This is a genomic window from Hydrogenophaga sp. GW456-12-10-14-TSB4, assembly GCF_059424305.1.
In genome coordinates, this window is record NZ_JBWKZH010000034.1 from 1 (window position 1) to 56,407 (window position 56,407).

Here is a 56,407-nt window from a genome sequence, read left to right on the forward strand (position 1 = left end):
GTGCCCGAGGGCGAGGTGGGCGAGCTGGTGGTCACCACCCTGAACCCGGCCTACCCGCTGATCCGCTTCGGCACGGGCGACCTCTCGGCCATCCTGCCCGGCGCCTGCCCCACCGGGCGCACCGCGCCGCGCATCAAGGGCTGGATGGGGCGCGCGGACCAGACCACCAAGGTGCGCGGCATGTTCGTGCACCCGGCCCAGGTGGCCGACATCGCGCGGCGCTTCCCGCAGGTGAAGAAGGCGCGCCTGGTGGTCAGCGGCGAGATGGCCAACGACCAGATGTGCCTGCGCGTGGAGGCCGGCGAGACCGACGGCGGCCTACAGCAGCAGATCGAGGCCGCCGTGCGCGAGGTCACCAAGCTGCGCGCCCAGGTCGAGCTGGTTCCCCCCGGCTCCCTGCCCAACGACGACAGGATGATCGAGGACGCGCGCAGCTGTGCCTGAGCCGCCTTACCGAGGCGTGACCAACTCGGTCTCCACACGCATGTCCAGCACATAGGCGTAGCGCGAGGCGTCGGCCGGCGGGTTCTGGATCGTGTAGCGCTTGACGCGCAGCACATGGCGGGTGCCTGCCTCGTGCGTGAAGCCTTCGATGTGGCCGTAGAAGTGGCCCCACTCACCAGTGCCGGTCTTGAGGCCGGCGCTGTTGTACTTCACTTCGCGCACCTGCATGCATTGCGCGTTGCGCACCACGCCGTGGCTGCACGGCTGGAGCTGGGGCCCCACTTCGAGGAACAGGGTTTCGCCCGCGCCGCCGTACCGGGTGGCGTCGGTGGGTTGGCCCACCAGGTGCCAGCGGCTGCCGTCGTTGAACTGCATCAGCAGGCGTGGCGGGTTGGCGTCCTGGGCCAGGTGGACGCGGGTGGCGCGGCTGATCTGCGCGGCCACGGTCTGCTCCAGTTGCATCAGTTGTCGGTCGGGGCAGGCCATCATCGTGCTCACGGGGCGAGAGATCGTGATGTCGATGCCGTTGAGCTGGTAGCCCGCGCCCACGGCGTTGCAGAGTTTGTCCACGACGACGCGCTGATCGCCGGGCTTCTCGCCCTTGACGAAGCTCAGGCGCACGACGCGCTGGGGCGCCAGCGCGGTGAACGCCGGCAGCGCGCGGCCGCTGGGGTCGTCCGCCTTTTCAAGGGCCCAGTGAAAGGCCTGCAGGGTTTTGTTGAGCGAGGAGTCGGGCATGGCGCTGGCAGAGGGAGGGGTGGTGCAGGCCGTGAGGCTCAGCAAAGTGGCTGCGGTGAGAGCGACCCATGTACAGCGTTTCATGAGGTGTTTTCCTTTCTTTGGCCTGCTGTGCAAGCATGGCGGATGGGGGTGTTTCGTGCAAGCTTCAGGGGTTGAGAGCCCCAGACTTGTTCATGGCCCTCATGGCCCATGAGCGAGCGATGGTTCGGGCCGCGTGACCGGTGTAGGCGGTTGTGCTGCCGGAAGCGGCGTTCAGTGTGAACTGGTTTTTCGAGAAGAGTTCACGTGGCGCGGTTCCGCAGAAGGTTCCCACATTTTGAGGATTGACAGCCCTTGAGGCGTGGTCAACGATGCCCGACGACCTTTTTTCTCAATCCGACAGGAGCACCATGGCCGCCTACTTTCATCTCAAGCCTTCGGGCACCCAATGGATGTTCAACCTCGTGGGAGGCAACCACGAAACCATATTGACCAGTGAGCGCTACACCTCCAAGCAGGGGGCGCAGGGCGGCATCGCATCGGTCAAGGCGAATGCGCCGATCGATGCCCGCTATGCGCGCCTGACCAACTCCGCGGGCAAACCGTACTTCGTGTTGAAGGCCGCCAACGGCGAGCCGCTCGGGACGAGCGAGGCCTACTCTTCGGCGGCCACGCGAGACCAGGGCATCGAAGCGGTGAAGTCAGCGGCGCCGGGGGCCGCGACCAGGGAGTGATGGGCCTGTTCTCTCCAAAGAAGTCGGCCCGCATCGCGCGGGCCTTTTTCTTTGTCCGCTGCACGGCTTGTGCCCTCTCGCGGACAGGATGAGAAAATGGAATGGTGCCGGTTTGAAAAATTCATTTCTCCATCAAGAAACACGGATTTAAGATGCTTGCATCGAAATTTCCGTGATTGAGATGAATGATGAGTTACGACACGAGCAGCAGCTTTCCTCTTCCTGGCGGCCATACATTGGCATCCTGGGCGCAATCCAGAATTGTCCGGAAAAATGACCTTGGCTACGATTGGGGGGTATTGAAATTCCAGGCGGATATCAATCCGAAATACCGCCGTGCGCAAATGCGGTACATTGGAATGGGTGCCGCTGGAGCGGAGGGTGACAGCAAAAGCCTGATGCCTGAGAATTTCACGTTCTCAACCATGTTATTGCCCGGTCGCCATGAATTTCCACCCCATATCCATACCGATGTGGAAGAGGTTTTCTATCTGACCAGAGGCAAGGCGATATTTGCGCTGGAGCACAATGGTCAAAAAACGGAGGCCGTGCTCGAACCCGGGGATTTGATATCCGTGCCGCCTGGGGTTTATCGCTCCATCGTGTCCGAAACCGATGAGGAAAGCCATTTCGTGGTGGTGATCGGTTCGCCGCGGCCCATTCGGCCCACGTATCCGCCGGGCCATGAATTGCACGGCAAGTCCAACAGCAAGGCCTGATGCGGCCTCAGCCGCTGGGTTGGCGGCTCTGTTCGAGCAACCATTGGCGAAAGGCGGCGACTGCGGGGGCCTTGCGAACGGGCTCCCGGATCATGAGCATGTAGGACCCGCGTTTGACCAGGGGCACGTCGTGCACCCGCACCAGCCGGCCGGCGTTCAGGTCCTCCTGGACGAGAAAGTCGGGCAGGATGGCGACGCCCATGTCGGCCAGTGCCGCCTGCAACCCCATGGTGAGCAGGGAGTAGGTCGGCCCTGGTTTGACCTTGGCTTGCTCCACACCCACCGATCTGAAATAGCTCGCCCAGCTCTCGGGACGGGTCAGCTGGTGCAGCAGGGGCAGGCTCAGCAGGGCCTCCACCCCCTGCTTGCCGCACGACGCCAGCAGTGCCGGGGAACAGACGGGGTACCCCCCGCCGGCGATCAATGGGTCGCAACCCCAACCCGGCTCCTCCGCATCCCGGAACAGGATCAGGATGTCGTTCTGCAGCTTTCTGGGATCGGGCTGCCCAATGTGCGTTTCCACATCGATCATGATGTCGGGAAACTGTTTGCTGAAATCGGCCAGGCGCGGAAACAGCCATTTGGAAGCAAATGTGATTTGACTGGATATCTTCAGATGGGCGCTATTGGCCTTCGAGGTGGAAAGGGTCAGCGTGGCGTGCTCGAGTTTGTCGAGCAGTTCGCTGACTTCTTCCGCATAGGCGCGCCCTTCCTGTGTCAATGAAAGTTCACCGTGCGCGCGTGTGAACAGCTTCTTTCCAACGAAATCCTCAAGATCCTTGATTTGCCGGCTGACCGCACTTTGGGTGAGAAACAGTTCTTCCGCTGCTCGCGTCACATGGCCGGTTCGCGCAACCGTGATCAATGCCACCAGGTTCACGGTGGATGGCAAATGCCTGCCAAGCGAATATTTCATGAATTCTTGGAATGGTGGTCAGAAAAAAAAGTCAAGCCCACGAAGAGGGGCTTTCAGTATACTGGCCTGCAACCGTTCTGTCACGGAATCCTCGATCTGTAATCAGCTTTTCATTTGTTCTGGTGAATCTTTGAAATGAATTCAATGGTATTTTTGGCGGTGGGTGATGCATTCATCACGAGGGCGCTGCCGCGCAATCCGGAATTTGATCGATTGAAGCAATTCATTGAATCGGCCGATGTGCGGATTTGCAATCTGGAGACCACCTTCGCATCCGATCGGGCGGCACCCGCCACGGTCAGTGGCGGCACCTGGGCCAAGACGGCGTCCTCGCTGGTGGGTGATTTGCAGGCCTACGGGTTCAACGGCTTTTCAGCGGCCACCAACCATGCGGGTGATTTCGGCGAAATCGGCATGCTGGACACCCTGGCGGTGCTGCAGGCGGCGGGGGCGGCGTGCGCAGGCCTGGGAACCTGTCTTGAAGAGGCCGGTCGGGCGGTGGCGATTCCGGCGGGCGCGCGGACCTGCCACCTGCTGTCGTTGACGTCGACGTTCCATGAAAGCGCCATGGCAGGGAACAGCCGCCTGGACATGAAGGGGCGCCCGGGCATCAACCCGTTGCGGCACCAATTGACCTATGTGGTCGATGCCGGCGACATCGAGGCGATGCGCGCGATCGATAAAAAAACGGGAATCAATGACCGCGAGCGGATGCGTTTGAAGGAAGGCTTCTCGCTGCCGCAGAACGACATCGATCTCTTCTTCGGTGGCCACCGCTTCAAGGCGGGTGTTCCGCACGGCACGCTGAGCGAGGTGGACCCGCGCGACCTGGATCGCAGCGTGCGCGAGATCCGGCGTTGCGCCGCGTCGGGGGACCCGGTCATCGTCAGCATCCACACCCATGACATGAAGGATGGCCGCAAGGAGCTGCCGGCCGATTTCATCGTGGCGGCGGCCCGCACCTTCATCGAGGCGGGGGCCAGCGCCATCGTCTGCCATGGTCCGCATGTGATGCGTGGCATCGAGATCTACCGGAAGCGGCCCATTTTTTATGGCCTGGGCAACTTCGTTTTCCAGAACGAAACCGTGGCCGCCTTGCCGGCGGATTTTTACGAGAAGTACCAACTCGATCCGAAGGCGACCCCGCAGGAGGCGTTCGACAAGCGCTCCCATGGCGACACGAAGGGCCTGGTGGCCAACCCGGCCGTGTGGCGTGCGGTCATTCCCCGCTGGGCCCTGACTGACGGCGAACTCACCGCCATCACCTTGCACCCGATCGCACTGGGTTTCGGCCTGCCCCGGTCGCAGCGGGGCTCTCCCGCGCTCAGCGACGACATCGAGGCCTTGAAGGAACTCCAGACCTTGTGCGCACCGTTTGGCACACGCGTCCTCATCCACAGCGACGGTACCGGCTCGATCGCCCTCGATACCTGAACCCACGCTGCACTGGGGCGGCGACCCTTCTCCCTCTTTCATTTCAAGGAGTTTGTTCTCATGGAACGCAGACATTTCCTCAAAACCGGCCTGGTCGCCAGCGCCGCAGGTCTGGGCCTCACGCCCGTCCTCGCCCAATCGAACGACGGCAGCTTGATCTACATGACGCCCAACACGCTCACCCTGGCCTACGCGCCCGAGCTGTATGCGGACGTATCGGGCAAGTTCGAGAAGAACGGCGTCAAGGTTCGCCTGGAAGTGGGGCGGAGCGCCGCCCAGCCGTTGCAACTGGTGACGGGCAACCAGGTGCACATCGGCCGCACGGCGGGCAGCACCTACATGGCAGCCCGTGCCCAGGGCAACACGGACGTGATCGCCATCGGCACGATCGCGCAGACCTCGCCCTTCTTTCTGGTCTCCAGCGCGAAGGCACCGATCCGCAGCGGCAAGGACATGGAGGGCAAGATCATCGGCCTGCCCTCGTTTGGTGGCACCGCCGAAGGTGGCCTGAACCTGATGCTCGAAAAGGCCGGCGTCGCCCCCACGGGCATCCGCCGCGAGCGCGTGGCCTACAACCCGTCCACCTTCGGCCTGATCGAGGCGGGGCGGCTGCATGGCTTCTTCGCGAACACCAGCGCCGTCGCGCGCATGAAGGGCGAGAAGCTGCTCATTCACGTGCTGCCGGTGGACGACGGTCTGCCGGGCAATGTGTACGTGGCGCGCGAGGAGAACCTCAAGACCCACCGCAAGGGCTATGTCGCTTTCACGAAGAGCATCATCGAAGCCACGCGCGAGCTGGCTGCCATGGGCGACAAGGACCTGGCCGGCGCCATTGCGCTGATCGGCAAGAAACACGCGGTGCCCGGCATCGACAACGTGGAGGTGTCCATCGACGACATCAAGACCACCAGCGCGCTGTGGACCACCCATGGGATCGGCAACGTGGTGCGCAACGATCCCAGGCAATGGGAAGAGGCCAAGGGTCTGCTGGAGAAGAGTGGCGCGATCGTCGCGTCCACGCGTTCGATGTTCACCAACAGCATCTGGGAAGAGGCATCGAAGTGACCGCGTCCCCGTCATCGGCGCAGGAAGCGCTCGTCTCCTTCCAGCAAGTCGGCAAGACGTTCAAGACCGCCACCAGCGAGGTGGTGGCCCTCAAGGACATCCAGCACGCGATCTACCCGGGTGAGTTCGTGGCCATCATCGGTGCCTCCGGTTGCGGGAAGTCCACCTTGCTGCGGCTGCTCTGCGGCCTGGAGCGACCCACCACCGGCAAGGTGGTGTTCAGCAGCCAGAAGGACGTCAGCTACGGCGTGGCCTTCCAGGAACACCGCCTGCTGCCCTGGATGTCCATCGGCGACAACATCGCGCTGTCGGACCACATGATCGGCAAGTTCTCGGCCCAGAGCGTGGCCCGTGCCCAGGCCTTGTCGGACCTGGTGGGCCTCAAGGGTTTTGAAAAGAGCTTGCCGGCCGAACTCTCCGGTGGCATGAAGCAGCGGGCCTCGTTCGCCCGCGCCATGTTCGCGGACCCGGACCTCCTGTTGCTCGACGAGCCCTTTGGCGCGCTGGACGCCATCACCCGGGAAAAAATCATCGCGGACGCCGAGCAGATCTGGCTGCAGAAACGGTTCACGGCCCTGCTCATCACGCATTCCATCGATGAAGCGGTGCAGCTGGCCGACCGTGTCATCGTCATGTCGGCCCGACCCGGCCGCATCGCGGCGCAGATCACGATCGACCTGCCCCGACCCCGCTCGCGCGAACGCGCCAACCCCCGCTATGCCCAACTCTGCAACGAGTTGCGCGACCTGCTGGAGATCTGATGAAAAAGCTCATCATCCAAACCACCTCCGTGTTGACCTTCCTCGTGCTGTGGAAGGGCTATGTCACGCTGGCGGGTGTTTCTCCCCTGGTGCTGCCGGCACCCGAAGCGGTGTTCATGGCGCTGTACAAGCTGATGCAACAGCCAGACACCTACTTCCACATCAAGACCACACTCTACGAGTGCCTGGGCGGCTTCACCCTGGCGGTGTTCTTCGGCACCGTGCTGGGCCAGGTGCTGGGACGCATCCAGATCCTCGACACCATCTTCAAGCCGTTCATCGTCGCGCTGCAGCTCACGCCCAAGGTCGCGCTCATCCCTCTGTTCATCCTGTGGTTCGGCTTCGGGCTGGAGTCCAAGATCGTCATCTCGGCGGTGATGGGTTTCTTCCCCGTGTTCTCCAACAGCTACCTGGGTGCGAAATCGGTGGACAACGGCCTGTCGGAGGTGTTCACCGTCGGCCATGCGCTGATGCGCAAACGCTTCCGGTTGCTGGTGGTGCCCGCGTCCTTGCCCTACATCCTGACCGGCATGGAGATGGCGATCGTGCTGTCCATCATCGGTGCGGTGGTGTCGGAGTTCGTGGCGGGATCGCGCGGGCTGGGCTTTCTGGCCACGGTGAAGCTGCAGGAAATGCAGGTCGACATGCTCTTTGCCGTCGTGATCCTGCTGGCCTCCATCGGTTTCATTCTCTACTTCGGCGTGGGATCGCTGCGCAAGGTGCTCGTGCCGTGGCACGAGTCGGCCAAGTCGCAGGGCGTTGCCTGAACATCCGCCATGTTGTCTCCTCAAATTGACCACTCGACCCGAGGGTTCGAGTTCGACGAAGCCACGCTCGCGGCCATTGCGGTGGAGATGAAGGCGGTTCGCCGCCGCATCCATCAGCATCCCGAACTGGCCTTCCATGAGCACAAGACCGCCGCGCTGGTGGCGGACGCCCTGCGCCAATGGGGCTACACCGTGACCGAAGGCGTCGGCGGCACCGGCGTGGTGGGCACGCTGCGCCAAGGGAATTCGGCGCGAGCCCTGGGCATCCGCGCCGACATGGACGCGCTGCCGATCACCGAGCAGACCGGGCTCGCTTATGCGAGCACGCAGACGGGTGTCATGCACGCTTGCGGCCACGATGGCCACACGGCGATGCTGCTCGGAGCGGCCCGCTACCTGTCGGCACACCGCCCATTCAACGGCACGCTGAACCTCATCTTTCAACCCGCCGAAGAAAAGGGCTTCGACAGCGGCGCCGTCGCCATGCTGCGCGACGGTGTGCTGGAGCGTTTCCCCTGTGACGTCATCTACGCGATCCACAACCTGCCTGGTGCGCCCAGTGGCGGCCTGATGTTCCGCGAAGGCGGCTACCTGGCCGCCGGCGACCGGGTCTTCGTGAAAGTGCGCGGCAAAGGCGGCCACGCCGCGCGGCCGCACCAATGCGTGGACCCGGTGGTCGCCGCTTCAGCCATCGTGATGTCGCTGCAGGCCATTGCCTCGCGCTTCGTGAATCCCGAGGAAGCGGTGGTGGTCACCGTCAGCCGGTTCATCGGCGGCAATGCATTGAACGTCATTCCCGAGTCGGTGGATCTGGGCCTGAGCGTACGGACTTTTTCCGACACCGTCCGAAGGACGGTGCAGGAGAAGGTGACGCGGATCATCCAGTCCACCGCCGAGGCCTACGGCGCCACGGTCGAGATCGACTACATCAACGGCTATCCCGTGGTGAACAACGACGCCGCGGCCACGCAGTTCGCCGCCACGGTGGCCACGGCGGTGTTCGGCGCTGACCGCGTGACGACCAACCACCAGCGGTCGATGGGGAGCGAAGACTTCGCGTACTTTCTCGAAAAGCTGCCGGGCTCGATGATCCGCCTGGGCAACGACTCCGGCACCTGCTCGGCGGCGCTGCACACACCGCACTACGACTTCAACGACGACAACATCGAAGTCGGTATCCGTTTCTGGAGCGCATTGGCTCAGACCTACCTGCTCTGACCCCCATTCGCCCGTCCTACTTTCCCGTTCATCACCATGCAATCCAAAATCACCGTGGGTGAACTCGCCGCCCGCTTCCTGGAGCAGTGCGGCGTGCGCGCCGCCTTCGGCGTGATCTCCATCCACAACATGCCCATCCTCGACGCGTTCCACACGCGCCAGAAGATCCGTTTCGTCTCGGCGCGCGGCGAGGCAGGTGCGTGCAACATGGCCGACGCCTACGCCCGGGTCAGCGGCACGCTGGGCGTGTGCGTCACCAGCACCGGCACCGGCTGCGGCAACGCGGCGGGCGCGATGGTCGAAGCCATCACCGCCGGCACCCCGCTGCTGCACCTCACGGGCCAGATCGAGTCGCCCTTCCTGGACCGCGACCTGGGCTACATCCACGAGCACCCGGCCCAGCTGGCCATGCTCAAGGCCGTCGGCAAGGACGCCTTTCGCATCCGCAACCCCGAGACCGCCCTGGCCACGCTGCGCGAAGCCGTGCGCCTGGCGCAGACCCCGCCTTGCGGCCCGGTGAGCATCGAGATCCCGATCGACGTGCAGAAGATGAAGCTGGACCTGCCGGCCGACCTCTCGCCCCTGGCCGTGCCGCCGGTGCAGCCCAACCTGGCCGCCATGGACCTGCTGGCCGAGCGCCTGCTCAGCGCCAAACGCCCCCTGCTGTGGCTGGGCGGCGGCGCGCGCGGCGCCAGCGCCGCCGCGATGCGGCTGGTGAACATGGGCTGGGCCGTCGTGTCCTCCGTGCAAGGCCGGGGCATCGTGCCCGAAGACCACCCCGCCACGCTGGGCTCCTACAACCTGCAGAAGCCGGCCGAGGAGTTCTACGAAACCGTGGACGCCTTCCTTTCTGTCGGCACGCGCCTGCGCAGCAACGAGACGCTGAACTACAAGCTCAAGCTGCCGGCCACGCGCTACCGCATCGACGCCAACCCCCTCACCGACGGCCGAGGCTACAGCAGCGAGCTGTTCGTGCACGGCGATGCCGAGATCACGCTCAACGCCCTGGCCGACCGGCTTGAAGGCCGCATGCAGATCGACCCGCAACTGGCGACCGATGTGAAGCGCGCGCGCGCCGAAGCTGCCACGCTGGTGGACGGCACGCTGGGCCAGTACGTCAAGCTCAAGAACACGCTGGCCGAGGTGGTCGGCAAGAACCTCTGGTGGGTGCGCGACATCACGCTCTCCAACAGCATGTGGGGCAACCGCGCCCCGGTGCTGGACCACCCCCGCGCCGGTGTGCACGCCCTGGGCGGCGGCATCGGCCAGGGCTTGGCCATGGGCGTGGGCGCGGCCGTGGCCGATGCCGAGCACGCGCTGGGCCGGCGCACCATCTCGCTCTGCGGCGACGGCGGCTTCATGCTCAACGTGGGCGAACTCGCCTGCGCCGCGCAGGAGAAAGCCAACGTGGTCTTCATCGTCATGAACGACCAGCGCTACGGCGTCATCAAGAACATCCAGGACGACATCTACGGCAGCCGCCACGTCTACGTGGAACTGCACACGCCCGATTTCGCGCAGCTCTGCGCCAGCCTGCAGGTGCCGCACCTCAAGCTGGCCGACCCGGCCGCCACCAAGGACACGCTGCAGAAAGCCCTGGCCCATGCCAGCGGCCCGGTCGTGGTGGAAGTGGACATGAACGCCTGGGGCCCATTTGCCGTGAAGTTCGCCGGCCCTCCGGTGCGCTGATCCCATCGGATTCCTGCTCTTCCGATACCACCATGAACGAACCTCTCAAGACCTTCATCGCGGGCCAATGGCGCGACGCCTCGGGCCCGGAATACACCACCGAATACCCGCACGACGGCAGCACCGTCGCCCGCCTGCACGCGGCCACCGCCGCCGACGTGGACGAGGCCGTGCAGACCGCCGAACGCGCCCGCCATCTGCCCTCCTGGGCCAAGCTCAAGCACCACGAGCGCGCCGCCATCCTCTACCGCATCGCCACCGGCATCCGCGAGCGCAGCGAAGAACTCGCCCAGCTCCAGCGCCTGGACAACGGCAAGCCCATCAAGGAATGCCGCGCCCTCGTGGCCAGCGCCGCCGGCACCTTCCAGTTCTTCGGCGCCGCCGCCGAGACCTGGGAAGACACCATCACCCCCTCGCGCGGTGACTTCCTCAGCATGAGCGTGAACGAGCCCCTGGGTGTGGTGGGCGCCATCACGCCCTGGAACTCCCCCATCGCCAGCGAGGCCCAGAAGCTCGCCCCGGCCCTGGCCGCCGGCTGCGCCATGGTCTTCAAGCCCGCCGAGATCACCCCGCGCATGGCCCTGGAGCTGGCCAAGATCGCCGAGCAGGCCGGCGTGCCCGCGGGCATCATCAGCGTGCTGCCAGGCAAGGGCAGCATCGTCGGTGACGCGCTCGTCAAGCACCCGCTGATCAAGCGCATCGCCTTCACCGGCGGCACCACCGTGGGCATGGGCATCCAGCGCCTGGCGGCCGAGAAGCTGATGCCGACTTCGCTGGAGCTGGGCGGCAAGTCCCCCACCATCGTGATGCCCGACGCGGACCTGGACCACGCCGTGGCCGGGGTGCTCTACGGCATCTTCAGCTCCTCGGGCGAGTCCTGCATCGCCGGCTCGCGCGCCTTCGTGCACGAGAGCGTCTACAAGGAGTTCAAGGCCCGCCTGCTCGAAGGGGTGAAGAAGCTGCGCGTGGGCGATCCGTCCAGGGAAGAGACGCAGATGGGCCCGCTGGTGAACCTGGGCCACCGCGCTTCGGTGGAGAAGTACGTGCAGCTGGGCCGCGACGAGGGCGGCACGGTGCTGTGCGGCGGTGAGCGCCCCACGGGCAGTTACTACGACGGGGGCAGCTACTACCTGCCGACCATCTTCGAGGGCCTGCCCAACAGCGCGCGCATGTGCCAGGAGGAGATCTTCGGCCCGGTGCTGGCCTTGCTGCCGTGGAAGGACGAGGACGACCTGATCGCGCAGTGCAACGACAACATGTTCGGCCTGGCTTCGGGCATCTGGACGCGCGACTTCAAGAGCGCCTGGCGCATCGGGCGCGCGCTGCAGACCGGCACCGTGTGGATCAACACCTACAAGGTCTTCTCCATCAGCACCCCCTTCACCGGCGTGAAGATGAGCGGCTACGGCCAGGAGAAGGGCCGCCTGGGCATCCTCGAATACACCAGCCAGAAGAGCTTCTATTGGGGCTTGAACGAATCGCCGAACCCCTGGGCGCAGTGATCGGGCCCATCCCCGACAGTCAAACCGAAAAGGACGTGTGAAATGGATCTTGGAATCGAAGGCAAGGCCGCCCTGGTAGGCGGTGGCAGTTCCGGCCTGGGCTTCGCGTGCGCGAAGGCCCTGGCCAAGGAAGGCGTGAACGTCACCATCGTGGCCCGATCGCAGGACAAACTCGATCGTGCCAAGGCCGATCTCGAGCAATTGGGTGGAGGGCGGATCACAGCGATCGCCGCCGATGTCTCGACGGCCGAAGGGCGTGAACGCATCTTTGCACAGGGCTCGGACTTCGACATCGTCGTGACCAACGCGGGAGGCCCGCCATCGGGCGACTTCCGCGATTGGGATCGCTCGGTGTGGCTGCGTGCGCTGGACACCAACATGCTGGCGCCGATCGAGCTGATCAAAGCCACGGTGGACGGCATGATGGCCCGTGGCTGGGGGCGCATCGTCAACATCACGTCCAGTGCGGTGAAGGAGCCGATCGCCACGATCGGCCTGTCCAACGGGGCCCGCTCGGGTCTTACGGGCTTCGTGGCCGGCCTGGCACGTTCCACCATCGGACAGGGCGTGACGATCAACAACCTGTTGCCCGGGACGTTCGACACGCAGCGCCTGCAGGTCAACTTCCAGGCCATCGGCGCGCGCAAGGGCCTGACGGTGGACGAGGCGCTGGCCGAACGCAAGCGGGTGCACCCGGCCAAGCGCTTCGGCCGACCCGACGAGCTGGGCCATACCTGCGCCTACCTGTGCAGCGTGCACGCGGGTTACATCAATGGGCAGAACATCCTGATCGACGGCGGCTCGTTCCCCGGCGTCTTCTGAATCAAGGCCGGGTGGCGCGCTCCGCCGCCACCCGGCGGACCAGCTGCCACACCATGTCCGCAGCCGGTGTCAGCGTGCGGTTCGAGCGGCGCACCAGGGCCACCTGGCGCTCGATGCGTGGCAGCAGAGGGCGCATCACCAGACCCTGCAGCCCGGCCGGCGGCAGGGCCAGCACGGGCACGACCGAGATGCCCAGGCCCGCGTCCAGCATGCGGAAGATGGTGGTGACATGGCCGACTTCCTGTGCCACGGACGCCTCGACGCCGTGGGCGCGCAGCGCATCGTCGATCAGGCGGCGGCTGCCCGAGGCATGGTCCAGCAGCACCAGGGATTCCCCGGCCAGGTCCGTCCAGCGCGCGTTTCGCCGGCGGGCCAGACGGTGCGTGGGTGGGCAGACCAGACAGAAGGGTTCGGACAGCACGGCCTCGGCATGCAGGTCGCCGCGCGGCCCGGGATCGATCACCACGCCGAAGTCCACTTCGCCGGCCAGGACGCTGGCCAGCGTGTCGTGCTGGATGCGGTCTAGCAGCAGCAAGGCCAGGCCGGGGTGTTCGTGTTGACAGCGGGCGATGCACTCGGGCAGCAGATTGGCCGACAAGGTCGGGCTGCTGGCCACGCGCACGCGGCCGTGGGGCCGCAAGGCCTGGCCGCGCGACTCCTGCAGCAAGGCGTCGAGGTCTTCCAGCACGCGCCCGAGTTGCACGGCGAGGCCCCGGCCTGCATCGGTCAGCACCACTTCGCGGGTGGTGCGGTCGAGCAGCTTCAGCCCGAGGTGTTGTTCCAGTTCGGTCACGCAACGGCTGACCGCGGGCTGGGACAGGCCGATGTGCTCGCCGGCCCGCGTGAAGCTGCCGTGGGAAGCGACCGCCTGGAACACACGCAGCTGACGCAGACTCACATTCATCTGATATTGATATCAATTGATCCGATAAATTCATTTTACGGTTGCTCTGCGCTGCGGTCCAATGCCCGCTTTGTCTTCACACGCGCCCTGCCGCGCGCCTTTGCCATGGCCCGTTCCCGGCTGCTGCCTGACAACTTCACGCTCTATCTCGTCGCCACCGTCATCCTGGCCAGCCTGCTGCCCGCGCGGGGTGTGTTGGCCCAGGCATTGGGCATGGCCACCACCGTGGCCGTGAGCCTGCTGTTCTTCCTGCATGGCGCCAAGCTGTCGCGCCAGGCCATCTGGGCGGGCATCGGGCATTGGCGGTTGCAGCTGGTGGTGGTGGCCACCACCTTCGCGCTCTTCCCCCTGCTGGGGTGGGCGCTGTCACCGGTGCTGCGGCGGCTGGTGACCCCTGAGCTCTACACCGGCATCCTGTACCTGTGCGCCTTGCCGGCCACCGTCCAGTCGGCCATCGCCTTTGTGTCCATGGCGCGCGGCAACATCCCCTCGGCGGTCTGCAGCGCTTCCGCGTCCACCTTGCTGGGCGTGGTCCTGACGCCACTCGTGCTGGGCCTGTTGCTGACGCAGAACGCCGCGATGGGCGACCCACTGGAGGCCATGGGTCGCATCGGTGTGCAACTGCTGCTGCCTTTCATCGTCGGCCACCTGATGCGGCCCTGGATTTCGGGTTTTCTGCAGCGCCGCGCGTTCATCATGAAAACGGTCGACCAGGGTTCCATCCTGCTGGTGGTGTACGCCGCGTTCAGCCATGCGGTCATCGCGGGCCTGTGGGCGCAACTGCCTCTGGCGGCGATGGCCGGCCTGATCGTGGTGTGCGCCGTGATCCTGGCGCTGGTGCTCGCGCTCACGGTGTGGGGCAGCCGCCGGCTGGGCTTCTCCAAGGAGGATGAGATCGCCATCGTTTTCTGCGGATCGACGAAAAGCCTGATCAGCGGCGTGCCCATGGCCAATGTGTTGTTCGCCGCGCCGGTGGCCGGTGCGATCGTGTTGCCGCTGATGGTGTTTCACCAGATGCAGCTGATGGTGTGCGGCGTGATGGCGCAGCGTTATGCGCGCCGGGGCAGCGACCCGGTGATCGCGGCCGGTGGGGCGCTTGAAGGCGCAAAATCCACGGCACCCTGACTTCCGGATGCTCCGATGATTCGACCCCTCCTGCTTCTCACCCTGGCCGCGGCCGCCCTGATGGCGCAGACGGCGCAAGCCCAGGCCTTTCCCACGATGACGGTCAAGATCATCAACCCGTTTCCGCCGGGCACCAACACCGACACCGTCGCCCGGATCCTGGCGCAAAAGCTCCAGCAGAACTGGGGGCAGGCCACCATCGTGGAGAACAAGGCCGGGGCCGGCGGTGCCATCGGTTCGGACCACGTGGCGAAGGCGCGGCCCGATGGCCACACGCTGCTGCTGACCTCGTCGTCCACGCACGTGGTGGCGCCGGTCCTGCGCAAGGCGCTGCCTTATGACGCCAACAAGGACTTTGTCCCCATCATGACGGTGACGCTCTCGCCGAACGTGGTGGTGGTGACGAAGTCACTGCCGGTCACCACGCTTGCGCAATTCATCGACTACACCAAGGCGCATCCCGGCACGACCTTCGCCTCCTCCGGCAATGGCACCGGCTACCACCTGGCGGGCGAGTTGTTCGCCTCGACGGTGGGCGCCCAGATGCTGCATGTGCCTTACAAGGGGGCGGCACCCGCCATGAACGATCTGATGGGGGGACAGGTGCAGGCCATGTTCGACTCGCCGGGCAGTGTGGCGCCGAACCACAACGCCGGCAAGGTGCGTGCCCTGGCGGTCATGGGCGCTCAGCGCTGGCCCACGCTGCCCGAGGTGCCGACCACCGTGGAGCTGGGCTACCCCCAGCTGCAGTTCGCCACCTGGCTGGGGCTGTACGCACCGGCCGGCACGCCGCCCGCGGTGATCGACAGGATCACCCAGATTCTCAAGACGGAACTGAGCAAGCCGGGCATGAGCGAGCAGTTCATGCAGATGGGGTCCCGGTTGAACCTGGTCTATGGCAAGGACTTCGAGAAGCTCATGCTCGACGGCCAGGCGTCGCTGCGGGCGATGGTGAAAAACGGGAACCTTCCCCCGCTGGACTAGGGTGAACAGGTCCTAGGGCTCGCGCGGACAACCGCTCCCCGGCCCACCGTCGAGGTGGGCCATCAGCACCGGCGCCATGGAGCGCAGGATCTGCACCGGCAGACCGGAGGTGAAGCGGTGTTCGGCCGCGTTCGGCCCGATCACATAGGCGGTCACGCTGCCGAAGTGCCGCGGCCCCAGGTAGAACACGAAGGTGGCCGTGCGGTTCAGGGCCAGGCCGCCGCGCTTGTTCACCACCACGCGGTTGTCGCCGGTGCCGGTCTTGCCGCCGGGTGACAGGTCTTCCCCCGAGGTCGACTGGAAGCTGCCGGCGAGCCGGCGGGCGGTGCCGGCCTCCACCACTTCGGACAAGGCCTTCTTCAACGCCCGGGCCACCTCGGGCGCCATCACGCGCTCGCCTTCCATCGGTGTGGGCCGCAGCGCGGTCTCCCACGGCGTGCCCTGCGCGAAACGCAGGTCGGAGATGCGCTGTGTGGGCCGGCGCACCCCGCCGTTGACGATGACGCCCATCAGCTCGGCCAGCGCGGCGGGCCGGTCGCCGGAGCTGCCCAGGGCCGTGGCCAGCGACGGCACCAGATGGCCGAAGGGGTAGCCCAGGCGGGTCCAGCGGCGGTGAATGTCCAGAAAGGCTTCCACCTCCAGCATGGTGTAGATGCGCGCGTCCTGGGCGTCCTTCGCGCGTGTGCGGAACAGCCACTTGTAGACCGCCTGGCGCTCGGTGGCACTGGCGGCGACCGCTTCGTCCAGGGTGGCGCGGGGGTGTTGCAGGCGGTAGGCCACCACCCAGAGTTCCAGCGGGTGCACACGGGCCACATAGCCCCGGTCCGGCAGGTCGAAGGCGTCGGGCGCGAAGCGCTGGTACAACACCGCCACGCGGGCCGCATCGGGCGCCTTGTCCCCCAGGCGCTCGGACAGAAAGGCGCCCAGGGCCTCGGGCGATGCGGCGGGCTCCAGGTAGCGAAACACGGCCGTCAGCCGGTCGGCGCCCGGGCGCAGTCCGTCGAGCAGCGTGGCGCGCAGCTCGGTCGAGGTGAGCTTGTCGGTCTTGCGCCAGAAGCGGCGCAGGAAGGTCTGGCCCTCGCGGTCGGCGAACAGGGCCAGGTAGGTGTCGCGGCGGGGGTCGAGGTGGTCCTCCAGCAGCCGTGCCGTGCCGTCGGGCCCCTGGTACAAGGTGTGGCGCACGATCTCGCGCAGCAGGCGCACGAACGGCAGGTTGATCGAGGCCTGCATGGCCTCGCGCAGGCTGGGTTGCCGCGCGTCGTCCTTCTTGTTGAAGTTGTTGAAGGTGTGCAGGCCGCCGCCAGTGAAGAACGGCTCGTGCGGGTTGGCGGAGAAGCGCCGATCCATCGCCGCTTCCAGCATCGTAGCCAGGCTGTGATCGTCTGTGCCCGACAGGTACTGCACGGCCCAGCGGCCCAGGCTGTCCTGCGGGCTGACGGTGGTGGCCTTCAACGCGGCGGCATCCAGCGGCGCGAGTCTGCCGTGCAGCTCGGCGACCAGTTCCAGGTAGGTCGCGAGCACGCGCAGCTTGGCGGTGGAACCCAGTTCGAGTTTGCTGCCTTCGTTGATGTCCAGCGGCTGCTGGGTGGTGTCGGTCTGCACCCGCACCAGGTTGCCCTGGGGTGTGCTCTCCAGCAGGGTGAAGCTGTAGAGCACCTCGTCCAGCGTGCCTGGTTGCAGCATGCGCTCGCCCATCAGCTGTTGCGAGCTGGCGAAGGCCGGGTCGGTCAGGCGACCGAGGTAGCTGCTCACCGCGTCCTGCAGCTTCCCGTTCAGCGTGGTGCCGGCCTGGGCATCGAGCCGGTCCAGGCTGTAGAGCGAGGCGCCGAGCAGGCCGGCCAGCCGGGTGCGCATGGCGGTGGTGCCCTTGCTGGCGGCGGCGGGCAACTGCGGCGGGTCTTTGTCCATGTCGCGGAACACCAGCGTCTGCGCCAGGGCCGCATCGCGCCAGGCGGCATCGATGATGCCCGCCTCGGTCAGCAGGCGCAGGTGGGCGTCGGTGGCGTGCTCCAGGTCCTCGCGGCCTTGCGCGAGGTACCACGAGGGCCGCCGGTGGGCGATCATCAGCGCCACCGCCTGGCGCAGCACCCGGCCGCGGGCGATGGGATCGTCACCACTGGCCGAGAGCGAGGCCATGGCGCTCTCGAAGTCGGTGCCGAACCACACCCACAGGCCATCGCCCAGGCCATGTACCTCACCGTGGCGGGGCGCCGCCGACAGCGGCACCGTGTTCAGGTAGTCCAGCACGAGTTGCCGGCGCACCGGCAGCGTGTCGGTGCCTTGCTGGTAGGCCCGCACCGAGGCCGAGACCATCTGCCGCAGCTTCTCGCGCGCGTCGTGCGTGATGCCACCCGGCGAATGGCGGTATTTCTCGATCTGCGTGGCCAGTGTGCTGCCGCCGTGCGTGTCGATGTCGGAATCGATGCGGTTGCCCACCTGCGCGAGCACCGCGCGGGTGAAGCGCACCCAGTCCACCGCCGGGTTCATCTGCGGGCGCTCGGGGTCGAGCAGGTCGCGGTTTTCGATGAACAGCAGGGCCTGCACCACCACCGGTGGCACGCCGTCGAAGTTCTCGAAGCGCCGGTAGGGATAGCGGAAGGCGTGCAAGGGCTCGCGGCCGCAATCGAACACGGTCAGGCCCGTGTGGGTCTTTTCCGCATAGGGAGCGAACCAGCCGCGGTCCAGGTGCGACAGCAGGGCCTCGCTCTGGCGCGATTGCTCCGCGACCTCGAAGCCGCGCTCCTGCAGGCGCTCGGCGAAGCCGGGAATGGCGGTATAGCCCATGCGTTCGTCGAACGGGCCGTGGGCCGGGAAGCGGATGGTGTCCGCAGGGCCCGGGGCGACATGGTGCTTCAGGGTGGCGGCGTAGCGGTTCAATTCCTGCGCCTGCCAGTGCGAGGTCTGCACCTCCCGCCGCACCAGCAGCGCGGCGGCCGCGCACAGGATCAGAAGGACCAGCAGGGACGCCTGCCAAAACCGGCGAAAGGCGGTTGAACGCTGGCGACCCGGTGGGTCACCGACGTGTGCCGTGTGCGGTTCCGCCCCCATCCGTTGCTCGCTCATGGCGTGCTCCATTGGCTGAAAAGCACCTGTGCAGATCCTGCCTGCGCGCCAACGCGGGCCCGATCGCGCTGAGCGCTATCTTGCTCCCGCATGGGCGCTTTGTGGTGCACAACGCGCAACGGCAGCGATGCCGTGGTGATGGGGCGTGGGGCAGCGTGATGGCTGTCACGCAGGTGCGTGTGCCCATGAGACAGCTTGAGGGGATGAACTTGCAAGCGGCAGCGGTGGGTAGGGGGTCTTGTCGGTGATCGGGTGTGATCCTATCGCCTGTGTTTTGCGGGCCCGTGGCAGGCCCGCGCCAACCCCCCGGTTTCTCTAATGAGATATCCCCCGACCGCCGGGGGACAAGAAGAAATCATCGCGTTTTTCCCCTCGGGTTGATAAGATTTGTTTTGCATACATAAACATGTTCCGTATTCGGAACAAATAAAACCGACGTCCTCCACAGAACCCGGAAAAGGAAATCGCCATGAAGATGCCTGTCTTGTTTTGCGCCGCCGTGTTGCTGGCCCTGTCGGCGGTCCAGGGGGTGGGGGCGCAGCCCGCGACCGATCTGTGCAGCAAGGTCGATCTTCAGAAACTGCCGGCACAGCCGGTGACCATCCGGTATGGGTTGACGGGTGGGGGCGAAGAACCGCTGGCGCTGCTGTGGGCCGACAAGGACAAGTACCCCCACCAGGGCAGGTTCTATGTGCTGGACCACAAGCTCTTCGCGCCCAATGACCGCATGACCGCCGTGCAGGCCGGGCAGCTCGACGCCGGCTCCATCAGCCTGACCGCGTTGGTCACGGCCGTGCGGGTCGGCATCGATGTGCGCGCGGTGGCCTCCGTGGTGGAGACGAACGCGACCGACAACCAGGGCGCCTTTGTCGTGCTCAAGGACGGCGGTCTGACCGACATCAAGCAGCTCAAGGGCAAACGCATCGGCTTCTATGGCCCGAACACCATCAGCGAGTACTGGATCAAGAGCGCGCTGCGGCGCGCGGGCCTCAAGCCCAACGACGTGTCCTATGTCTCGATGCCGCCACCGGCACAAGAGCAAGCGCTGAGGAACAAGCAGATCGATGTCGCGTGGCTGGCGCGCCAGTTCCTGGCCAAAGCCAACGCCACGGGTGGGCTCGAGGTGCTCATGCGCCCCATGCAGGCCACGGCACAGGCCCATCCCAGCACGCTGGCGTTCTTCACGCAGAAGTTCGTCAAGGAGCAGCCGCAAGCCTACTGCGCCTGGCGAGCGGACTACCAGAAGGCGCTGGCCAGCTGGGCCAAGGACCGCGAGTCCTTCTATCCCAAGTTGATCGCGGCGGGCTACCTCACGCCGGCCGCAGCGAACGCGGGCGCGGACGGCGGCCGGGCCGAGGGCGGAAGGATCGGCCTCAAGGACATCGACGACACCATCGAGGACATGGTGGAAGCCGACTTCCTGCCGCGCGGCCGCAACCCGAAAGCTGCCGACATGGCCTTGAGCGGGTACGCGCTCGTCCGTTGAGCCTTGGGCCGCCCACCTTCCACGCAACCAGAAGCAGAGCACACCGGATGATCCGAATCGAGTCCGTCACCAAGAAGTTCAAGCGCGGCGACCACGTCGTGCACGCATTGGGTCCTGTGGACCTGCAGATCGAAAAAGGTGAGTTCATCACCATCCTGGGGCCCAGCGGCTGTGGCAAGACCACTTTGCTGCACATGCTGGGTGGCTTCGAGTCGGCGTCCTCGGGCCGGGTGTTGCTCGACGGACAACCGATCACCAAGCCCAGCCGCAAACTCGGCATGGTGTTCCAGGAGGCGACCTTGTTTCCCTGGAAGACCGTGCTGCAGAACATCGCGTGGCCGATCGAGCAGACCGGTGTGTCGCGGATGCAGGCGCTGGACAGGGCCACGGAATACCTCGACAAGGTCGGCTTGCACAAGTTCGGCAAGGCGTATCCCAACGAACTGTCCGGCGGCATGCGCCAGCGTGCAGCGCTGGCGCGGACCTTGGCCATGGAGCCGGAGGTCTTGCTGATGGACGAGCCCTTCGGTGCACTCGATGCGCAGACACGCGAGGAAATGCAGGAGGAACTGACCCGCATGTGGCAAACCTCCGGCTTGACGGTGGTGTTCATCACGCACGACATCACCGAGTCCATCTTTCTGGGGGACCGCGTGGTGGTCCTGGGGGGCAAGCCGGGCCAGGTGATGGAGACATGCCGCATCGATTTGCCGCGGCCGAGATCCGCGGCGACCAAGTCCGATCCGCGTGTTCTGGAGTACCGGGCCCACTTGTGGGAACTGATCCGGCGCGGCGCGGCGGTCTGAGCGGAGCAAGCCATGAAACCTCAAACGCCCAAGCCGGTCAACGACCTGCTTCACGTGACGGTGGGCTTTCAACTGCTGGTGCTGCTCCTTTGGGAGATGAGCGCGCGCAGCGGCCGCTTTCCCGACTACCTGGTGGGCCCGGTGGCCATCGTGGCCGAGGCAGGGCAGTATCTCGCCCAGGGCGAGGTGATCCGCCATATGGGGCACAGTCTGTTCCGGGTCTATGCCGGCTTTCTGATGGGCTCCGCACTCGGTGTCGTCCTGGGTCTGCTGTCCGGCGTGTCGCGGCCTGTGCGAGACCTGCTCGACACGCTGCAGGCCTTCGTCCACGCCGTCCCCAAGATATCGCTGTTCCCCGCCGTGGCGGTCTGGCTGGGTTTCTCGGATGCCTCGCGCATCCTGATCATCGCCTTGAGTTGCTTCTTCCCGGCTTACCTCAACGCCATGAGTGGCGCGCTGGGCATCAACCCCAAGTACCTCTGGCTCAGCCGCAACAACGAAATGAGCCGCTTGCGCACCTTCACCGAGGTGATCGTTCCGGCGAGCTTGCCCAGGACCCTGGTGGGCTTGCGCATCAGCCTGATGGTGGCCTTCATTCTGATGGTCGCCACCGAAGTGGTGGGGCACTCCGACGGGCTGGGTTCGTTGGTGATGCTGGCGTACCAGAACGGCGAGTACCCGCAGATGTACGCCTACATCCTCTTCATCGCGATCGCGGGCTACCTCTCCAATCTCGTGTTGCAGCGCGTGGCGCAACGCCTGTGCAGGGGACAGGCCATGGAACTGGGAGGCAAGGCATGAGGCTCGACCGTTCGCACCTGACCAAGGCCGCCGGCGTGGTGTTGTTCCTGGCGGCATGGCAGGCCGGCGCGACGCTGGGCAACACCCGGATGCTGCCCGGCATCCCGGACGTGGCGCGGCAGCTCGCCGAGATGATCCAGTCGGGCGAGCTGTTCGAGCACGCGCTGTCCACCCTCTCCAAGGGGTTCCTGGGGTTGGCGCTGGCCCTGGTCGCCGGCGCCGCCGTGGGCATCCTGTGCGCCCGCCATCGCTACACGGATGCCGCTTTGCATCCGGTCATTTCGATGCTCTACCCGGTGCCCAAGCTGGCCCTGTATCCGGTGGTGGTGCTGATCTTCGGCTTCGGTGGCGCGTCCAAGATCGTGCAGGTCGGCCTCGAGTGCTTCTTCCCCATCTTCGTGCAGATGTACGCGGGCACCCGTGCCGTGCCGCGCAACCTGTTGTGGCTGGCCGAGAACAACGAGGTCGGTCCCTTGCGCATGGTCCGCGATGTCTTGCTGCCCTCGCTGTTGCCCTACCTGCTCACCGGGTTGCGGGTGGCCACGCCCATCATGTTGATCGTCATGTGCGTGACCGAGTTCATCGGGGAGTCCAAGGGCCTGGGCTACCTCATCTCACGCTACTCCTCGTACTTCGACACGGCATCGGCGTTTGCGGTGATCGTGGTCCTGGGGCTGTTCGGTCTGGTGGCCGATCGGCTCATCGTCTACCTGCGCACCCGGGCCGTGTTCTGGGAACGCGGGGTGAGCCTGTAACGGCGGTTTTCTTGTCTGGAGCATTTATGAAACTGGAAACACACGATGTCGTGATCGTTGGAGCAGGCCTTGCCGGCCTGTCGACCGCGGTCTTCCTGGCGCTCAATGGCGTGCGCGCGGTGGTGATCGAGCGCAACGCCTCCACCTCCATCCTCCCCAAGGCGCGCGGCCAGAACCCCGTGAGCATGGAGATGCTGCGGGTGGCCGGGATCACGGACGCGATCCGGGCGGCCCGGCCGCCCGGCAAACCGGGCATCACCTCGGTGGTGTCCGAGAGCCTGACCGGCAAGGTGATCTACGACCACATCGCCCACCGACCCGACTTCTCGAAGTATTCGCCCGAAGTGCCCGGCATGGCGAGCCAGGCGCGCGCCGAAGAGGCGCTTCTGCGGCGTGCCCAGGATCTCGGCGTTGACGTTCGATTCCAATGGGCCTGCGAGCGCATCCGGGAACTGGACGACCGGGTCGAACTCGACCTGCGGGACTTGCAGGCGGGTGTCGCCTGCACCATGTCGGCGAAGTACCTGGTCGCCTGCGATGGCATTCGCGGTGCGATCGCGGAGCAGGTCGGTATTGGTCACCATGGCGTGGGGCATCTCAAGGCGGTCACCGCCGTGCGCTTCGACGCCGATCTGTCTCGCTGGGCCGGCGGCAACTCGATGACGATCCACTATGTGAAGAATCCCGCGCTGCCGGACGGATCGGGCATTCTGGTGAGCACCGACTACCCGAACCAGTGGGTCGGCAATTTTTCCGCAGACCCCGACCGCACGCCTGAAGAAACGCGGCGCCTGATCCGGATTCTTCTGGGCCTGGACGACATCGCGTTCGAGGTGACCGGCGACACCACCTACAACTATTCGCATCGCATCGCCGACCGCCTCAGCACCCGGCGTGTCTACCTGGCCGGGGATGCCGCGCACGTCATGCCGCCCACCGGCGGACAAGGTGGCAACACGGCCATGCAGGACGGCTTCTACCTTGCCTGGAAGCTGGCGTATGTGTTGCGGGGCATTGCCGGGCCTGCCTTGCTCGAATCGTACGACGCCGAGCGCCGCCCTTATGCCGAGATCGTGTGCACGTGGCAGGCGGCCAATCTGGCCGAACGGCGGGACATGAAGAATCTGGGCACCTTGCTGGGCGAACCCATCGATCACGCCAAGATGATGTTCGGCTACCTGTGCGCGCAGGGGGCGTTCGTCAAGTCGCCCGGTCGGACCGGGCCTTCGACCGCAGATCCCTTCGAGGATCCGGCGAATCCCACCGGCAGTCCCGGCGCCCGCGTGCCCTACGCCACGCTCTGCGCGGGCGAGACATCCATCAATACGCGCCACCACCTGACGCCTCAGTTTCAGCTGTACACAGCCGATGCCCACATGGCCGGCCAGGCGCAGGCGATTGCCGATCGGAAATCGATCCCGCAGCGCGTGACCGTGGTCGATTCGGTGGCGCCCATCCGGTTGGCCCCGGACGAGGCCATGCTCGTGCGGCCGGACGGCGTCGTGGCCTGGTGCGGTCGATCGGCCGACGCATTGGCCGCGGCCTACGACACCGTGCTCGCGCGCGCCTGAACATGAGCGCTTGCCTCGTCACCGGTGCGACGGGCGGCGTTGGCCGTCGTGTGGCGCTGCGCCTCGCGGGGCGGGTGTCCCGGCTGCGCCTTCTGGTGCGCGGCCCGACGGACCCACCGTTGACGGGCGCCGAGCATGTCCAGGGCGATTTCGACGATCTGGCCAGCATGGCGCGCGCATTGGCGGGCATGGAGACGGTTTTCCTGTACACGCCTGCGCGCCCCGATGCCCGGCTGCTGCAAATCGCGGCCGAGCAAGGTGTGCGCCATGTCGTGTTGCTGTCTTCCGCATCCGTGGTCAAGGTGGCGCCGGACGCCCGCAATCCCGTTGCCGAGCGGCACCGGGAGATGGAGCGCCATGTGCAGGACGCGGGACTGATCGGCACCTGTCTGCGGCCAGACACGCTCGCATCCAACGGCCTGTCCTGGGCCGAGGAGATCCGGGCGCACCGATGCGTGTCGGTGCCGTACCCGGCCTCGCTGCGCAACCCCATCCACGAGGACGATGTGGCGCGCATCGCTGTCATGGCGATGCTCGACAGGGAGGCCTTCCGCGACCGTTCGCTCCTCCTCACCGGGCCCGCGCCGCTGTCCATCCGTGAACAGGTGGCGGCGATCGGTCAGGCGATCGGCCAGCACATCGAATGCCGCGAAATCACCGTGGAAGCCGCGATCGACCGCATGACCCGGGCGCCTGCCCCGATGCCCGCCGAGGTGGCCCGTCGCCTGGTGGCCTACATGGAAAAAACGACGCGGGAGACCCCCTGCGTGACGACCGACTTCTTCGACGTGGTCGGACAGGCGCCAAAGACGTTCTCTGAGTGGGCGATCGAACATGCCCGGGCCTTTCGGCCGACGGGTGTCAATACACTCCCGGGTTGACCGGCAGGCGATCCGCCCATGCCATCCATCGATTGAGCGACATGACCACAGAACCGCAGGGCACCCATCACCACACCGACCAGGCGGACAAGAGCTCCTCCTGGGTGGAGGCGCTTTACCAAGGCATGGCGGTTCTGCGGGTTTTTGACGGTGAGCACAGCGGACTGACGCTGACCGAGATCGCGCACAAGCTGGGGTGGAGCCGCACAAAGCCGTACCGCTACGTCTACACCCTCGAGCAAATGGGCTACCTGGTTCGGCAGGAGGGCACGAAGCGTTACCGCCCGACCTCGCTGACCATGACCCTGGGCTACTCCTACCTCAGCGGACTGTCGCTGCTGGAACTGGCGCAGCCCATCCTCGACCGGCTGAAGAACGCGCTCGGTGCCTCCGTCCACATGGGCATTCTCGAGCAAGGCGAAGTGGTCTACATCGCCAGCGCACGCGTGTCTGTCGTGCCTGCGGTGAACATCCATGTGGGCTCGCGCGTGCCGCCGTATGTGACATCGCTGGGGCGTGCGCTGCTGTCGGAGATGGGCGACGACCAGGTCGATGCGCTCATCGGCAAGGCCGACTTGCCTGCCAGCACGCCGCGCAGCATCACGAAGCCCGCGGCCTTTCGCCAGATGTTGAAGACATCCCGCGAGCAGGGTTACGTGTTCACGGACGAGGAATTCCATCCCGGCGTGAGGTCGATCGCCGCGCCGGTGCACGATCGCAAGGGCGAGGTCGTCGCGGCCATCAACGCCACGTCCATTGTTCAGAAGTTCTCGGACGCCTACCTGGCCGAACAAGTCGTTCCGCTGGTGGTTGGCGCGGCCGAGGAAATCTCCATGAGCATGGGGTTCATGCCGCGCCTGAAGCCCTGAGGGCGCGACACCTCAACGCTCGACCTGGGCCAGCGGGTGGCTGGGCGGGTACGTGGGTGTGACCGGCTTGGACGCACCGACGATGACGCACATCAAGGCTTCTTCATCGCCGATGTTGACCACGCCACGGTAGACGCCCACCGGCCAGGAGATGAGGTCGCGTTCGCCCGCTTCGGACTCCCAGGTCTCGCCGTTCAGTTCCGCGATCAGCTTGACGCGGCCCCGCAGCACGAAGAACACCTCTTCGACATCGGTGTGAATGTGCAACGGGCCTTCCGCCCCGGCGGGCAGGATCATGGTGGAGAAGGTGAAGTGTTCGGCCTGCACGGTGTTGGCATCGCTGGCCACGCCGGTGGCGCCGGTGCCGACATACCGCATCTGCGCGCGGCGGTACTTGGGGTCCAGGTCGGCCTGGAACTTCAGCGCCTCCCAGTCATAGCGCCGTGTGGCCCGCGTGGCCATGCGGCTGCCCATCCATTGGGCCAGGTTCATGTCGGCGGGCGGCTGGAATGCCGGGCGATCGGTTGCAGCGGTGTTCATGGGGTTTCCTTTCGAGGTCAGATGGCAGCGGTTCCACGGCGATTTGTTTTATCAATAAATCAACGTATCGCATATGAACCGCCAAACCATTGGACCCAAAAGGCCTGCGGGACGACTTGATCTGCGTCAACCGAACCGCTGCGGCCTCGAACTTGCGCTGACCAGCCTGCAACACTAGTCCGACACGTTCAGCTGCGTTTCCGCCGAAGCGATGAGGCGGTCCAGCACGTCGAAGGCGAGTCGGGCCTCTTCACCCGTGAAGCCTTCGAGCAACAGCGCGTTTCGCCGTCCCGCGGCTTGGCTCAACTGAGCGTGCACCGAGCTGCCCTGTGTCGACAGGCGGATCTGCGCCTCCCGCGAGTCGTGCGACGACTTGCCGCGCTCCACCAGCTCGGCGGTCTGCAGCCGGGCCACGGAGCGGCTGACCTGCGCGGCGTCGAGCATCGCGAGCTCGGCCAGTTCCTTGATGGAGATCGGCTGGTAGGTGCCGAGCAGCGTCAGGGTCTGCCATTCCACGCGGGTGAGCCCGAAGTGCTTCCGGGCGTGGTCGGCGCCGAGTTTGGTCAGCAGCTTGCTCAGCGTGTTGACCCGTGGGGCAATCAGTTCACGGGCGGGGCCTGCGGAAAAGTTCGATCGGCGCATCGTGGAGGCGAAGGTTCAGGCCGTGGTTTCAAGGGCTTCGGGCCACGCGTGCCAAGCCATGCGGCCCTGGCGCACGAACGCGCGCCGCGACGGCGGGCACGACAACAACGCATACGCATCCATGGCATCGAAGAGGTTGAAGTCCGCGGGGCCGTCCACGGCGATGTGCGCACCGGGCGTGGCCCCGGCAAGCAGGCCGGGCGTCAAGGTGATGCTGGCCAGCCACGCGCTCGGCGGCCCCTCGAGGTGCGCCATGCGGATGGCCGATCTCAGCATGTCCAGCGGATCATACTGGCCGAAGGGGTAGAAGGCGTCGCCGCAGTTGTCGCTGGCCACGGCCACCGGCAGACCGGCGGCCTGCATCTCCAGCACCGGGGCGATGCCGCGCCAGCGCGGCGTGCGGCCAGGGGTGCGATCCTGCAGGTATTCGTTGGCGGTGGGCAGTGTCACGAACGACAGGCCCGCCGCGACCGAGCGCGCCAGCGTGCTTGCCAGCGCGTCGGCGTCCCGCACGCTGTGGCTGCAGCAATGCCCACAGGTGACGCGCCCTTCCATGCCGTGCTGCAAGGCCTTGTCGGCCACCGCATCGAGCGAAGTCGCCGATGGGTCGCCCGATTCGTCGACGTGCAGGTCGATGCCCAATCCCCGCTCGCGCGCCGCCTGCATCATCGCGTCCAGCGCGGCGCCGACGAGCTCGCGCTCGGCCGCGGGCGGCTTGCCGATGGCCTTGGTCACACCGCCGAGGATGCCACCGTCCCCGGCAATGCGATCGGCCACGCTGCCGAAGTCCGGCCGCAGGCAACTGTCCATGGGCAGCATGGCGACCATCTCGATGCGCAGCTCGGAACGCCAGCGCGATCGCAGGCGCTGCAAGGTGTCCCAGGCCGTCCAGGGTTCACCGGGGCGCACGTCCACATGGGTGCGCATCACGGTGGTGCCGTGCGCCAGCGCCAGCCGAATGGCGTGCTCGGCGCGCCGCTCCAGGTCCTCGGCGCTCCAGCGCGCACGGTCCTGCAGGGTGGCGCGCACCGCGCCCAGCAGACTCGGCTGAGTGTGGTCCAGGCGTGGTGCGGCGAAGGTCTTGTCCAGGTGCACGTGCGCGTCGGCGAATGGTGGCAGCAGCCAGCGTCCGCGCAGATCGACATCGCCTTCACGGGCATCGGTTGCGGCATCGGCCTGCGCCGGCTGCACGGCGGCGATGCGGCCATCGCACACGGTGATGTCGGCCAGCCCTTCCTGCGCGCCTTGCCAGGGCTGGTGCAGACCGGGGTTCAGCAGGGTCATCGCAACCCGCGCGCGGCGCAAGCGCCAGGGCGCGCCGGCCGCCACCGCGTCGAGCCGGTCCGTCAAGGTCTGCCAGCTCATTGCTCGCGCTCCACGGCGCTTTCGTGCCATCTTGAAAGCACCAGGCGGCTGATGGTGGAGGTGATCAGGAAGATGCCCACACCGGTCAGCGAGATCAGCAGCAGCGCGGCGAACATGCGCGGTGTCTTGAGCTGGTAGCCCGCTTCCAGGATGCGGTAGGCCAGACCCGAGCCTTCACCCCCCGCACCCGCCACGAACTCGGCCACGATCGCGCCGATCAGCGACAGGCCGCCCGAGATGCGCACGCCGGCCAGGAAGTAAGGCATGGCCGACGGAATGCGCAGGCCCCAAAGGGTCTGCATCGGGCTCGCACCGTAAAGCTGGAACAGGTCGCGCAGGTTGTGGTCGGCGCTGGCCAGCCCCACGACGGTGTTGGAGAGGATCGGGAAGAAGGCGATCAGCCAGGCACACGCGAGCAAGGCAAAGGCCGTGTTGTCGATCCAGATGATGAGCAGCGGCGCGATGGCCACCACCGGTGTGACCTGCAGGATGACCGCGTAGGGGTAGAGCGTCATCTCGATCCAGCGCGAGCTGCTGAAGAAGATGGCCATCAGGCTGGCGCCGAGCACCGCAGCCACGAAGGCGATGGCGGTGATGCGCAGTGTGACCCAGAGGGCGCTGTTCAACAGGCCCCAGTCTTCCTGGAGCGCCCGCCCGATGCGCAGCGGCCCCGGCAACAGGTGTTCGGAGATCGGGACGGCGCGCGTGAGGAATTCCCACAGCAGCAGCACGGCGATGCCCAGCCCGATGGGCAGCAGAAGTTGGAGGTGGCGTTTCGATGGCATGGTGGGGATCAACGTGGTGCGGCGTGGGCAAACATGGCCGATTCCAGGGCAGCCGAGGCCTCGCGGCAGAGCTGTGCGTATTCGCCTGAGGTGCGGAACGTCTCGGTGCGCTCGGACGCGCTGTCGATGAGGATGTCGCTGTGCAGGCGGCCCGGCCTTGCCGCCAGCACCAGCACGCGTTGCGAGAGGTACACCGACTCGAACACCGAGTGCGTGACGAACACGGCCGTGAAACGCTTCTGTTGCCACAGCGCCAGCAGGTCGTTGTTGAGCTTGAAGCGCGTGATCTCGTCGAGCGCAGCGAAGGGTTCGTCCAGCAGCAGCACCTCGGGGTCGGTGGCGAGCGCGCGGGCGATCGACACGCGCATCTTCATCCCGCCCGAGAGCTCGCGCGGATAGGCATGCTCGAACCCCTTGAGGCCGACCTGTTCCAGCGCCGCCATCGCCCGTGCCTGCGCCTCGGCGCGTGGCGTGCCGGTGAGTGTCAGTGGCTTCATGGCGTTGGACAAGGCCGAGGCCCAGGGCATGAGCGTGGGTTCCTGAAACACGAAGCTGATGGCGCCGCGCCGCGTAGGCCGGGTGACCTTGCCCTGCGTGGCCTCCCCGAGGCCGGCCATGAGGCGCAGCAGCGTGCTCTTGCCGCAGCCCGACGGCCCCAGCAAGCTGGTGAAGCTTCCCCTTTCAAGCGCGAAGCTGACGTTGTCGATGGCCAGGGTCTGGTTGCCGTAGCGCTTGCTGACGCCATCCAGACGCAGAGGTGATGCACCGTGGTCGTTGAAGCTCATTTGCGCACACCCCGCCGCTTGTTCACGAAGTCCAGCGTGTAGATGCGCCGGAGGTCGAGACCTTCGGGGTACAGACCGGCAGCCACCATGGTCTGATAGAAGGAGGCCCAGCGTTGCTCGGTCATGGCGCCGATACCGAGTTCCTGGGCGTCACCGGAGTCCACCAGCCCGTGCTGCTTCATCGCGCGGATGGCGTAGGCGATCTGCTCGTCGTTGATCTCGGGATTGTTCTGCTTGATCAGCTGGTTGCCGGGCGCCGGGTTGTCGTAGAGGTAGCTGTACCAGCCTTCGATGGTCGCGTTGACGAACTTCTGCACGTACTCGCGGCGCTTCTCCACGTTCTCGCGCGTGGTCACGATCGTGGTGACGTAGGGGTTCCAGCCCCGATCGGCCAGCAGCACGCTGACCACGTTGGGCACGCCCGCCTTTTCCAGCGCGAACGGCTCGTTCGTCACGAAGCCCTGCTGCACGACCGTCTTGTCGGCCATGAACGGCGCCAGCGAGCCGGTGTAGGGCTTGATCTGCTCGTCCTTGAAGCCGAAGCGGCTCTTGAGAAACGGCCAGAAGGTGACGCGACCGATCGGCGCGATCAGCAGGGTGCGCGTCTGCATGTCCTCCAGCTTCGCGACGCCCTGGTTCGGGTGGGCGATCAGCACGCGCGGGTCCTTCTGCAGCAGGGCGGCCACGGTGACCAGGGGCACGTTCTCGCGCAGCGCATTGATCGCAGTGCCGCTGGAGCCGGCGATGAAATCGGTGCGGCCGCCCAGCAGTTGCTGTGTCGGGTTGCTCTGCGGACTGCCCAGGCGGATGTCCACGTCCAGCCCGTGCTTGCGGTAAATGCCGTTGGCCACGGCCTGGAAGAAGCCGCCCCATTCGGGCTCGGCGCGCCAGCCGATGAACATGGTGGCTTTTTCCAGCTTGTTGTCGGCCGACTGGGCAGAGGCGATCAAAGGCAGCGCCGCGAGGCACGCCAGGGCAAGGCGACGGGCGGGTTCCAGCAGTGTCATGGCGGTTCTCCGGAGGGAAGGAAAGATCAGCGCAGCAATTCGGCCACGTCGACGTGGTCGTTCAGCAACCCGGCGCCGCGCAGCACGTCGACCCAGCGCTGGTACATGGTGCGCAAGGTCGGCGACTGCAGGCTGAAGGGGAAAAAGACGGTGGACTTCAGGCCGACTTCGCGCAGCAGGCGAAGATCGCCGCGCGTGTGGCGCGCCAGGGCGTTGAACCCGGCCTCGGGGTCGGCGTAGATGGCGGCGGTGGCCTCGGCCAGCGCGTCGTGTGTGAGGTCGAACAGCAGCGGGTCGCGCTCGTAGCTGGCGCGCGTGGTCCACCAGTTGGACACCAGCGACGGATTGCCCGTGGCGGCCATGGCCAGCGTGTCGGCGCCCAGCACGTGGTCCACGGGATAGCCCAGCCCGCGCGATTCGATCTGCGTGGTGAACGGCTCGACGCACAGGGCCACGTCGATGTCGCCGCGCTCCAGCGCGGCCGGCATCTGGAAGAAGGGCATGGGCCGCCATTGCAGACGATCGACATCCACGCCGGCGCGCCGCAGCAGGTGCAAGGGCGCGCTGTGCGTGATGCCGCCGTCCAGCGCGAACGCGCCCAGGCGCAGGTTCTCGAAGTCGCGCGGCTCGCGCACCGTCACGTCGTGCCGGGCATAGATGTTGCAGAAGTCCGCCGTGCGCCCGGCGTAGCTGCCCCGGATGGCCGCGGGCGAGACCACACGGGTTGCCAGGCCGAAGCGCTGCCAGGCCATGATGGTCAGCGTCGGGCCCGAAAAGCTGAGGTTCATGCGGCCGCTGCGCATGTCCTCGATGGCCTGGACGGCGGAGCGTTCGACGAAGGCGGTTTCGATGCCGCGCCGGGCGAACAGGCCCTGCTCGATCGCCAGGTACATGGGCATCAGACCCATCATCGGGTCAGGGTGGGCATCGATCCAGAGTTTCATGTCGCTTCATTTGCATGTCAATGTCATGCAAATTTTCTTCATGAACGTAGATAAAAGAATAAGTGTTAACCCTTATTCTTGCGAAGTGCCCGTGGCGCTGAAACGAAAAGGCCCGCGTTGCGCGGGCCTTCTTTCAGGGACGGTGACCGTCAGGCGGTGGCGGGGACCTCGGTCGGCAAGGTCGCACGCCGACGGCGGGCCACGGCGGCACCGACGATGCCCAGGCCGGCCAGCAGCAGGGCATAGGCTTCCGGTTCCGGCACCGGGGTCACGAGCGAGCTGAAGCCCGGGCTGCCGACATCGCCGACCGTCGAGGTCCACGAACCGTCGGCGTCACCGACCGAGGACAGCACCCAGCCGTGGATGTTGTTCTGGCCGAGTTCGGCGAAGCTGCCCGGGCGGGCGGCGTTGAAGCGCGGGCGCACGCCGCCGATGGTGTTGTCGCCGTAGGTCAGGCGATCGACCAGGTTGAGCTGCGCGTCGTAGAGGTTGACTTCGTCGGCGCGCGCGAAGTTGGGCGCCATGAAGCCGATCACCTTGACCGAGCTGTCCAGGTTCCAGCGGGTGCGGAAGAGGTCGGGATCGATCTCGGTGACGATGACCGATTCGCCTGCGCGCACGATGCCGAACTCCGACAGGTTGAAGGTCAGGCTGGTGCGGCTGTCGTCGTCGTAGCTCCAGCCGGTGAAGTCCACGTCGGTGAGGCCGGTGTTGGTGAACTCGATGTACTCGCCCTTTTCATCGCTCGCGGCGCTCTGGTAGGAGAACTCGGTGATGAAGACGCTGGCGTGCGCCGGTGCGGCGATGAGGGCGCTGCCGGCGAGCAGCGTGGCGGCGAGCATGCGGTGAAGGACGGACATTTTTTTCATGGAAGAACCTCGTTCAGGGGTGGAGTGGTTGACGGAAGAAAGTGGGGTGCTCAGGCCGCGGTGCGGTTGCGGCGGCGCGCCATGAAACCGGCCAGGCCCAGGCCGGCGAGCAACATGCCGTAGGTCTCGGGCTCGGGCACCAGGGCGGCGGGCGTGAAGACGAACACCGACGGTTGTTCCTGGGTGATGTAGATCACGCCGTTCTCGTCGATGGTCACGCCCTCGGCCGTGCCGCTGAGGAACTTGAGGTCGATCGAACCCAGCACCTCGCCGGTGCGGGTGATCTCGAACAGCCGGCGCGATTCCTGGCTGATGACCAGCAGGTGGTCGTCGATGCCGGTGCCGGAGAGGCCCGGCACGGTGGACAGCACCTGGATGTCGGCCAGGTCGAGCGGGCGGATCGAGCCGGTCCAGTCGGGCTGAGCAAACACCATGTTGGCGGGATCGAACAGCGCGCCGTGGCTGCCCGTGCCGGTGCTGAAGTCGATGTTTGCCTCCAGGACGGCCAGCGGGTTCTTTTCCTTGACGGCGATGAAGCTGCCGTTGCGTGGATCGAAGCTCACGCCCTCCAGGCCTTCGTTGTTGCTGTAGCTCCCGAGCGAGTAGGCCGGCAGGCTGGCGCTGCGCGTGGCGGTGGTGTTGGCGGTGTAGTCCACACGGAACAGGCTCTGCGTGCGCTCTTCACCCAGCACGAACTGGCCGTTGCCCACGTAGGTCAGGGCTTCGGTGTCGTCGAAGCCGCTGAGCTTCATCGAGCCCAGCACTTCGCCGGTGCGCGAGACCTCCACGATGGCCTCGGCTTCGTCGCCGACCACGAAGAGCGTGCCGGTGTCCCAGTTGTAGGTGATGGCCGACGCCTCCGACACCATGCCGGGCTGGCCGGGCAGGCGGAACTGCTGGGTGAGCGTGTAGCCCGAGAGATTGAGCGAAGGCTGCGTCTGGGCCAGGGCGGGGAGGGTGAGGCCTGCGCACAGCGCAAGCAGAAGGGGGCGCACGTTCATGGTGTCTCTTTCGTCTGGAGCGGCTCGAAGCGAGTCCGCTTGCGGCGGAATTCTGGCCACCCAGCATTGCGGGCCTGTTGCCGAACCGCGCCTTTTTCGGGCTTTGCCGTGCGCCGTTCGGACCACGCGGGTGCGCCGCGGTCGACCTCGTGATGCCGAACGCGGTTGCTGCGGCGCCGGCCGAACTTGATGAGCCGTTCGGCTCAGTAAAGCCGTGGCCCGCGGTTGCATTTCCGTGACGCACGCTCTGCATCATCTGACGCAGTCCGGCGCCGCAGTTGCATTGCATTGCGCGCCATTCAACGTGCTGCCCAACCACACCAACCAGGTCCTGAAGATGAAGCCCACCCTTGATCCGCGCTGCCCGTCCGTTCAACGCCGCCTGCCCGCCTGCCTGATGGCGCTGGGCCTGCTCACGGCCTCCGCCGTGTGGGCCGACACCGCGCCGCAGAACCTTCCTTTCGCGCAGGACTGGTCCAACGCCGGCCTCATCACGGCCAACGACAGCTGGTCGGGCGTGCCCGGCATCGTGGGCTACCGCGGTGACGACCTGGTGACCTCCACCGGCGCGAACCCGCAGACCGTGCTGGGCGTCGGTTCGCAGGTGGTCAACGTGCTGGCCAACCAGACCAACCCCAACACCCTCACCAACGGTGGCGTGGCCGAGTTCGCGATCGCCAACCCCGTGGTCGCGCTCAACGGTTCGGGCACCGCCGACGCGCCCAACATCGTCATCCACCTCAACACCACCGGCCAGCAGGACATCCGCGTGGCCTACACGCTGCGCGACCTCGATGGTTCGGCCGACGACGCCGTGCAACCGGTCGCGCTGCAATACCGCGTGGGCAACACCGGCAACTTCATCAACGTGCCGGCCGGCTTCGTCGCCGACGCCACCACCGGCCCCAACCTCGCCAACGCCACCTTCCCGGTGTCGGTGGTGCTGCCGGCCGCCGCCAACAACCAGGCCCAGTTGCAGGTCCGCATCATCACCACCAACGCGGTGGGCAACGACGAGTGGGTCGGCATCGACGACATCGCCATCACCGGCACGCCGGTGGGCGGCAGCATCAACCAGCCGATCGCCACGGCCTGCCCGGCCGGCACGGCATTCGACCAGGGCGTGGGCGGCACGCTGGCCCTGAGCGCCACCGACAGCGACAGCGTGGTCAACGGCATCACCCTGGGCAACGGCACGCCCGCCGGCATCGCGCTCGACGGCTTCCAGCCCGCCGTCGCCGATGGCGGCACGGCCACCGCGTCGCTGGTGGTCGCCGGCTCGCTGGCCGCGGGCAGCTACCCGGTGCAAGTCACCTTCTCCAACAACGAACTGCAGACCGCGCTGTGCAACCTGACGGTCACCGTCAACGGCAGCCTCACCATCCCGCAGGTGCAGGGCAGCGGTGCGCTGAGCCCGCTGGAAGGCCAGTCGGCCACGGTGCGCGGCGTGGTCACGCTGGTCACCAACAACGGCTTCTTCCTGCAGGACCCGGTGGGCGACGGCGACGCCAGCACCTCCGACGGCCTCTTCGTCTTCACCAGCAGCACCCCGGGCGCCAACGTGGTGGCGGGCAACGAGCTCAGCGTGACCGGCACCGTCACCGAGTACCGCACCGGCACCGGCGCGCAGGCCGTGGCGCGCCCGCTCACGCAGCTCACCGCGCCGACGATCGCGCTGCTGTCCACCGGCCACACCGTGGCGCCGACCGTGATCACGCTGCCCGAAGTGGCCGAGGGTGAGCTCGAGCGCTACGAAGGCATGCTGGTGCACATCGCCACGCCGCTGACCGCCTCGCAGAACTTCTTCCAGGGCCGCTACGGCCAGGTCACCCTCTCCGCCGAAGGCCGCCTGGAGAAGCCGACCAACCGCCACCCCGCCGGCTCGGTGGAGGCGCTGGCGATGGAAGACGGCAACGCGCGCCGCCGCATCCTGCTCGACGACGGCCTGTCGATCCAGAACCCCGACCCGACGCCCTACCTCGCCGCCGACAACACCCTGCGCGCCGGCGACGTGCTGCCCTCGGGCGTGACCGGCGTCATCGACTACGGCCTGGCCACCAACCTCACCGACGGCATCAGCGACTACAAGATCCATCCGACCGAAGAGGTGGTGTTCAGCCGCGAGAATCCGCGCCCCGGCACGCCGGCGGCCGTGGGCGGCAACGTGCGCGTGGGTGCCTTCAACGTGCTGAACTACTTCACCACGATCGACCAGGCGGGCGCGAGCTGCTACCCCGGCGGCGGCCGTTCCGACTGCCGCGGCGCCGACAGCGCGGCCGAATTCACCCGCCAGCGCGACAAGATCGTGAAGGCCATCGTCGGCCTCAACGCCGACGTGGTGGGCCTGATGGAGATCGAGAACAACGGCAACACCGCCGTGCAGAACCTGGTGAGCGGCCTCAACGCCGTGGCCGGTGCCAACACCTACGCCACCGTCGCCATGCCCACGGGCGGCAGCGGCACCGATGCCATCCGCGTCGCCATGATCTACAAGCCCGGCAAGCTCTCGCTGGTCGGCCAGGCCCGCAGCGACACCGACAGCGTGCACAACCGACCGCCGCTGGCGCAGACCTTCGCGGCCGCCAACGGCGAGCGCTTCTCGGTGGTCGTCAACCACTTCAAGTCCAAGGGCAGCTGCCCCAGCGGTTCGGGCGCCGACGCCGATGCGGGCGACGGCCAGGGCTGCTGGAACGCCACCCGTGTGGAGCAGGCGCAGGCGCTGCTGGGCTTCGTCTCGCAGATCCAGTCCACCTCGGGCTCGAACGACGTGATGGTGGTGGGCGACATCAACGCCTACGGCAAGGAAGACCCCATCCTCGAAATGACGAACAACGGCCTGGTCGACGAGATCGCGCGCTTCAACGCCTTCGGCTACTCCTACGTGTTCGACGGCGAAGCCGGCTACCTCGACCACGGCCTGGCCACGGCCAGCCTGAGCGCCAAGGTGACGGGCGCCATCCACTGGCGCATCAACGCCGACGAGCCGTCGGTGATCGACTACAACACCGAGTTCAAGCTGAGCGACTACTACACCAACACGGTGTACCGCTCCTCCGACCACGACCCGGTGCTGGTGGGCCTGGCCCTGCGCAAGGCGGTGAACGGCACGGCCTCGCGCGACACCCTGGTCGGCACGGCTGGCGATGACGTGATCACCGGCGGCCCCGGTGCCGACGTGCTCACCGGTGGCGCAGGTGCCGACGTGTTCGTCTACACCGACCTGCGCGACGCCGGCGACCGCATCACCGACTTCGTGCCCGGCACCGACCGCATCGACCTCGTCGCCCTGCTGCAGTCCATCGGCTACACGGGCGGCAACGCCATCGCCGACGGCGTGGTGCGCCTGGTCGACAGCGCCGCCGGCCTGGTGGTCCAGATCGACGCCGACGGCAGCGCCGGCCCGCTTGCCGCGCGGCCCCTGCTCACCCTCACCGGTGTGAGCGCCGCCCAGATCGTTGCCGCCCGCGACCTCGGCCTGTGAAGCCTTCCTCTTTTATCGACATCTCTTTCAACACGGAGCCTCTTCTCATGAATGCATCCCGCCAACTCTTTCGCCGCACGGCCTGTGCCTTCGCCGCGTCCCTCGTCCTGTGCGGCGGCTCGGTCTGGGCCGAGGGCCTGACGGTCCTGCACCTGGGCGACCAGGAATCGTGGCTGCTCTCCGCGCAGGGCAACCTGCGCGACGACGCCAGCCAGGCCATCTCGTTCTACGGCGGCGTGGACCGCCTCGCCACCGTGGTCGCCAACCGCAAGGCCGCGGCGCAGTCCGCCGGCCGCAGCGTGATCACGCTCAACGCCGGTGACTCCTTCCTGCCCGGCCCGCGCCTGACCGCCAGCTTCGCCAACCTCGCCGGCGCGCACGCCGACGGCGGCCAGGACTTCTACGACGCCATCGCCAACCGCCTGATCGGCGTGGACGCCACCACCTTCGGCAACCACGAGTTCGACCTGGACAACACCGGCCCGGTGGCCGCGCGTTTCGCCGAGGTCTCGGGCACCACCTACCTGTCGGTGAACCTGGACTTCTCCGCCACCCCCGAGTTCGCCAACCTGCAGGCGCAGGGCAAGGTGGCCGCCTCCAAGATCCTCACCACCGCCGGTGGCAAGAAGGTCGGCGTGATCGGTGTTACCACGCCGCTGCTGCCCTCCATCTCCTCGCCGCCCGCCGGCATCATGAAGAACTGGAGCGCCGCCAACAGCGAACTGCAGAACCTGCAGGCCCTGCTGCCCCTGGTGCAGGCCGAGATCGACGACCTGCGCAACAACCAGGGCGTGACGGCCATCGTCGTCATGAGCCACCTTCAGAACTCGCAGAACGAGCTCCAGGTGATGGTGCCCGCCCTCAGCGGTGTGGACCTGGTGATCTCCGGCGGCGGCCACGAACTCATGACCGACCCGGACGACCTGCTGATCAACGGCGGTGTGGCCCCCACCTACAGCACGCACCCGGTGTACGCCACCGACGCCCAGAACAAGGCCGTGCCCCTGGTCACCGGCCACTTCGGCAACCGTTACGTGGGTGAAGTGAACCTCACGCTGGACGACACCACCGGCCAGGTCACGAGCATCGACAGCACCCGCATGGTCCGCGTGAGCGGCGCCGCCGCCGACGCCGACCGCGTCACCGGCCACGCCGGCGTGGCGGCTGCGGTGGTGGCGCCGGTGTCGAGCTACATCGCTGCGCTCAACGCCCAGGTCATCGGCACCACGGCGGTGCCGCTCAACGGCCCGACGCACGTGGCCTGCCCGGCCGCGCCCTGCGACTACACCGAAGGCGTGCGCAACGCCGACACCGGCCTGGGCAACCTGGTGGCCGACGCCATGCGCTTCGCCGGCAAGGCCGACGTGGGCATCCAGAACGGCGGCGGCATCCGCACCAGCGTGGCCGGCCCCGGCAACGTCACCACCGGCGACACCTTCAACGTGCTGCCGTTCACCAACCTGGTCAAGCGCGCGCCCGCGATGAACGCCGCGCAGCTCAAGGACCTGCTGGAGCACTCGGTGGCCGCCTCCACGGCCAACGGCGTGCCGCAGGGCCGTTTCGCCCAGGTCTCGGGCATCCAGGTGGTCTACGACACCCTGCGCACGGCGCGCGGCACCGCGCTGAACTCGGGCGACCGCATCCGCCGCATCACGCTGGACGACGGCACCGTGCTGGTCGACAACGGCGCCGTGGTCTCGCCGCGCATCTTCTCGTTCGCCACCATCGACTTCACCGCCAACGGCGGCGACGGCTTCCCCTTCGCGGCCAACGCCGTGGTGTTCGAGAACAACGTCAACACCATCACCTACCAGGAAGCGCTTGCCAGCTTCATCCGCACGCCCAAGGCCGAAGGCGGCCTGCAGCGCCTGAACGCCGCCGACGGCGACGAGATCACCGCCAACATGTACGGCGAGGAAAACGCCTTCGACCGCGGCGGCCGGCTGATCGACGCGGCCGTGGCCCGCACCGTGGCCGGCGTGACGCGCAACGGCACCAGCGGGCGCGACACGCTCGTGGGCACCGCGGGCGACGATCTGATCATCGGCGGCGCCGGTGCCGACACCCTCACCGGCGGCGCGGGCCTGGACACCTTCCGCTACACCAGCGTGCGCGATGCCGGCGACACCATCACCGACTTCACGCCCTACGTGGACAAGCTCGACCTCAACCCCCTGCTGGCCAGCATCGGCGTGGTGGGCAACGGCGTGGCCAGCGGCCATGTGAGTCTCGTCGACACCCTTGGCGGTGTGCACGTGATGCTCGACACCGATGGCGCCAGCGGCCCGATCGCGCCGCGTCCCCTGGTCACGCTCAAGGGCCTGACCGCCGCCCAGTTCGCCCCGGGCCGGGACCTCGTGCCGGCCCCCGCTCCCTGATTCCCCTGACGATCTTCTTCACCCGAAAGGTTTCCCATGAAAGCACTCCGCACCTTCGTCGCCGCCGCCTGCCTGTGCGCGGCCGGCATCGCGCCCGCCCTGGCCCAGGGCACCACGTTCCAGAACGGCACGTTCGACGCCAACGCCACCACGGGCTGGCAGTCCTACGGCGACGTGCTCGCCGCCAACGACCGCCTGCGCCTGACCACGGCCTCGCTGTACGACGACGACATCCCCGGCCAGAACGGCTTCAACAACCAGTCCGGCGTGGCCGCGGTCGATTTCTTCGCCTCGCCTGATCTGGCCGGCATCCCGGTGTCCGCGTTCGACCTGGGCGGTTACGCCTACGAAGGTTCCGCCGTGCGCCAGGACTTCGTGGCCAACGCCGGCGACCTGCTGACGGTCACCTTCAACTGGGCCTTCCTGTCCACCGACACCGTCAACCCGGACTTCGGCTTCGTGGCCCTGAACGACTCGGTGTTCAAGTTCGTCGACACCACCAGCTCGGTCCTCAACGGCGTGTTCCTCGGCACCTTCGCCGACAGCAGCAACGTCAACTGGAGCTGGTACCAGTCCACCTACACCTACCAGGCCAACAGCAGCGGCGCCGTCTCGCTGGCCCTGGGCGTGGTGGACGTGGGCGACGTGCTGAACACCTCCGAACTGCGCATCGACAACGTGGTCGTGAGCGCCGTGCCGGAACCCGAGACCTACGCGATGCTGCTGGCCGGCCTGGGCCTCATGGGCGGCTACGCCCGCCGCCGCAACAAGAAGCAGCAACAGGCGACCCAGGCCTGAGCCCGGGCCACCGACCGCCTCAAACCGCCTGAGCCGCCGCCATCTTGCGAGCCCGACGCCGAGCCCCGACCATGACCACGCCCAGCCCCGACAGCATCATGGCCAGCGTCTCGGGCTCGGGCACGGCCGCGATCGTGACGCGCACCACCATGTCGTCGAAATCGTTGTCGGCGTACGAGTCGTTGAAGAGCAGCAGCGCGCTCTGGCGGTCGGCCGAGAGCATCACGCCGACGTTGGCACTGCCGTTGCCCCACAGCGCGCCCAGGCCGTTGCTGAGGAAGCCGAAGTCGAGCGCGCCGCCGGCGTCGATCGTGCTGCTGAAGCTGCTGCCGAGCTGCGCGATGCCGTTGAGCTGGTTGCTGAGCCGCCCGAGGCCGGCGACGAAGGCGTTGTTGTACGCGGCCTCGAAGCCCACCAGCGTGTACGTGACCGTGGCCGCCTGCGACAGCAGCAGCGGCGCGCCGCGCCACAGCGCGGAGAGGTCGAACTCGGTGGCGTACGTGGCCGCGCTGCCCAGCCAGTCGGGGTTGAACGTGCCGGCCGCGTGCGTCAGGTCGACGAAGCTGCCGCCGGTCTTGTCGAGGTCGGCCGCGCTGGCGATGCCGGTGGCGGCCACCAGGCCGAGGGACAGGCACGCGGCCCGGGTCAGAGATGCGAGACGTTTCATGAGGATCACCTTTCGTCGGCCGCCCCTGTCGGCGCGCCGATGCCAATGGACGAAAGACTGGACCGTGATGGAAAAGTAACACCAGCCTGGGTATCTTCTGCCACGCCTGCCAGCCACGAACCCGGATTCTGCGGGCGGGGTTGGTGCTGTGTTCTTTTCAACCGCGTTGGACAGGGGTGTCGGCATGATCCGAATGGATGGTTTTGGGCGATTCGTGGCCTGTGCGGGCCTGCTCGCCGGTTTGTGGGGCGCGCCCGCGGCGCTGGCGCTCACGGGCGGCGCCGGCCCGCAGGAGATGGCGGCCGACGCGCCGTGGTCCGGGGTCGTCAGCCTGGACAGCGGGGGCCGGCTCTACAGCGGTGTGCTCATCGGGCCCGAGCACGTGCTCACGGCGGTGCACGCGGTGAACATCGCCGAGCCCGGCCGCATGCGCTTTCGCAGCGCGCTGGGCGGCGGCTTCATGGCCACGGGAACCGAGGTGCATGTGAGCCCGGCCTACACCGGCACCACCACGGGCAACCTGCCTGGCGACCCCTCGGTGCACGCCGATCTGGCGATCGTGCGCCTGAGCCGCCATGCGCCCCAGGCGCTGCAGGTGCCGCGCATCTTCACCGGTGCGCTGCTGGGCCGCGTGATCACGCTGGTGAGCCACGGCGGCAGCACCACGCTGGTCACCACTGGCGAGAACCGGGTCGATGCGGTGTTCGCCGACGCGATCGGTCGGCCCGCCACCTACCTGTTCGACTTCGATGGGCCCACGCTGGAGAGCAACCGCATCGGCCCGGCCGTGCCGGCCAACGGCAGTCTGGGCGCGCGGCGCGAGGCCACGCTGGTCAACGGCGATTCGGGCAGCGCCGCCTTCGTGCAGGTCGACGGCCAGTGGTGGCTGGCGGGACTCAACAGCTTCGAGATCAACTTCGCTGCCGGCCCCGCCACGCGCGGTGCCCATGGCACGGGCGCTGGCGGCATCGTGCTGTCCGAACACCTGGGCTGGATGCGCGAGGTGCTGGCCGCGCCCCCGAAGCCCGCGACGGCCTCAGGCGCGAAGGCCGCCCGCTGAAGGCGCCCAGCCGAAGGCCTCGATCAGCTGCCGCCCCCAGCCCTGCTCGGTGGGCAGCGGCGGCAGCGGTCGCGAGAAAAAGCCGGGCTCCTGCGTGCGCCGCAGCATCTCGCGCATGCCCTCGGTGAAGCCGGCCGGGCCGCCGTCCGTGACCACCACCCAGGGCGTGTCGTCGAGCAATTCGACCACGCCCGATTCGCGGTGCAGCACCACGCCCTGCATCCGGTACAGCGCTTCGATGGCGGGCAACCCATAGCCCTGCAGCGCGGGCATCAGGAACACATGCGCGCGCCGGTACAGCGTGGCGAGCTGCTCGTCGTCCACGAAGCCATGGAAGAACACGCGGTCGTCCAGCCCCAGCCGGTGGCTGAGGGCCGCGAGTTCCGCCGCCTGCGGGCCGCTGCCCGCCACGTGCAGGCGAAACGGCGGCTCGCCGCGGGGTTCGCGAACGATGGCCGCGAGGCCGTGCAGCATCCAGTCGATGCGCTTGCTGGTCTGTAGGCGGCACACGCTGAGCAGCTCGATCGGCGCCAGGGGCCGCGTGGGCGCCCGCGCCAGCGGCTGCTGGCCGAAGCCGCCGAGGTGGAAGACCCGGGCCTCGCGGCCGTAGAGCGCCCGCATCTCGTCGCTCAGCGCCTGGGTGTTGGTGGCGAAGGCGCGCGCGCCCTGCACGCCCTGGCGGGTGGCCCAGTGCCGCACGCTCAGCAGTTCCTGCGCGCGGTGCCGGGGCGGGCTCTGCAGCAGGCGGTAGGTGTCGGGGATGCGCAGGTGGTAGGCCACCGGGCTGGCCAGCCCGGCCAGCCCGGCGTGCAGGGCCGACTGGATGCTGAACAGCACCGGCACCGGGTCCCCGCGCTGTTGCAGGCGCAGCAAGGCCCGGCGCAGCGCCATGGCGCGGTGCATCCCCCCCTGCGGTGGTCGCAACGCGTGCACCCGCAGCGGCAGCCGCGCGTGCCGGGCCAGGTCGATGCGGTCGTGATAGCACAGCACGCTGTGCGCCAGGCCCTGCGCATGCAGACCCTCGGACAGCGAGAGGATCACGCGTTCCTCGCCCCCGAACTCCACGAACTCCGGCTGGAAGATCACGATGTCCCCGGCGGCCGGAAAGCTGGCGGCGCTCACCAGGATACCTTCGCCCTGCGGGCTGCGGTGCGAGCTTGCTTGGGGGCGGCCCGGCGCTGCGCTCATGCGCCTTCCGGCGCCGGCCCGCGCCGGGCCTGCATGCGGTCCACCAGCGACTGCAGCACCGCGTCGCGCGCGAGGTGCCGCAGCGCGTGCTCGCGCGCGCGTTCGCCCAGGGCCTGCCGTTGCGCCGGGTGGTCCAGCAGGCCGATCAGCGCCATCGCCAGCGCGCCCGCGTCGCCGGGTGGCACCACGCGGCCGCAGCGCGACACCACGTCGGCCAGCTCGGTGTCGGTGCGGCAAGTCGCCAGCACGGGCCGGCCGCTGGCCAGCATGCCGGTCAGCTTGGAAGGCAGCACCAGGTCTTCGGCCTCCCGGCTCTGGGGCAGCAGGTGCACGTCCGCCAGGCCCAGCAGATCGTTCAGGCGCTCCAGCGGTTGCAGTGGCAACAGGCGCAGGTTGGGCAGGCTGGCCGCGGCCTGTTCCAGCTCGGCCTGCATCGGGCCGTTGCCGCACACCACGAACACCAGGTCGCTGCGGTGGGCCAGCAGGCGCGCGGCCTGCGGGATCACCATCAGGCCCTGCTTGGCGCCCAGGGTGCCCGAAAAAAGCGCCACGTGGGTGCCGGGTGCCAGGCCCAGCTCGGCCCGGTAGGGGCTGGGGCCGCTCAGGGGGCGGATGCGCGCCACGTCGGCCCAGTTGATGAAGAGGTGCGTGCGTTCTTCGGGCACGCCCTTGCGCCGCAGGTGCTGCAGCATGCGCCCGGAGATGGTGGAGACCACATCGAAGCGGCGCAGCAGCCACGACTCCAGCGCGCGCACCGTGCGCCCCAGGCGTTCGCCGCGCAGCAGGCCCATCTGCAGGGCCACGTCGACCTCGAAGTCCTGCACGTGCAGCCAGGCCTGGGCGCCGCTCAGGCGCGCGGTGAGCCAGCCGCCGGGCGCGCACACCAGCGCGGGCGCCACGGTGAGCACCACGTCGGGCCGCCAGGCGACCTGGCGCAGCATCACCGGCAGCGAGGACAGCGCAAAGGTGCACAGGTGCAGCACGCGCTGCAGGCCGCCGGGGCGCCGGGGCACCCACAGCGGCGCGCGCCACACGCGCACACCGCGCCAGGTGTCGTGCCGCCAGGGCGGCCAGTGAAAGGCCCGGTCCACCTGCCAGGCCGGGTAGTAGGGCGGGGCGGCGACCACGCGCACCTCGTGGCCCTGGGCGGCCAGCCACTCGGCCATCTCACCCGAATACTTGCCCACGCCGATCACCTCGGGCGCGAAGTTGGCGCTGTGGATCAGGATCTTCATGGCCGCTCCGGCGCCGCCGGCGCGCGCTGCCCCTGTTCGGCTTCTTTCACCTTGAGCACGATCAGGTACTCGTAGATGGTCTGCAGCAGGGCGTAGCGGACGCCGGCCACACCGTCGAGCACGCCGCGCCGCCAGACCAGCATGTAGAACAGCTTGATCAGCGGGCGCGCCGGCAGGCGGTAGAAGATCGCCTTCTGGTGCACGCGCCGCTCGTTGAAGTCGGCGCCGAACAGCGCGGTGCGCCAGGACGGCTGCTGCACCGACCTCGACACGATCAGCTGGGCTTCCATGCGCGAGTAGGTGTTGTGTTTGTCGAGCCAGTGGTCCAGCCCCTTGGAAAACGGGTAGTGGTCGAACGGCTGGGCGAGGTCGGCAATGGGGCCATCCACCACCAGCACCTCGTTGATCTCGCGCTCGTAGCGCGCGCGATCGGGCCGCAGCAGCCGCACGTAGAAGGGCGAGATCTGCGAGCGGCGCAGCCAGGTGCCCCACCAGATGTCGCGCCGGCGCATGCGCGCCGCGGCGATGTCGGTGTGCGCCCCGGCGCCCTGCACGAAGGCCTCGATCTCCCGGGCCAGCGCGGGCGGCACGCGCTCGTCGGCGTCGAGCACCAGCAGCCAGGGGTGGCGAAACGGCAGGCGCAGGCCGGCGTTGCGCTGGCTCGCGTAACCGTCGAAGGCGCGCTCCGTCACCTGCGCGCCGGCCTCGCGCGCGATCTCGCGCGTGCGGTCGGTGCTCAGCGAGTCCAGCACGTGCACGTCGTCGCTCCAGGCCACGCTGGCCAGGCAGCCGGGCAGGTCCTGCTGCTCGTTGCGGGTGAGGATGAGCACGGACACCGGGGTCACGGCAGGCTCCTGGGCTGGCGGCTGCGCTTGCGCGTGGCCGGGTGGCCGGTCCAGACCGTCCAGGGCTCCTGGATGTCCTTGATCACCACCGCGCGCGCGCCCACCACGCAACCGCGCGCCACGCGCACGCCGGGGCCGATGAAGGCATCGGCGCAGATCCACACCTGGTCTTCCAGCACCACGGGCCGCGCCACCAGCTGGAAGTTGGACGAATCGATGTCGTGCGAGCCGCCGCAGAGGTGCGCGCCCTGCGAGATCACGCAGCCGTCGCCGATCTCCATCGGCGCCATGTTGTAGAGCGTCACGCCATCGGCCACGCCCACGCGGTTGCCGATGCGCAGCTGCCAGGGGGCCCAGATGCGCACGTTGGCGTACACGTTCACGTCGGTCCCCAGGCGGGCGCCGAAGAGGCGCAGCAGCGCGCGGCGCCAGGCGTGTGCGGGCCGCGGGCTCGGGCGGAACACCAGCAGCCACACCACGCCCCACAGCGCGCGCGCCGCGCGGTTGCCCAGCGAAAACGAGGGCTGCGTGAAGGGGTCGTTGTCCTGCAGGATCACGGTGGGCTCTCCGGCTTCTTGCGCAGGACGAAGCGCCACTTGTCGCCGAGCAGTTCTTCCTCGGTGTAGTCGTCGAGTTCCTCGATCACGTCCTCGGTCAGGAAGGCCGCGCCGTGCCCGGCCTGCAGGTTGTGCACCGCCTCGACCCGGAAGTGGCGCTCGAACAGGCGCCGGTAGTCCGCCAGGCGCATCTCGTTGAGGAAGCAGTCGGCCTGGAAGCGCCGCTGGCGCAGGTGCTCCCAGGGTTCGGAGCGGCGCTCCATGTCGCTGCCGAGCGTGTGCGCGTACCACTCCACCAGGTGGCCACCGCCGATGCCGGTGAAGACGGCCGGCGCGATGAGGGCCACGCCGTCGGGCGTGAGCGCGCGCGCCATGCTGGCGCACACGGCGTCCAGCGCGTCCTGCGGGATGTGCTCGAACACGTCCTCGGAGTAGAAGAAGTCGATGGACGACGGCGCGAGGCTGGCCGTGGCGATGTCGCCGACCAGGAAGCGCTCGGGCTGGATGCGCAGGCGCGCGCCGCGCTGCACCAGTGCACGGTCCAGCGCGCGGCGTTCGTGCGCATCGAAGACCTTGGCGCGCACCGCGCTCTTGATGAAGCGCTGCCAGCCGTTGGTCTTGAGAACCCGCAGCAGTTCGGGGACGGAGCCGTCGAGCAACGGGGCGTCCAGGTCGATGCCCCGCGCGTTCAGGCCCAGCGAACTCAGCGCGAGCAGCCGCAGCGGGCGCGCGCCGTAGCCCACCTCGAAGAGGGACGCGTCCTGGAACAGCCAGCCGCTGAGCGATTCGTAAGTCGTGCGGTAGCCGTCGAGCTCCTGCATGAGCTCGGCCATGTCGTCGCCCCGGCCTTTGAGGCCCTGCAGCCGCATCTGCAGGAATTGCAGGTTTTCCCAGAGCCAGCCGCCGGCCGTGGCGATGTGGCCCACCGAGTGGGTCTTGACCACGCTCATGGCTGTCTCCCCCGGGCGTGTTGCCGGATCACCTGCAGCAGGCTGTCGGCCATGGCTTCGACGGTGAAGCTCTTCTTGAACAGCCGGCTGGCGGCCAGGGCCATGCGCTGGCGGTCCGCCGGGTGGAGCGCGAGCCAGCGCTCGAGCAGGGCGCGCGTGCCATCCACCGTGTCGTCGGCCACGAGGCCGGCGCCCGCGTCCTGCACTTCGCGCCAGATGTTGACCTTGTCGGAAATCAACACCGGCAGGCCGCAGCCCAGCGCCTCGGCCACCGCGATGCCGAAGTTCTCCTGGTGCGAGGGCAGCACGAAGGCCTCGGCCGCGTGGAACGCGCCCCACTTCTGATCGCCCTGCAGCATGCCCACCCAGTGGATGCGGTGGTCCACGCCGCGCAGCGCGGCCTGGGCGCGCAGTGCGGCCATCCAGCCGGTCTGGTCGGGGCCGGCCATCACCAGATGCAGGTCGAGCGCCTGGTCGGCGACATCGGCGAAGGCGTCGATCAGCAGGTCGCAGCCCTTCTTTTCCTGGATGCGCCCGAGGAACAGCAGCACGCGCTTGCCCCACAGCGCGGGGTGGGCATCGAGGAAGCGCACGGCCAGCACCGCGCCGTCGTCCGGCGGCGTGCGCGTGCCGAACGAGACCACCTGCTCGCGCGCCTTGTAGAGCCGGAAGGACTCGCGCGCCAGCAGGCGCTCGTCCTCGCAGGTGAAGAGCACGGCGGCCGCGTCGCGCAGCACCCGGTATTCGGCCCAGGGCCAGTACAGCCACTTCTTGAAGTGCTTGAGCGGGTAGGTGCGCTTGAACCAGGGGTCGAGCATGCCGTGGGTGAACACGGCGTAGGGCTGGCCGGTGCGCGCGAGCACGCGCCAGGTGGCGAAGCTGTGGTACTGCCAGAGCCCGTTGACGATCACGAAGTCGTAGCCGCGCGCGTGCTGGTCGAGCCAGGACACCATGCGGCCGTTGAGGCCGTAGTTGCCCCGGCTCGGGCCGAGCGCGTGCACCTTCTGGCTCAGCTGGCCGAGCCAGCTCGACGCGGGGTCGTCCAGGGTCACGAGTTCGGTCTCGCAACCGAGTTCGGCCATGCGGTGGGCGACGTTGCGAACGCCTTCGATGGGGCCGCCTCGGGCCGGGTCGGCGGAGTGGATGACTTGCAGGATTTTCATGCGGGGGTCCTGGCCATGTCGGCGTTGAGGTTCACCTGCTCGCCGGCGAGCACCTGCCCGTAGACCTGCAGGTACTGGCCGATGGCGCGGTCGGCGTCAAAACGGCGGGCCCAGGCCATGCAGGCTTGCGATCGCGCCAGGGCGTCGGCGACCGGTTCGTTGATCACGGCGTGGAGCCGGCGGGCGCCGTCGGCGGCCCAGGCCTGCCCGTCGTCGCCGCTGCGCAGGCGCGGCAGGTAGGTGGTGTGCGGGCCGCCGATCTCGTTCATCGGCGTGTCGTCGGTGGTGACCACCGGGCAGCCGCAGGCCTGTGCCTCCACGATGGGCCAGCCGAAACCCTCGGCCAGGCTGGGGAACAGAAAGGCGCGCGACACCGAGTAGGCGGCCTGCAGCAGCGCGTGGTCGATGCCGTAGAGGAAATGCACCGTGCCCTGCTCGGGCACCTCGCGCAGCACGGCCTGCACCGCCTCGGTCTGCGGCACGCCCACCAGCCAGAGTGGCAGGGGGTGGCGCTGGGCGCGGGCGTAGTGCGCGTAGAGGCGCAGCACGCCGGCCACGTTCTTGTACCACTGGCCGCCGCTCACGTGCAGCAGCACGCCACCCGGCGCCACCGGCATGCCCGCGCCGCGCAACTGCACCCGGGCCTGCGCCGCGGGGATGCGCGCGAAGCGCTGGTTCAGGCCGTTGTAGACCACCTCGCACGAGAGCGGATCGATGCCGCCGACGCGCCGCAGGTCTTCGCGCGTGCGCTGCGAAATGCAGATGAAATGGCGCGCCTGCTGGAAACCCCGGCGGATGTAGCGCTGGTAGATTCGCCCGCTCGCGCCGGTGCGGTTCTCGGGAATCTCGCCCAGGGCCGAGCGCAGGGCCAGCAGGTCGTGCACATGCACCACCAGCGGCCGGCCACGCACCAGCGGCACCCAGGGTCCGAGCGCCTGGTCGCTCATCACGAACAGCGTGTCGTCGGGTTGGCGTGCCAGCTGCCGCCGCACCCAGATCGGGAACAGCAGGTACTGATCCACATAGCCGGCCCACTTCGACAGCGGCCCGCGCACCCAGCGGCGCACGCGGGCCGGGGGCGACCACACCTGGACCTCGTGCCCCCGCGCCGTGTAGGCGTTGCGCAGCATCTGCGCAAAGCGGGGCATGCTTTGCGAAGCCAGGAAGGCCGGGTGGGTGAAGAGGACGATGCGCATGGTCTAGGGGGAGATGCCGTGCACGGTCGTGGCGCGGGCGTGGCCATGGAACACCAGGCCCAGGCAGCGAACGAAGGTGGTGATGAGGAAAAAGAAGAACACCTGCTGCGGCAGCTCCCGGAACACCAGCGAGACCCAGGCGTGCAAGGCATCGGCGGTGAGCCCGTACTGGAAGATCTTCCAGATCGACAACATGCCCACGGTGGTCAGCAGCACCTGGCCGGAGCGCGACCGGTACGACAGCAGGTCGAGCAGGGCGAACACCCCGAGGCAGGCGAAGAAGTACACGATCGCGAAGCCGACGCCCAGCAGGGCCAGGCCCTGGGCCAGCATGGAGCCGGTGCGGTAGCCACCCAGCGGGCCGCCCTGGCTCAGGTGGCTCAGGTAGTCACCCATCGAGAACTCGAGGTCGCGCTTGTTCACGTCCACCCCCAGCGCCTTGAGCGCCGGGTTGGGCAGGATGGACCACATGAGATCGACCGAGGTGTCCGCCAGCCGGGCCGTGTCGCTCTGCGAGAAGCGCGAGACGAAGTAGAGCGAGTTGTCGTGGAACTTGGTCTCCATCAGGCGCGCCAGCAGCGGGTTCTCGAAGTAGTACTCGTCGTACTTGTCCAGGGTGGCGGCGTCGCGCTGGATGCGCTCCTGCTGCGCCAGCAGCTCGGGGCGCTGGAAGTAGTAGAGCGTCTCCTTCACCATGTCCACGGCCGACACGCCGCCGCGCACCTTGCGCGCCACCACCATCGCGGTGGCCAGGTCGGTCATGGGAATGGCCACCGCGCCCAGCACCAGGCCGAGCACGCCGAGCTGCAGGCAGCGTTTGCCCGAGACCGGCGCCTGGCTGCGCAGGGCGGTGAGCAGGGCAAACAGCGCGATCGTCACGAAGCCCGAGAGCATGATGCTGCGCACATTGGCCGCCAGGCCCAGCAGCACCACCAGGCTGCCGAAGCACAGCAGGTGCAGGTACTGCCGGCGCGGGCGGCAGTAGGCGGGGCCGACCTGGATCAGGTACATGGGGATCAGGAACGGCGCCCAGGTCAGGAAGCGCATGCCGTCGAGCACCTTGCGGAAAGTGCCTTCGCTGCCGCCGCTGATGAGGAAGGCGAACAGGCCCACGTAACCCATGAGCCACAAGGCGCTGGTGGGCGGCGCTTCGTACAGGCCGAGCTTGCCGAGCAGCTGGCGGATGAACGAGGGCGCGGCCTCCAGCGGCGGCTCCACCGCCGACGGCTGAGGCGCCGGGTGCAGGAACCAGCGGTAGAGCATGTGCCCCAGCGCGGCCACGGCCTGGAAACCCGCCAGCGTGGCGAAGGTCTCCATGGGCTGGCGCAGGTTCTGCGCCAGCGAGGCGCCGAAGACGGTCTGGCCCAGCAGCGCACCCAGCTGCGTTGTCACGCAGAAGCCGAAGAGCGCGAAGGTGGAGAGCGGGTGGGTGTGCAGGGCTGGCGTCCACAGCAGGTACAGCAGCATCGCGATCGACGAGGCGAACACGATGCAGGCCGAGCCGATGTTGACGGTCGAGAAATCGATCGCCATCTGCGCCGCCAGCGCCAGGGTGGCCAGGGCCATCAGGCTGAGCAGGATGAAGCGGGCATTGCTCACGGGGATACCTTCGCCCTGACGGGCTGCGGTGCGAGCGCCTTCGGGCGGCCGGGCGGCACTCATGTGGCCACCAGCTGCCGGTAGAGGCCGAGCGCGCGCTGGCCGTAGTCGCGCCAGCCGCCCAGGCGCTGCACGCGCTCGATGCAGGCCGCCGCCATGCGCTCGCGCAGGCCGGTCTCGTCGGCCAGCCGCTGGAAGCGGTCGGTCAGCGCCGCCGCGTCGCGGATCGGGACGATGAAGCCCTCCTGCCCGTCGTCGAACAGGTCGCGCGCGCCGGTGTGCTCGCTGGCGATCACGGGGCAGCCGCAGGCCATGGCCTGGGCGAGCACCATGCCGAAGCCGTCCTGCACGCTGGGCAGCACCAGGGCGTGGCTGCGGCTCATGAGGTGCTTGAGCTCGGTCTGCGGCACATGGCCCAGCACCTCGATGCCGGGGGACCACAGGCCCTTGGCGCTCAGGTGCGCGATCAGCTCGGGCGAGGGCGTGCCCGCGATCTTCAAAGACTTGGCCGGGTGCTTGAGCGCCCGGTAGGCCTGCAGCAGGTAGGGCACGCCCTTCTGCAGGCTCATGCCGCCGACGAAGAGCAGGTCGAAGCGCCGCGCGTCGGGGTCGCCCGAGCGCGCGAAGCGCGCCAGGTCCACGCCGTAGGGCAGGCGCTGCACCTTGTGCGGCGGCACGCCCTGGCGCACGAAGGATTGCCACGCGAAGGCCGAGGGCACGGTGATGCAGTCGGCCTGCGCGTACTCGGCTTCCTCGCGCTCCACGTTGCGCGGATCGACGCCCTCGAAGGGCAGGCCCCACTCGCGGTGCTCTTCGCGCAGCAGATCGTCCTGCGCGCGGATGTGGGCCGAGCCCCGGTCGCACACGTAGCGCCCGCCCTGGCGCTGCTGGCGCCGGCCGGCCGCGAGCGAGCTGCCCGACAGGCCCACGTACACATCGCAGGCGGGCAGCGCGGCGGCCGCCCAGGCGGTGAAGGTGGTGGCCACCAGGTGTTCCTGGGCCCGCGTCCAGTGGCGCGGCAGGCGCTGCTGCCACGGGTTGGCCATGTAGGGCGCCATGAACCAGGGAAAGGTGCGGATCAGCGCCGCGGGCAATTGCTCGTGGCGCAGCTTGAAGCGCGGGTAACCGGTGAGGATGCCGGCGAGCGCGCCCTGCGCGTGCAGCTCGCGCGCGAGGTCGAAGGTGTGGAACTTGCCCGGCACCGAGAGCGCGACCTTCATGGCGTCACCCCTTGCTCGCGCGGCGCGGCGGCGGGTGCCGCGACCGCGCACCCGGCCAGCCGCAGGCAGATGCCCGTCAGCAGCGCTTCGCTGGCCAGCATGGCGGCCGCCGCCCCGGTGAGGCCCATCGGCCCGCTCAGGAGCCAGGCCATGGCCACGCACAGCGCGCTGGCCAGCAGCGACCAGAGGGCGAGCGGGCCGTGCCGGTTGATGGACATGAGCAGCACGCGCGGCACATGGCACAGGCCGGCCACCGCCGCGTAGGCCATGAGCAGGCCGAACACCCCCGGGTCGAAGCCGATTTCGCCATGCGTCCAGGCGCGCAGCAGCCAGGGCGCGAGCACGAACAGCGCGGCGCTCAGCAGCAGCGACTGCGCCACGCCCCACCCGGCGCTGCGCCAGGCCAGCTGCCGCAGGCTGGCCAGCGCGCCCTGGCCGAAGAGGCGCGCGAACTCGGGCCACAGGGCGTGGCTCAGGATCGCCGTGGCCTGCACGGCGGTGCGCGCCAGCGTGCGGTAGGTGTTGAGCACGGCCACGGCCACCGGGCCGAGCAGGGCGCCCACCAGCAGCGTCACGCCCTGCAGGCTCAGGGCGTTGGCGAGCGGAAAGGCCATGAACGCGGCGGCCGGCCGGACCATGCGGCGCAGCTCGCCCGGCGCGGCGTGCGCCAGTCCCCAGCTCAGACCGTGCGCACCGTGGCGCGCGACGTGCATGGCCAGCAGCGTGCCGGCCACGCGGCACAGCAGGCCGCCCACGGCCACGGCGGCGAAGCTGCCCCAGAGCAGCAGGCCCAGCATCCAGCCTGCCCATTCGGCCAGGCGCGTGGCGTTGCCCAGCAGGGTGCCCTGGGCGTAGCGGTGCGTGGCCTTGAAGAGCTGTTCCGACAGGCCGCCCAGGAACGAGACCAGCACGCCGGCCACCAGGGCCATCAGGGCCAGTCGCTGGTCGGTGGTGGCGTCGGCCGGCCAGGCGGACCACCAGATGCCGGGCAGCACCAGCAGCGCGAGCGCGCCGCAGACGCAGAGCACGAAGCCCTGCGCGCTCTGGAACACGCGGTTGGCCAGCGGGGCCTGGCCCGCGCCCATGGCCATGGTCATGCGGTTGCCGGCGGCGGTCACCATGCCCACGTCGGCCATCGACAGGTAGGCGGGCAGGGCGCTGAGCATCAGCCAGACGCCGTAGGTGCGCGTGTCCCACACCGCGAGGAACAGCGGCAGCGAGGCGAGCTGGGTGCCGATGGTGATGGCCATGCCCACCGAGTTGGCGCCCATGCCGGCGGCCACGCGCTGGAGCAGGCCGCGGCTCACGTCGTGGGCTCCGGCACCGGCTCGGTTTCGATCTGGTCGACCGCCGTCAGCAGCGAGCGCATCAGGGTTTGATTGCGGTGCGGGCCGAGCCGGTGGCGGCGCTGCCCTGCGAGCGCGATGCGCTGGCGCCGGTCTTCGTCGGCCAGGGCCTCGCGGCACACCGCCGCGCATTCCTCCGCGTCCGACCAGAACAGGGCTTCCTCGCCCTCGGTGTACATGGCCGTGTGCTCGGGCGTGCGCTCGGCGCACAGCAGGCTGCCCAGCGCCGGGATCTCCAGCGAGCGGGTGGTGTGCAGGTCGCGGTTCTCGCGCGAGAGCAGCCCCAGGTTCAGCTGCGCGCACTGGATCGCCTTGGCGTAGTGGTCGCCGCCGATGGCGCCACCGGCCCAGTGCGGCTTGAGTTCGGCCCATTCGGGCGCCTTGTGCCAGTTCGGGCCACGGATGGTCAGCGGCACGCCTCGGCGGATGAGGTCGAGCAGGAAGGGGCCGCGCTCGGGAAACCAGGTGCCCAGGAACAGCACCTGCGAGCGCCAGGCCTGCCGGTCCGCCTCGCTCAAGGGGCGGGGCGCGTGGGTCACTTCGTCCGCGCAGTGGTGCACGCGCAGCACGCGCCGCGCGCCCAGGGCCTTCACCTCGGGCACATTGGTCTCGCGCAGCACCGCCACCAGGTCGTAGTGCGGCACGGCCTGCCGGTAGGCGGCGAAGCGGGCGCCGTCGCGCGGGCCGGTGGGGTCGTCGTTGTTGTAGTTGATGACGTGCCGCGCATGCCGGCGCAGCAGCTCGATCACCGGCGGGGTGATCCATTCGCCGCAGTCCACGTGGCACAGGTGGTAGCGCTTGAAGCCCAGGCGGGCCTGCAGCGCGCGCTGCGCCCAGGGCGAAAACCAGTGCCCGCCCATGCGCCAGGTCCAGCGGTCCACCCAGACCGTGGCGGGCAGCAGCTCGCGCGGGTCGATGTGCTCGACCGTGCAGCCGATGCGGCGCAGCGCGTTCGCGCGGTCCAGGCAGGTCCCGCTCTTCTGGCCCAGGTAGAGCACGGAGGGCATGAGGGCATTCATGCGGCGCGCGCCACGGCGCGGGCGAAGTCGGCACCGGCCAGCGCGCGGCGCAGGCCTTGCTCCAGCGGGACGCTGGCGGTGAAGCCCAGCGACTGCAGGCGCGAGACGTCCATCAGCTTGCGCGGCGTGCCGTCGGGCTTGCCGGTGTCGTACACCACGTCGCCCTGGTAGCCCACCACCTGCTGGATGGTCTGGGCCAGCTCGCGGATGCTCAGGTCGTGGCCGACGCCGATGTTGATGAGCGGCGGCTCGAAGCGGCCGGTGGCGGCCTCGTCGCTGCCCAGCAGGCCCTGGAACGGGGCCTCGGGCAGCTTCATCAGGAACAGGCAGGCCGCGGCCATGTCGTCGCTGTACATGAACTCGCGGCGCGGCGTGCCGCTGCCCCAGACTGTCACCTGGGGCGCGCCGCGCACGCGCGCCTCGTGGAACTTGCGCAGCAGCGCCGGGATGACGTGGCTGGTGTCGAGGTCGTAGTTGTCGCCGATGCCGTACAGGTTGGTCGGCATCGCCGCCAGGAAGCGGGTGCCGTGCTGGCGGTTGTGGCTCCAGCACATCTCGATGCCCGCGATCTTGGCCAGCGCGTAAGGCCGGTTGGTGGCCTCCAGCGGGCCGCTGAGCAGGTCACTCTCCTTCATCGGCTGCGGCGCCAGGCGCGGGTAGATGCAGCTCGACCCCAGGAACAGCAGGCGCTGCACGCCGGCGCGCCAGGCTTCGTGGATCACGTGGGTCTGGATCAGCAGGTTGTCGCGGATGAAGTCGGCCGGCTGTTGCTGGTTGGCCAGGATGCCGCCCACGCGGGCCGCCGCGAGAAAGACGTACTCGGGCTTTTCGCGCGCGAAGAAGTCGGCGGTGGCGGCTGCGTTCGTCAGGTCCAGCTCGGCGTGCGTGCGCAGCAGCAGCCGGTGGTAGCCGGCCGCGCGCAGCTGGCGCACGATGGCCGAACCGACCAGGCCCAGGTGGCCGGCGACGTAGATGCGTGCATCGTGGCGCATGGGATGCTCACTCCTGGTAGTCGAAGGCGGGGAAGCCGGCCAGCCGGACCATGGCGTCGCGCCGCGCCAGGCGGTGGTCGGCCTGCACCATCTCGCTCACCAGCTCGGGCAGGGTGATCTTCGGCGTCCAGCCCAGGCGCGTGCGTGCCTTGCTGGCGTCGCCCAGCAGGGTCTCCACTTCGGTCGGCCGGTAGTAGCGCGGGTCCACGCGCACCACCACGTCGCCCACCGAGCAGTGCAGGTCGGGTCGTTGAACGGACGCGACCACACCGGCCTCGTCGCTGCCTTCGCCCACCCAGTCCAGGGTGAAGCCCAGTTCCCGGGCGGCCATTTCCACGAACTGGCGCACGCTGTACTGCACGCCGGTGGCGATCACGAAGTCCTCGGGCTTGTCCTGTTGCAGCATCAGCCACTGCATCTCGACGTAGTCGCGCGCATGGCCCCAGTCGCGCAGCGCACTGAGGTTGCCCAGGTACAGGCAGTCCTGAAGGCCGAGCGCGATGCGAGCGACCGCGCGCGTGATCTTGCGCGTGACGAAGGTCTCGCCGCGCACCGGGCTCTCGTGGTTGAACAGGATGCCGTTGCAGGCGTACATGCCGTAGGCCTCGCGGTAGTTCACCGTGATCCAGTAGGCGTAGAGCTTGGCCACCGCGTAGGGGCTGCGCGGGTAGAAGGGTGTGGTTTCCTTCTGCGGGGTTTCCTGCACCAGGCCGTAGAGTTCGCTGGTGGAGGCCTGGTA

50 protein-coding genes and 2 pseudogenes (1 of these 52 cut by a window edge) are annotated in these 56,407 nt (G+C 68.0%); 24 read left to right on the top strand and 28 right to left on the bottom strand.

Annotated features, from left to right (window positions below):
* The coding region (locus AC07ZS_RS17025; RefSeq protein ID WP_494799709.1) for a phenylacetate--CoA ligase family protein at positions 1–444 on the top strand (444 nt) is incomplete at its 5' end.
* Between the two features lie 6 nt (positions 445–450).
* Here the strand turns inward: AC07ZS_RS17025 and AC07ZS_RS17030 are convergent.
* Complete coding sequence (locus AC07ZS_RS17030; protein ID WP_494799710.1) at positions 451–1,266, bottom strand: DUF4377 domain-containing protein; 816 nt, start codon at positions 1,264–1,266, stop codon at positions 451–453.
* A gap of 308 nt (positions 1,267–1,574) precedes the next feature.
* On the opposite strand from AC07ZS_RS17030, the gene AC07ZS_RS17035 reads away from it, so the two are divergent.
* Positions 1,575–1,898 carry a YegP family protein gene (locus tag AC07ZS_RS17035; RefSeq protein ID WP_494799711.1) on the top strand — a complete coding sequence of 108 codons (324 nt, stop codon included), beginning with the start codon at positions 1,575–1,577 and terminating at the stop codon, positions 1,896–1,898.
* A 188-nt stretch (positions 1,899–2,086) separates the two neighbouring features.
* A complete protein-coding gene (locus AC07ZS_RS17040) occupies positions 2,087–2,617 on the top strand; it encodes a cupin domain-containing protein (protein WP_494799712.1) in 531 nt (176 codons plus the stop codon).
* A gap of 7 nt (positions 2,618–2,624) precedes the next feature.
* On the opposite strand, the gene AC07ZS_RS17045 is transcribed toward AC07ZS_RS17040, so the two are convergent.
* Positions 2,625–3,533, bottom strand: a complete 909-nt coding sequence (locus AC07ZS_RS17045; RefSeq protein WP_494799713.1) for a LysR substrate-binding domain-containing protein — start codon at positions 3,531–3,533, stop codon at positions 2,625–2,627.
* A 135-nt stretch (positions 3,534–3,668) separates the two neighbouring features.
* Between AC07ZS_RS17045 and AC07ZS_RS17050 the strand changes: the two genes are divergently transcribed.
* The 8 genes from AC07ZS_RS17050 to AC07ZS_RS17085 are packed head-to-tail and all read left to right on the top strand — an operon-like array spanning position 3,669 to position 12,791.
* Entirely contained in the window at positions 3,669–4,967 is a 1,299-nt protein-coding gene (locus AC07ZS_RS17050) for a CapA family protein (protein ID WP_494799714.1), read from the top strand.
* Positions 4,968–5,027: 60 nt separating this feature from the next.
* Positions 5,028–6,032: an ABC transporter substrate-binding protein gene (locus AC07ZS_RS17055; protein ID WP_494799715.1), complete on the top strand. Its 1,005-nt coding sequence runs from the start codon at positions 5,028–5,030 to the stop codon at positions 6,030–6,032.
* Complete coding sequence (locus AC07ZS_RS17060; protein WP_494799716.1) at positions 6,029–6,793, top strand: ABC transporter ATP-binding protein; 765 nt, start codon at positions 6,029–6,031, stop codon at positions 6,791–6,793. Before AC07ZS_RS17055 ends, AC07ZS_RS17060 begins: the two co-directional genes overlap by 4 nt.
* Positions 6,793–7,560, top strand: a complete 768-nt coding sequence (locus AC07ZS_RS17065) for an ABC transporter permease (RefSeq protein ID WP_494799717.1) — start codon at positions 6,793–6,795, stop codon at positions 7,558–7,560. The genes AC07ZS_RS17060 and AC07ZS_RS17065 overlap by 1 nt, the downstream gene beginning before the upstream one ends.
* A 9-nt stretch (positions 7,561–7,569) precedes the next feature.
* The gene (locus tag AC07ZS_RS17070) at positions 7,570–8,778 is read left to right on the top strand and encodes a M20 aminoacylase family protein (RefSeq protein WP_494799718.1); all 1,209 of its coding nucleotides are present in this window, start codon (positions 7,570–7,572) and stop codon (positions 8,776–8,778) included.
* Positions 8,779–8,808: 30 nt separating this feature from the next.
* Positions 8,809–10,467 carry a thiamine pyrophosphate-binding protein gene (locus AC07ZS_RS17075; protein ID WP_494799764.1) on the top strand — a complete coding sequence of 553 codons (1,659 nt, stop codon included), beginning with the start codon at positions 8,809–8,811 and terminating at the stop codon, positions 10,465–10,467.
* A gap of 32 nt (positions 10,468–10,499) precedes the next feature.
* Positions 10,500–11,969 (top strand): aldehyde dehydrogenase, encoded by a 1,470-nt coding sequence (locus AC07ZS_RS17080; protein ID WP_494799719.1) that lies wholly within the window; start codon positions 10,500–10,502, stop codon positions 11,967–11,969.
* 42 nt (positions 11,970–12,011) lie between these two features.
* A complete protein-coding gene (locus AC07ZS_RS17085) occupies positions 12,012–12,791 on the top strand; it encodes an SDR family oxidoreductase (protein WP_494799720.1) in 780 nt (259 codons plus the stop codon).
* 1 nt (position 12,792) lies between these two features.
* Here the strand turns inward: AC07ZS_RS17085 and AC07ZS_RS17090 are convergent, their stop codons facing one another.
* Entirely contained in the window at positions 12,793–13,695 is a 903-nt protein-coding gene (locus tag AC07ZS_RS17090; protein WP_494799721.1) for a LysR family transcriptional regulator, read from the bottom strand.
* Between the two features lie 105 nt (positions 13,696–13,800).
* Between AC07ZS_RS17090 and AC07ZS_RS17095 the strand changes: the two genes are divergently transcribed.
* Both AC07ZS_RS17095 and AC07ZS_RS17100 read left to right on the top strand, forming a co-directional pair.
* Positions 13,801–14,820, top strand: a complete 1,020-nt coding sequence (locus tag AC07ZS_RS17095) for a bile acid:sodium symporter family protein (protein WP_494799722.1) — start codon at positions 13,801–13,803, stop codon at positions 14,818–14,820.
* Positions 14,821–14,835: 15 nt separating this feature from the next.
* Positions 14,836–15,804, top strand: a complete 969-nt coding sequence (locus AC07ZS_RS17100) for a Bug family tripartite tricarboxylate transporter substrate binding protein (RefSeq protein ID WP_494799723.1) — start codon at positions 14,836–14,838, stop codon at positions 15,802–15,804.
* 12 nt (positions 15,805–15,816) lie between these two features.
* Here the strand turns inward: AC07ZS_RS17100 and AC07ZS_RS17105 are convergent, their stop codons facing one another.
* The gene (locus AC07ZS_RS17105) at positions 15,817–18,867 is read right to left on the bottom strand and encodes a transglycosylase domain-containing protein (RefSeq protein WP_494799724.1); all 3,051 of its coding nucleotides are present in this window, start codon (positions 18,865–18,867) and stop codon (positions 15,817–15,819) included.
* A gap of 469 nt (positions 18,868–19,336) precedes the next feature.
* On the opposite strand from AC07ZS_RS17105, the gene AC07ZS_RS17110 reads away from it, so the two are divergent.
* From AC07ZS_RS17110 to AC07ZS_RS17140, 7 genes are read left to right on the top strand one after another with little or no spacing between them, the layout of a single operon-like run.
* A complete protein-coding gene (locus tag AC07ZS_RS17110) occupies positions 19,337–20,353 on the top strand; it encodes an ABC transporter substrate-binding protein (protein ID WP_494799725.1) in 1,017 nt (338 codons plus the stop codon).
* A gap of 47 nt (positions 20,354–20,400) precedes the next feature.
* Positions 20,401–21,159, top strand: coding sequence for an ABC transporter ATP-binding protein (locus tag AC07ZS_RS17115; protein WP_494799726.1), 759 nt, complete (start codon positions 20,401–20,403; stop codon positions 21,157–21,159).
* Between the two features lie 12 nt (positions 21,160–21,171).
* The gene (locus AC07ZS_RS17120) at positions 21,172–21,960 is read left to right on the top strand and encodes an ABC transporter permease (RefSeq protein WP_494799727.1); all 789 of its coding nucleotides are present in this window, start codon (positions 21,172–21,174) and stop codon (positions 21,958–21,960) included.
* Positions 21,957–22,715 carry an ABC transporter permease gene (locus tag AC07ZS_RS17125; RefSeq protein ID WP_494799728.1) on the top strand — a complete coding sequence of 253 codons (759 nt, stop codon included), beginning with the start codon at positions 21,957–21,959 and terminating at the stop codon, positions 22,713–22,715. Before AC07ZS_RS17120 ends, AC07ZS_RS17125 begins: the two co-directional genes overlap by 4 nt.
* 26 nt (positions 22,716–22,741) lie before the next feature.
* Positions 22,742–24,286 carry an FAD-dependent monooxygenase gene (locus AC07ZS_RS17130; RefSeq protein ID WP_494799729.1) on the top strand — a complete coding sequence of 515 codons (1,545 nt, stop codon included), beginning with the start codon at positions 22,742–22,744 and terminating at the stop codon, positions 24,284–24,286.
* A 2-nt stretch (positions 24,287–24,288) separates the two neighbouring features.
* On the top strand, positions 24,289–25,167 hold the full coding sequence (locus tag AC07ZS_RS17135) for an NAD(P)H-binding protein (protein WP_494799730.1): 879 nt from the start codon (positions 24,289–24,291) through the stop codon (positions 25,165–25,167).
* Positions 25,168–25,208: 41 nt separating this feature from the next.
* Entirely contained in the window at positions 25,209–26,036 is an 828-nt protein-coding gene (locus AC07ZS_RS17140; protein WP_494799765.1) for an IclR family transcriptional regulator, read from the top strand.
* A gap of 12 nt (positions 26,037–26,048) precedes the next feature.
* On the opposite strand, the gene AC07ZS_RS17145 is transcribed toward AC07ZS_RS17140, so the two are convergent.
* The 10 genes and pseudogenes from AC07ZS_RS17145 to AC07ZS_RS17190 all read right to left on the bottom strand — a co-directional run.
* On the bottom strand, positions 26,049–26,576 hold the full coding sequence (locus AC07ZS_RS17145) for a cupin domain-containing protein (protein ID WP_494799731.1): 528 nt from the start codon (positions 26,574–26,576) through the stop codon (positions 26,049–26,051).
* A gap of 174 nt (positions 26,577–26,750) precedes the next feature.
* Entirely contained in the window at positions 26,751–27,218 is a 468-nt protein-coding gene (locus AC07ZS_RS17150; RefSeq protein ID WP_494799732.1) for a MarR family winged helix-turn-helix transcriptional regulator, read from the bottom strand.
* A 15-nt stretch (positions 27,219–27,233) separates the two neighbouring features.
* Positions 27,234–28,583, bottom strand: coding sequence for an amidohydrolase family protein (locus AC07ZS_RS17155; RefSeq protein WP_494799733.1), 1,350 nt, complete (start codon positions 28,581–28,583; stop codon positions 27,234–27,236).
* On the bottom strand, positions 28,580–29,368 hold the full coding sequence (locus AC07ZS_RS17160) for an ABC transporter permease (RefSeq protein WP_494799734.1): 789 nt from the start codon (positions 29,366–29,368) through the stop codon (positions 28,580–28,582). The genes AC07ZS_RS17155 and AC07ZS_RS17160 overlap by 4 nt, the downstream gene beginning before the upstream one ends.
* Positions 29,369–29,376: 8 nt before the next feature.
* Positions 29,377–30,153, bottom strand: a complete 777-nt coding sequence (locus AC07ZS_RS17165; RefSeq protein WP_494799735.1) for an ABC transporter ATP-binding protein — start codon at positions 30,151–30,153, stop codon at positions 29,377–29,379.
* Positions 30,150–31,160, bottom strand: coding sequence for an ABC transporter substrate-binding protein (locus AC07ZS_RS17170; RefSeq protein ID WP_494799736.1), 1,011 nt, complete (start codon positions 31,158–31,160; stop codon positions 30,150–30,152). The genes AC07ZS_RS17165 and AC07ZS_RS17170 overlap by 4 nt, the downstream gene beginning before the upstream one ends.
* Positions 31,161–31,186: 26 nt before the next feature.
* Positions 31,187–32,104: an ABC transporter substrate-binding protein gene (locus AC07ZS_RS17175; RefSeq protein WP_494799737.1), complete on the bottom strand. Its 918-nt coding sequence runs from the start codon at positions 32,102–32,104 to the stop codon at positions 31,187–31,189.
* Between the two features lie 149 nt (positions 32,105–32,253).
* Complete coding sequence (locus AC07ZS_RS17180; RefSeq protein WP_494799738.1) at positions 32,254–32,973, bottom strand: lamin tail domain-containing protein; 720 nt, start codon at positions 32,971–32,973, stop codon at positions 32,254–32,256.
* Positions 32,974–33,023: 50 nt separating this feature from the next.
* A pseudogene (locus AC07ZS_RS17185) lies at positions 33,024–33,119 on the bottom strand (PEP-CTERM sorting domain-containing protein); the annotation flags it as partial.
* A gap of 24 nt (positions 33,120–33,143) precedes the next feature.
* Positions 33,144–34,205, bottom strand: a pseudogene (locus tag AC07ZS_RS17190) (SdiA-regulated domain-containing protein); the annotation flags it as partial.
* A 106-nt stretch (positions 34,206–34,311) separates the two neighbouring features.
* Here AC07ZS_RS17190 and AC07ZS_RS17195 point away from each other — a divergent pair.
* Genes AC07ZS_RS17195 through AC07ZS_RS17205 form a run of 3 tightly spaced genes read left to right on the top strand, consistent with a single transcriptional unit; the run spans position 34,312 to position 40,631 of the window.
* Positions 34,312–37,455, top strand: coding sequence for an ExeM/NucH family extracellular endonuclease (locus tag AC07ZS_RS17195; protein ID WP_494799739.1), 3,144 nt, complete (start codon positions 34,312–34,314; stop codon positions 37,453–37,455).
* 47 nt (positions 37,456–37,502) lie between these two features.
* Positions 37,503–39,833: a 5'-nucleotidase C-terminal domain-containing protein gene (locus tag AC07ZS_RS17200; protein WP_494799740.1), complete on the top strand. Its 2,331-nt coding sequence runs from the start codon at positions 37,503–37,505 to the stop codon at positions 39,831–39,833.
* Positions 39,834–39,869: 36 nt separating this feature from the next.
* Positions 39,870–40,631, top strand: a complete 762-nt coding sequence (locus AC07ZS_RS17205) for a PEP-CTERM sorting domain-containing protein (RefSeq protein ID WP_494799741.1) — start codon at positions 39,870–39,872, stop codon at positions 40,629–40,631.
* A 19-nt stretch (positions 40,632–40,650) separates the two neighbouring features.
* Here AC07ZS_RS17205 and AC07ZS_RS17210 read toward each other — a convergent pair whose 3' ends face one another.
* Complete coding sequence (locus AC07ZS_RS17210) at positions 40,651–41,298, bottom strand: PEP-CTERM sorting domain-containing protein (RefSeq protein WP_494799742.1); 648 nt, start codon at positions 41,296–41,298, stop codon at positions 40,651–40,653.
* A 184-nt stretch (positions 41,299–41,482) separates the two neighbouring features.
* Here AC07ZS_RS17210 and AC07ZS_RS17215 point away from each other — a divergent pair, with 184 nt between their 5' ends.
* Positions 41,483–42,358: a trypsin-like serine peptidase gene (locus tag AC07ZS_RS17215; RefSeq protein WP_494799743.1), complete on the top strand. Its 876-nt coding sequence runs from the start codon at positions 41,483–41,485 to the stop codon at positions 42,356–42,358.
* Here the strand turns inward: AC07ZS_RS17215 and AC07ZS_RS17220 are convergent.
* The 13 genes in view from AC07ZS_RS17220 to gmd are tightly spaced (at most 7 nt apart) and all read right to left on the bottom strand, a layout consistent with a single transcriptional unit that may run on beyond the window.
* Positions 42,335–43,546 (bottom strand): glycosyltransferase family 4 protein, encoded by a 1,212-nt coding sequence (locus tag AC07ZS_RS17220; protein WP_494799744.1) that lies wholly within the window; start codon positions 43,544–43,546, stop codon positions 42,335–42,337. The two genes, AC07ZS_RS17215 and AC07ZS_RS17220, sit on opposite strands and share 24 nt — an antisense overlap.
* Positions 43,543–44,781: a glycosyltransferase WbuB gene (locus AC07ZS_RS17225; protein WP_494799745.1), complete on the bottom strand. Its 1,239-nt coding sequence runs from the start codon at positions 44,779–44,781 to the stop codon at positions 43,543–43,545. The genes AC07ZS_RS17220 and AC07ZS_RS17225 overlap by 4 nt, the downstream gene beginning before the upstream one ends.
* Positions 44,778–45,626, bottom strand: a complete 849-nt coding sequence (locus AC07ZS_RS17230) for a glycosyltransferase family 2 protein (protein WP_494799746.1) — start codon at positions 45,624–45,626, stop codon at positions 44,778–44,780. The genes AC07ZS_RS17225 and AC07ZS_RS17230 overlap by 4 nt, the downstream gene beginning before the upstream one ends.
* Positions 45,623–46,183, bottom strand: a complete 561-nt coding sequence (locus AC07ZS_RS17235) for an LbetaH domain-containing protein (RefSeq protein ID WP_494799747.1) — start codon at positions 46,181–46,183, stop codon at positions 45,623–45,625. The genes AC07ZS_RS17230 and AC07ZS_RS17235 overlap by 4 nt, the downstream gene beginning before the upstream one ends.
* A complete protein-coding gene (locus AC07ZS_RS17240; RefSeq protein WP_494799748.1) occupies positions 46,180–47,133 on the bottom strand; it encodes a methyltransferase domain-containing protein in 954 nt (317 codons plus the stop codon). The genes AC07ZS_RS17235 and AC07ZS_RS17240 overlap by 4 nt, the downstream gene beginning before the upstream one ends.
* A complete protein-coding gene (locus AC07ZS_RS17245; RefSeq protein ID WP_494799749.1) occupies positions 47,130–48,296 on the bottom strand; it encodes a glycosyltransferase in 1,167 nt (388 codons plus the stop codon). Before AC07ZS_RS17245 ends, AC07ZS_RS17240 begins: the two co-directional genes overlap by 4 nt.
* Entirely contained in the window at positions 48,293–49,492 is a 1,200-nt protein-coding gene (locus AC07ZS_RS17250) for a glycosyltransferase family 4 protein (RefSeq protein WP_494799750.1), read from the bottom strand. The genes AC07ZS_RS17245 and AC07ZS_RS17250 overlap by 4 nt, the downstream gene beginning before the upstream one ends.
* A gap of 3 nt (positions 49,493–49,495) precedes the next feature.
* Positions 49,496–51,154 carry a hypothetical protein gene (locus tag AC07ZS_RS17255; protein WP_494799751.1) on the bottom strand — a complete coding sequence of 553 codons (1,659 nt, stop codon included), beginning with the start codon at positions 51,152–51,154 and terminating at the stop codon, positions 49,496–49,498.
* Complete coding sequence (locus AC07ZS_RS17260) at positions 51,151–52,311, bottom strand: glycosyltransferase family 4 protein (protein ID WP_494799752.1); 1,161 nt, start codon at positions 52,309–52,311, stop codon at positions 51,151–51,153. The genes AC07ZS_RS17255 and AC07ZS_RS17260 overlap by 4 nt, the downstream gene beginning before the upstream one ends.
* The gene (locus tag AC07ZS_RS17265; RefSeq protein ID WP_494799753.1) at positions 52,308–53,618 is read right to left on the bottom strand and encodes a lipopolysaccharide biosynthesis protein; all 1,311 of its coding nucleotides are present in this window, start codon (positions 53,616–53,618) and stop codon (positions 52,308–52,310) included. The genes AC07ZS_RS17260 and AC07ZS_RS17265 overlap by 4 nt, the downstream gene beginning before the upstream one ends.
* Complete coding sequence (locus AC07ZS_RS17270; RefSeq protein WP_494799754.1) at positions 53,615–54,676, bottom strand: CgeB family protein; 1,062 nt, start codon at positions 54,674–54,676, stop codon at positions 53,615–53,617. The genes AC07ZS_RS17265 and AC07ZS_RS17270 overlap by 4 nt, the downstream gene beginning before the upstream one ends.
* Positions 54,673–55,668, bottom strand: coding sequence for a GDP-L-fucose synthase family protein (locus AC07ZS_RS17275; protein WP_494799755.1), 996 nt, complete (start codon positions 55,666–55,668; stop codon positions 54,673–54,675). The genes AC07ZS_RS17270 and AC07ZS_RS17275 overlap by 4 nt, the downstream gene beginning before the upstream one ends.
* A gap of 7 nt (positions 55,669–55,675) precedes the next feature.
* Positions 55,676–56,407 carry the 3' portion of a GDP-mannose 4,6-dehydratase gene (gene gmd / locus AC07ZS_RS17280; protein WP_494799756.1) on the bottom strand. It continues 387 nt past the right edge of the window, so 732 of the gene's 1,119 nt are visible here — the last part of the coding sequence; its start codon lies off the right edge, out of view; its stop codon occupies positions 55,676–55,678.

Coding starts and splice junctions, on each gene's coding strand:
- AC07ZS_RS17085 (WP_494799720.1), top strand. CDS start 12,012: ATGGATCTTGGAATCGAAGGCAAGGCCGCCCTGGTAGGCGGTGGCAGT.
- AC07ZS_RS17050 (WP_494799714.1), top strand. CDS start 3,669: ATGAATTCAATGGTATTTTTGGCGGTGGGTGATGCATTCATCACGAGG.
- AC07ZS_RS17135 (WP_494799730.1), top strand. CDS start 24,289: ATGAGCGCTTGCCTCGTCACCGGTGCGACGGGCGGCGTTGGCCGTCGT.
- AC07ZS_RS17035 (WP_494799711.1), top strand. CDS start 1,575: ATGGCCGCCTACTTTCATCTCAAGCCTTCGGGCACCCAATGGATGTTC.
- AC07ZS_RS17225 (WP_494799745.1), bottom strand. CDS start 44,781: ATGAAGATCCTGATCCACAGCGCCAACTTCGCGCCCGAGGTGATCGGC.
- AC07ZS_RS17155 (WP_494799733.1), bottom strand. CDS start 28,583: ATGAGCTGGCAGACCTTGACGGACCGGCTCGACGCGGTGGCGGCCGGC.
- AC07ZS_RS17065 (WP_494799717.1), top strand. CDS start 6,793: ATGAAAAAGCTCATCATCCAAACCACCTCCGTGTTGACCTTCCTCGTG.
- AC07ZS_RS17045 (WP_494799713.1), bottom strand. CDS start 3,533: ATGAAATATTCGCTTGGCAGGCATTTGCCATCCACCGTGAACCTGGTG.
- AC07ZS_RS17100 (WP_494799723.1), top strand. CDS start 14,836: ATGATTCGACCCCTCCTGCTTCTCACCCTGGCCGCGGCCGCCCTGATG.
- AC07ZS_RS17150 (WP_494799732.1), bottom strand. CDS start 27,218: ATGCGCCGATCGAACTTTTCCGCAGGCCCCGCCCGTGAACTGATTGCC.
- AC07ZS_RS17120 (WP_494799727.1), top strand. CDS start 21,172: ATGAAACCTCAAACGCCCAAGCCGGTCAACGACCTGCTTCACGTGACG.
- AC07ZS_RS17215 (WP_494799743.1), top strand. CDS start 41,483: ATGATCCGAATGGATGGTTTTGGGCGATTCGTGGCCTGTGCGGGCCTG.
- AC07ZS_RS17030 (WP_494799710.1), bottom strand. CDS start 1,266: ATGAAACGCTGTACATGGGTCGCTCTCACCGCAGCCACTTTGCTGAGC.
- AC07ZS_RS17110 (WP_494799725.1), top strand. CDS start 19,337: ATGAAGATGCCTGTCTTGTTTTGCGCCGCCGTGTTGCTGGCCCTGTCG.
- AC07ZS_RS17055 (WP_494799715.1), top strand. CDS start 5,028: ATGGAACGCAGACATTTCCTCAAAACCGGCCTGGTCGCCAGCGCCGCA.
- AC07ZS_RS17165 (WP_494799735.1), bottom strand. CDS start 30,153: ATGAGCTTCAACGACCACGGTGCATCACCTCTGCGTCTGGATGGCGTC.
- AC07ZS_RS17275 (WP_494799755.1), bottom strand. CDS start 55,668: ATGCGCCACGATGCACGCATCTACGTCGCCGGCCACCTGGGCCTGGTC.
- AC07ZS_RS17255 (WP_494799751.1), bottom strand. CDS start 51,154: ATGAGTGCCGCCCGGCCGCCCGAAGGCGCTCGCACCGCAGCCCGTCAG.
- AC07ZS_RS17080 (WP_494799719.1), top strand. CDS start 10,500: ATGAACGAACCTCTCAAGACCTTCATCGCGGGCCAATGGCGCGACGCC.
- AC07ZS_RS17195 (WP_494799739.1), top strand. CDS start 34,312: ATGAAGCCCACCCTTGATCCGCGCTGCCCGTCCGTTCAACGCCGCCTG.
- AC07ZS_RS17175 (WP_494799737.1), bottom strand. CDS start 32,104: ATGAAACTCTGGATCGATGCCCACCCTGACCCGATGATGGGTCTGATG.
- AC07ZS_RS17105 (WP_494799724.1), bottom strand. CDS start 18,867: ATGAGCGAGCAACGGATGGGGGCGGAACCGCACACGGCACACGTCGGT.
- AC07ZS_RS17125 (WP_494799728.1), top strand. CDS start 21,957: ATGAGGCTCGACCGTTCGCACCTGACCAAGGCCGCCGGCGTGGTGTTG.
- AC07ZS_RS17210 (WP_494799742.1), bottom strand. CDS start 41,298: ATGAAACGTCTCGCATCTCTGACCCGGGCCGCGTGCCTGTCCCTCGGC.
- AC07ZS_RS17160 (WP_494799734.1), bottom strand. CDS start 29,368: ATGCCATCGAAACGCCACCTCCAACTTCTGCTGCCCATCGGGCTGGGC.
- AC07ZS_RS17205 (WP_494799741.1), top strand. CDS start 39,870: ATGAAAGCACTCCGCACCTTCGTCGCCGCCGCCTGCCTGTGCGCGGCC.
- AC07ZS_RS17090 (WP_494799721.1), bottom strand. CDS start 13,695: ATGAATGTGAGTCTGCGTCAGCTGCGTGTGTTCCAGGCGGTCGCTTCC.
- AC07ZS_RS17250 (WP_494799750.1), bottom strand. CDS start 49,492: ATGCGCATCGTCCTCTTCACCCACCCGGCCTTCCTGGCTTCGCAAAGC.
- AC07ZS_RS17095 (WP_494799722.1), top strand. CDS start 13,801: ATGGCCCGTTCCCGGCTGCTGCCTGACAACTTCACGCTCTATCTCGTC.
- AC07ZS_RS17040 (WP_494799712.1), top strand. CDS start 2,087: ATGAGTTACGACACGAGCAGCAGCTTTCCTCTTCCTGGCGGCCATACA.
- AC07ZS_RS17200 (WP_494799740.1), top strand. CDS start 37,503: ATGAATGCATCCCGCCAACTCTTTCGCCGCACGGCCTGTGCCTTCGCC.
- AC07ZS_RS17130 (WP_494799729.1), top strand. CDS start 22,742: ATGAAACTGGAAACACACGATGTCGTGATCGTTGGAGCAGGCCTTGCC.
- AC07ZS_RS17180 (WP_494799738.1), bottom strand. CDS start 32,973: ATGAAAAAAATGTCCGTCCTTCACCGCATGCTCGCCGCCACGCTGCTC.
- AC07ZS_RS17220 (WP_494799744.1), bottom strand. CDS start 43,546: ATGAGCGCAGCGCCGGGCCGCCCCCAAGCAAGCTCGCACCGCAGCCCG.
- AC07ZS_RS17115 (WP_494799726.1), top strand. CDS start 20,401: ATGATCCGAATCGAGTCCGTCACCAAGAAGTTCAAGCGCGGCGACCAC.
- AC07ZS_RS17245 (WP_494799749.1), bottom strand. CDS start 48,296: ATGAAAATCCTGCAAGTCATCCACTCCGCCGACCCGGCCCGAGGCGGC.
- AC07ZS_RS17170 (WP_494799736.1), bottom strand. CDS start 31,160: ATGACACTGCTGGAACCCGCCCGTCGCCTTGCCCTGGCGTGCCTCGCG.
- AC07ZS_RS17070 (WP_494799718.1), top strand. CDS start 7,570: ATGTTGTCTCCTCAAATTGACCACTCGACCCGAGGGTTCGAGTTCGAC.
- AC07ZS_RS17140 (WP_494799765.1), top strand. CDS start 25,209: ATGACCACAGAACCGCAGGGCACCCATCACCACACCGACCAGGCGGAC.
- AC07ZS_RS17270 (WP_494799754.1), bottom strand. CDS start 54,676: ATGAATGCCCTCATGCCCTCCGTGCTCTACCTGGGCCAGAAGAGCGGG.
- AC07ZS_RS17240 (WP_494799748.1), bottom strand. CDS start 47,133: ATGAGCGTGGTCAAGACCCACTCGGTGGGCCACATCGCCACGGCCGGC.
- AC07ZS_RS17260 (WP_494799752.1), bottom strand. CDS start 52,311: ATGAAGGTCGCGCTCTCGGTGCCGGGCAAGTTCCACACCTTCGACCTC.
- AC07ZS_RS17145 (WP_494799731.1), bottom strand. CDS start 26,576: ATGAACACCGCTGCAACCGATCGCCCGGCATTCCAGCCGCCCGCCGAC.